The 57671-nt window shown below is 67.1% G+C and carries 55 protein-coding genes and 1 tRNA gene (1 of these 56 running past the window's edge); 22 read left to right on the forward strand and 34 right to left on the reverse strand.

What is annotated here, in order from left to right:
- Both cydB and M7H19_RS13690 read right to left on the reverse strand, forming a co-directional pair.
- The coding region (cydB, locus tag M7H19_RS13685) for a cytochrome d ubiquinol oxidase subunit II (RefSeq protein WP_298181278.1) at positions 1-372 on the reverse strand (372 nt) is incomplete at its 3' end.
- Between the two features lie 148 nt (positions 373-520).
- Positions 521-2059, reverse strand: coding sequence for a cytochrome ubiquinol oxidase subunit I (locus M7H19_RS13690; RefSeq protein ID WP_298181279.1), 1539 nt, complete (start codon positions 2057-2059; stop codon positions 521-523).
- A 247-nt stretch (positions 2060-2306) separates the two neighbouring features.
- Between M7H19_RS13690 and M7H19_RS13695 the strand changes: the two genes are divergently transcribed.
- Complete coding sequence (locus tag M7H19_RS13695) at positions 2307-2906, forward strand: TMEM165/GDT1 family protein (protein ID WP_298181375.1); 600 nt, start codon at positions 2307-2309, stop codon at positions 2904-2906.
- A gap of 61 nt (positions 2907-2967) precedes the next feature.
- On the opposite strand, the gene M7H19_RS13700 is transcribed toward M7H19_RS13695, so the two are convergent.
- A complete protein-coding gene (locus M7H19_RS13700; RefSeq protein ID WP_298181281.1) occupies positions 2968-3600 on the reverse strand; it encodes a helix-turn-helix domain-containing protein in 633 nt (210 codons plus the stop codon).
- On the reverse strand, positions 3597-4451 hold the full coding sequence (locus tag M7H19_RS13705) for a hypothetical protein (RefSeq protein ID WP_298181377.1): 855 nt from the start codon (positions 4449-4451) through the stop codon (positions 3597-3599). Before M7H19_RS13705 ends, M7H19_RS13700 begins: the two co-directional genes overlap by 4 nt.
- Positions 4452-4590: 139 nt before the next feature.
- Here M7H19_RS13705 and M7H19_RS13710 point away from each other — a divergent pair, with 139 nt between their 5' ends.
- Complete coding sequence (locus tag M7H19_RS13710) at positions 4591-5388, forward strand: DUF2470 domain-containing protein (protein WP_298181283.1); 798 nt, start codon at positions 4591-4593, stop codon at positions 5386-5388.
- A 64-nt stretch (positions 5389-5452) separates the two neighbouring features.
- Here the strand turns inward: M7H19_RS13710 and M7H19_RS13715 are convergent, their stop codons facing one another.
- Positions 5453-7180: a BCCT family transporter gene (locus M7H19_RS13715; RefSeq protein WP_298181285.1), complete on the reverse strand. Its 1728-nt coding sequence runs from the start codon at positions 7178-7180 to the stop codon at positions 5453-5455.
- Between the two features lie 150 nt (positions 7181-7330).
- Between M7H19_RS13715 and M7H19_RS13720 the strand changes: the two genes are divergently transcribed.
- Positions 7331-8143, forward strand: a complete 813-nt coding sequence (locus M7H19_RS13720) for a CPBP family intramembrane glutamic endopeptidase (protein WP_298181286.1) — start codon at positions 7331-7333, stop codon at positions 8141-8143.
- 187 nt (positions 8144-8330) lie between these two features.
- On the opposite strand, the gene M7H19_RS13725 is transcribed toward M7H19_RS13720, so the two are convergent.
- Positions 8331-8486, reverse strand: a complete 156-nt coding sequence (locus M7H19_RS13725; protein ID WP_298181380.1) for a hypothetical protein — start codon at positions 8484-8486, stop codon at positions 8331-8333.
- Between the two features lie 223 nt (positions 8487-8709).
- Here M7H19_RS13725 and M7H19_RS13730 point away from each other — a divergent pair, with 223 nt between their 5' ends.
- Complete coding sequence (locus M7H19_RS13730) at positions 8710-9966, forward strand: arginine deiminase (protein ID WP_298181287.1); 1257 nt, start codon at positions 8710-8712, stop codon at positions 9964-9966.
- A 131-nt stretch (positions 9967-10097) separates the two neighbouring features.
- Positions 10098-10646 (forward strand): ferritin, encoded by a 549-nt coding sequence (locus M7H19_RS13735; protein ID WP_298181289.1) that lies wholly within the window; start codon positions 10098-10100, stop codon positions 10644-10646.
- 100 nt (positions 10647-10746) lie between these two features.
- On the opposite strand, the gene M7H19_RS13740 is transcribed toward M7H19_RS13735, so the two are convergent.
- From M7H19_RS13740 to M7H19_RS13805, 14 genes are all read right to left on the reverse strand, one after another.
- A complete protein-coding gene (locus tag M7H19_RS13740) occupies positions 10747-11595 on the reverse strand; it encodes a hypothetical protein (RefSeq protein WP_298181290.1) in 849 nt (282 codons plus the stop codon).
- Positions 11592-12101, reverse strand: coding sequence for a SigE family RNA polymerase sigma factor (locus tag M7H19_RS13745; RefSeq protein ID WP_298181292.1), 510 nt, complete (start codon positions 12099-12101; stop codon positions 11592-11594). Before M7H19_RS13745 ends, M7H19_RS13740 begins: the two co-directional genes overlap by 4 nt.
- A 188-nt stretch (positions 12102-12289) precedes the next feature.
- Complete coding sequence (locus M7H19_RS13750) at positions 12290-12646, reverse strand: DUF952 domain-containing protein (protein ID WP_298181293.1); 357 nt, start codon at positions 12644-12646, stop codon at positions 12290-12292.
- 19 nt (positions 12647-12665) lie between these two features.
- Positions 12666-13544 carry a DUF5926 family protein gene (locus tag M7H19_RS13755; RefSeq protein ID WP_298181295.1) on the reverse strand — a complete coding sequence of 293 codons (879 nt, stop codon included), beginning with the start codon at positions 13542-13544 and terminating at the stop codon, positions 12666-12668.
- Positions 13545-13666: 122 nt separating this feature from the next.
- The gene (gene cutA, locus M7H19_RS13760) at positions 13667-13993 is read right to left on the reverse strand and encodes a divalent-cation tolerance protein CutA (RefSeq protein ID WP_298181298.1); all 327 of its coding nucleotides are present in this window, start codon (positions 13991-13993) and stop codon (positions 13667-13669) included.
- 75 nt (positions 13994-14068) lie between these two features.
- Positions 14069-14956 carry a DUF4328 domain-containing protein gene (locus M7H19_RS13765; RefSeq protein WP_298181301.1) on the reverse strand — a complete coding sequence of 296 codons (888 nt, stop codon included), beginning with the start codon at positions 14954-14956 and terminating at the stop codon, positions 14069-14071.
- 115 nt (positions 14957-15071) lie between these two features.
- Positions 15072-15428: a rhodanese-like domain-containing protein gene (locus M7H19_RS13770; protein WP_298181302.1), complete on the reverse strand. Its 357-nt coding sequence runs from the start codon at positions 15426-15428 to the stop codon at positions 15072-15074.
- Positions 15429-15471: 43 nt separating this feature from the next.
- Positions 15472-17241 carry a cation acetate symporter gene (locus M7H19_RS13775; RefSeq protein WP_298181304.1) on the reverse strand — a complete coding sequence of 590 codons (1770 nt, stop codon included), beginning with the start codon at positions 17239-17241 and terminating at the stop codon, positions 15472-15474.
- Between the two features lie 33 nt (positions 17242-17274).
- Positions 17275-17835, reverse strand: a complete 561-nt coding sequence (locus M7H19_RS13780) for a hypothetical protein (protein ID WP_298181306.1) — start codon at positions 17833-17835, stop codon at positions 17275-17277.
- Positions 17836-17841: 6 nt separating this feature from the next.
- A complete protein-coding gene (locus tag M7H19_RS13785) occupies positions 17842-18672 on the reverse strand; it encodes a LytTR family DNA-binding domain-containing protein (protein ID WP_298181307.1) in 831 nt (276 codons plus the stop codon).
- Between the two features lie 84 nt (positions 18673-18756).
- Positions 18757-19599 carry a S49 family peptidase gene (locus M7H19_RS13790; protein WP_298181309.1) on the reverse strand — a complete coding sequence of 281 codons (843 nt, stop codon included), beginning with the start codon at positions 19597-19599 and terminating at the stop codon, positions 18757-18759.
- Between the two features lie 91 nt (positions 19600-19690).
- Complete coding sequence (locus M7H19_RS13795) at positions 19691-20977, reverse strand: histidine kinase (protein ID WP_298181311.1); 1287 nt, start codon at positions 20975-20977, stop codon at positions 19691-19693.
- Positions 20978-21211: 234 nt separating this feature from the next.
- Entirely contained in the window at positions 21212-21652 is a 441-nt protein-coding gene (locus M7H19_RS13800) for a DUF983 domain-containing protein (RefSeq protein ID WP_298181312.1), read from the reverse strand.
- 141 nt (positions 21653-21793) lie between these two features.
- Entirely contained in the window at positions 21794-23275 is a 1482-nt protein-coding gene (locus tag M7H19_RS13805) for a sigma-70 family RNA polymerase sigma factor (RefSeq protein ID WP_298181313.1), read from the reverse strand.
- Positions 23276-23493: 218 nt separating this feature from the next.
- On the opposite strand from M7H19_RS13805, the gene M7H19_RS13810 reads away from it, so the two are divergent.
- A tRNA-Gly gene (locus tag M7H19_RS13810) sits at positions 23494-23566 on the forward strand.
- A gap of 123 nt (positions 23567-23689) precedes the next feature.
- Here M7H19_RS13810 and msrA read toward each other — a convergent pair.
- On the reverse strand, positions 23690-24352 hold the full coding sequence (gene msrA, locus M7H19_RS13815) for a peptide-methionine (S)-S-oxide reductase MsrA (RefSeq protein WP_298181314.1): 663 nt from the start codon (positions 24350-24352) through the stop codon (positions 23690-23692).
- Positions 24353-24437: 85 nt separating this feature from the next.
- Here msrA and M7H19_RS13820 point away from each other — a divergent pair, with 85 nt between their 5' ends.
- The 6 genes from M7H19_RS13820 (at position 24438) to M7H19_RS13845 (ending at position 34538) form a co-directional block, all read left to right on the forward strand.
- Entirely contained in the window at positions 24438-25709 is a 1272-nt protein-coding gene (locus M7H19_RS13820; protein WP_298181315.1) for a hypothetical protein, read from the forward strand.
- Positions 25710-25826: 117 nt separating this feature from the next.
- The gene (locus M7H19_RS13825) at positions 25827-27128 is read left to right on the forward strand and encodes a flagellar basal body protein FliL (protein ID WP_298181317.1); all 1302 of its coding nucleotides are present in this window, start codon (positions 25827-25829) and stop codon (positions 27126-27128) included.
- Complete coding sequence (locus tag M7H19_RS13830; RefSeq protein WP_298181318.1) at positions 27121-29757, forward strand: glycosyltransferase; 2637 nt, start codon at positions 27121-27123, stop codon at positions 29755-29757. Before M7H19_RS13825 ends, M7H19_RS13830 begins: the two co-directional genes overlap by 8 nt.
- Complete coding sequence (locus M7H19_RS13835) at positions 29757-31025, forward strand: hypothetical protein (protein WP_298181319.1); 1269 nt, start codon at positions 29757-29759, stop codon at positions 31023-31025. Before M7H19_RS13830 ends, M7H19_RS13835 begins: the two co-directional genes overlap by 1 nt.
- Before the next feature lie 43 nt (positions 31026-31068).
- Positions 31069-32184: a hypothetical protein gene (locus M7H19_RS13840; protein ID WP_298181321.1), complete on the forward strand. Its 1116-nt coding sequence runs from the start codon at positions 31069-31071 to the stop codon at positions 32182-32184.
- An 11-nt stretch (positions 32185-32195) separates the two neighbouring features.
- Entirely contained in the window at positions 32196-34538 is a 2343-nt protein-coding gene (locus M7H19_RS13845; RefSeq protein ID WP_298181323.1) for a glycosyltransferase family 4 protein, read from the forward strand.
- 71 nt (positions 34539-34609) lie between these two features.
- On the opposite strand, the gene M7H19_RS13850 is transcribed toward M7H19_RS13845, so the two are convergent.
- From M7H19_RS13850 to M7H19_RS13860, 3 genes are all read right to left on the reverse strand, one after another.
- Positions 34610-35554: an FkbM family methyltransferase gene (locus M7H19_RS13850; RefSeq protein WP_298181325.1), complete on the reverse strand. Its 945-nt coding sequence runs from the start codon at positions 35552-35554 to the stop codon at positions 34610-34612.
- Positions 35551-36546, reverse strand: a complete 996-nt coding sequence (gene gmd / locus M7H19_RS13855) for a GDP-mannose 4,6-dehydratase (RefSeq protein ID WP_298181327.1) — start codon at positions 36544-36546, stop codon at positions 35551-35553. Before gmd ends, M7H19_RS13850 begins: the two co-directional genes overlap by 4 nt.
- A gap of 164 nt (positions 36547-36710) precedes the next feature.
- The gene (locus M7H19_RS13860) at positions 36711-38483 is read right to left on the reverse strand and encodes a gamma-glutamyltransferase (protein ID WP_298181328.1); all 1773 of its coding nucleotides are present in this window, start codon (positions 38481-38483) and stop codon (positions 36711-36713) included.
- A gap of 151 nt (positions 38484-38634) precedes the next feature.
- On the opposite strand from M7H19_RS13860, the gene M7H19_RS13865 reads away from it, so the two are divergent.
- Positions 38635-39393 carry an SDR family NAD(P)-dependent oxidoreductase gene (locus M7H19_RS13865; protein WP_298181330.1) on the forward strand — a complete coding sequence of 253 codons (759 nt, stop codon included), beginning with the start codon at positions 38635-38637 and terminating at the stop codon, positions 39391-39393.
- Between the two features lie 17 nt (positions 39394-39410).
- Here the strand turns inward: M7H19_RS13865 and M7H19_RS13870 are convergent, their stop codons facing one another.
- On the reverse strand, positions 39411-41048 hold the full coding sequence (locus M7H19_RS13870) for a TM0106 family RecB-like putative nuclease (protein WP_298181333.1): 1638 nt from the start codon (positions 41046-41048) through the stop codon (positions 39411-39413).
- Positions 41049-41221: 173 nt separating this feature from the next.
- Between M7H19_RS13870 and M7H19_RS13875 the strand changes: the two genes are divergently transcribed.
- The gene (locus M7H19_RS13875; RefSeq protein WP_298181335.1) at positions 41222-41716 is read left to right on the forward strand and encodes a DUF6474 family protein; all 495 of its coding nucleotides are present in this window, start codon (positions 41222-41224) and stop codon (positions 41714-41716) included.
- 75 nt (positions 41717-41791) lie between these two features.
- Here the strand turns inward: M7H19_RS13875 and M7H19_RS13880 are convergent, their stop codons facing one another.
- The 4 genes from M7H19_RS13880 to M7H19_RS13895 are packed head-to-tail and all read right to left on the reverse strand — an operon-like array spanning position 41792 to position 45357.
- Positions 41792-42787, reverse strand: a complete 996-nt coding sequence (locus M7H19_RS13880) for a glycine betaine ABC transporter substrate-binding protein (RefSeq protein ID WP_298181336.1) — start codon at positions 42785-42787, stop codon at positions 41792-41794.
- Positions 42784-43560 (reverse strand): ABC transporter permease, encoded by a 777-nt coding sequence (locus M7H19_RS13885; RefSeq protein WP_298181338.1) that lies wholly within the window; start codon positions 43558-43560, stop codon positions 42784-42786. The genes M7H19_RS13880 and M7H19_RS13885 overlap by 4 nt, the downstream gene beginning before the upstream one ends.
- Positions 43557-44717, reverse strand: coding sequence for an ATP-binding cassette domain-containing protein (locus M7H19_RS13890; protein WP_298181339.1), 1161 nt, complete (start codon positions 44715-44717; stop codon positions 43557-43559). The genes M7H19_RS13885 and M7H19_RS13890 overlap by 4 nt, the downstream gene beginning before the upstream one ends.
- Positions 44710-45357 (reverse strand): ABC transporter permease, encoded by a 648-nt coding sequence (locus M7H19_RS13895; RefSeq protein WP_298181340.1) that lies wholly within the window; start codon positions 45355-45357, stop codon positions 44710-44712. The genes M7H19_RS13890 and M7H19_RS13895 overlap by 8 nt, the downstream gene beginning before the upstream one ends.
- A gap of 123 nt (positions 45358-45480) precedes the next feature.
- Here M7H19_RS13895 and M7H19_RS13900 point away from each other — a divergent pair, with 123 nt between their 5' ends.
- From M7H19_RS13900 to M7H19_RS13910, 3 genes are read left to right on the forward strand one after another with little or no spacing between them, the layout of a single operon-like run.
- The gene (locus tag M7H19_RS13900; protein WP_298181341.1) at positions 45481-46101 is read left to right on the forward strand and encodes a hypothetical protein; all 621 of its coding nucleotides are present in this window, start codon (positions 45481-45483) and stop codon (positions 46099-46101) included.
- Positions 46102-46124: 23 nt separating this feature from the next.
- The gene (locus M7H19_RS13905; RefSeq protein ID WP_298181379.1) at positions 46125-46763 is read left to right on the forward strand and encodes a YcnI family protein; all 639 of its coding nucleotides are present in this window, start codon (positions 46125-46127) and stop codon (positions 46761-46763) included.
- Positions 46760-47338, forward strand: coding sequence for a copper resistance CopC family protein (locus M7H19_RS13910; protein ID WP_298181342.1), 579 nt, complete (start codon positions 46760-46762; stop codon positions 47336-47338). The genes M7H19_RS13905 and M7H19_RS13910 overlap by 4 nt, the downstream gene beginning before the upstream one ends.
- Before the next feature lie 74 nt (positions 47339-47412).
- Here the strand turns inward: M7H19_RS13910 and M7H19_RS13915 are convergent, their stop codons facing one another.
- Positions 47413-49182 carry a BCCT family transporter gene (locus M7H19_RS13915; RefSeq protein ID WP_298181343.1) on the reverse strand — a complete coding sequence of 590 codons (1770 nt, stop codon included), beginning with the start codon at positions 49180-49182 and terminating at the stop codon, positions 47413-47415.
- 164 nt (positions 49183-49346) lie between these two features.
- On the opposite strand from M7H19_RS13915, the gene M7H19_RS13920 reads away from it, so the two are divergent.
- Positions 49347-50378: a CopD family protein gene (locus tag M7H19_RS13920; RefSeq protein WP_298181345.1), complete on the forward strand. Its 1032-nt coding sequence runs from the start codon at positions 49347-49349 to the stop codon at positions 50376-50378.
- Positions 50379-50509: 131 nt separating this feature from the next.
- On the opposite strand, the gene M7H19_RS13925 is transcribed toward M7H19_RS13920, so the two are convergent.
- Positions 50510-51397, reverse strand: coding sequence for an aminoglycoside phosphotransferase family protein (locus tag M7H19_RS13925; RefSeq protein ID WP_298181347.1), 888 nt, complete (start codon positions 51395-51397; stop codon positions 50510-50512).
- Positions 51398-51425: 28 nt separating this feature from the next.
- Positions 51426-52796, reverse strand: coding sequence for a helix-turn-helix transcriptional regulator (locus tag M7H19_RS13930; RefSeq protein ID WP_298181350.1), 1371 nt, complete (start codon positions 52794-52796; stop codon positions 51426-51428).
- Between the two features lie 382 nt (positions 52797-53178).
- Here M7H19_RS13930 and M7H19_RS13935 point away from each other — a divergent pair, with 382 nt between their 5' ends.
- From M7H19_RS13935 to M7H19_RS13945, 3 genes are all read left to right on the forward strand, one after another.
- Positions 53179-53415: a hypothetical protein gene (locus tag M7H19_RS13935; protein WP_298181352.1), complete on the forward strand. Its 237-nt coding sequence runs from the start codon at positions 53179-53181 to the stop codon at positions 53413-53415.
- Positions 53416-53428: 13 nt separating this feature from the next.
- Positions 53429-53839: a hypothetical protein gene (locus M7H19_RS13940; protein WP_298181353.1), complete on the forward strand. Its 411-nt coding sequence runs from the start codon at positions 53429-53431 to the stop codon at positions 53837-53839.
- Between the two features lie 407 nt (positions 53840-54246).
- Entirely contained in the window at positions 54247-54885 is a 639-nt protein-coding gene (locus M7H19_RS13945) for a TetR family transcriptional regulator (RefSeq protein WP_298181354.1), read from the forward strand.
- Positions 54886-54928: 43 nt separating this feature from the next.
- Here the strand turns inward: M7H19_RS13945 and M7H19_RS13950 are convergent, their stop codons facing one another.
- Positions 54929-56113 (reverse strand): amino acid deaminase/aldolase, encoded by a 1185-nt coding sequence (locus M7H19_RS13950; RefSeq protein ID WP_298181355.1) that lies wholly within the window; start codon positions 56111-56113, stop codon positions 54929-54931.
- Between the two features lie 80 nt (positions 56114-56193).
- Here M7H19_RS13950 and M7H19_RS13955 point away from each other — a divergent pair, with 80 nt between their 5' ends.
- Positions 56194-57507 carry a D-arabinono-1,4-lactone oxidase gene (locus M7H19_RS13955; protein ID WP_298181357.1) on the forward strand — a complete coding sequence of 438 codons (1314 nt, stop codon included), beginning with the start codon at positions 56194-56196 and terminating at the stop codon, positions 57505-57507.
- A 76-nt stretch (positions 57508-57583) separates the two neighbouring features.
- On the opposite strand, the gene M7H19_RS13960 is transcribed toward M7H19_RS13955, so the two are convergent.
- Positions 57584-57671, reverse strand: the 3' end of a protein-coding gene (locus M7H19_RS13960; protein ID WP_298181359.1) for an SDR family oxidoreductase. Its footprint extends 575 nt past the window's final position; 88 of the gene's 663 nt are visible here — the last part of the coding sequence; the start codon falls outside the window, past its right edge; it ends in the stop codon at positions 57584-57586.

Genomic DNA, 57671 nt, shown 5'->3' on the forward strand with positions numbered 1-57671 from the left:
CCACGAGCCGAGGATGATCACCCGGTCCCAGGTGGCGCGCCAGCGCGCGGAGTCGACCTTGCCCCGATACTCGAACGCCACACCTCGACCGATGAGGGCGAGCAGGAGTATCAGCAACGGCAGGTAGGCCGCCGAGAACAGCCCCGCGTACCACGCAGGGAACGCCGCGAACGTCGCTCCGGCGGCGACGATGAGCCACACCTCGTTGCCGTCCCAGACGGGCCCGATCGTGTTGATCATGACGCGGCGCTCGGTGTCGTCACGCCCGAGCACGGGCAGCAACATGCCGACGCCGAAGTCGAAGCCCTCCAGGAACAGGTAGCCCAGCCAGAACAGGGCGATGATGCAGAACCACAGGGTGGGCAGATCCATTAGTACAGCCCTCCCGCGAGAGTGTTCATTTCACGTGAAACAAGTTCTCCACAGGCTGTGGACAACTCCTGAAGTTGTCCACAAACCGCAGGTAGAGGCCCGTGGAAAACTTGATCTTGTGGGTGTGACATCCGTCGTTCCTCCCGCATCAGTAGGCGAACGCCAGGGCGTCGGAATCGGAGTCGGAGTCTCCGTCGTCGGAGCCGCCGGAGCCGCCGCGACCACCGGAGCCGCCACTGCCGTCGGAGTCCGTACCGCCCGACAGCGCTCCCTCGACACCGGCACGCACGTAGCGCGTGATCAGGAAGACCTCCACCGCGGCGAGCACCGCGTACACCAGGGTCAACGCGATCAGCGACGTCCACACCTCGCCGGTCGTCAGGTCCGACACGGCCGTGGCGGTGAACATCCACACCCCGTCCACTCCCGAGGAGTTGGGCACCACCACGAACGGCTGCCTGCCCATCTCGGTGAAGATCCAACCCGCGCTGTTGGCGATGAACGGCAACGCGATACCGGCCAACGCCATCCGGGGGAACCACTTGGACTCCGGAATCCGGCCCCGCCGGGTCAGCCACAGCGTCGCCACACCGATCGCGGCGCCCAGCGCACCGAAACCGATCATGATGCGGAAGCCCCAGTACGTCACCGGCAGGCTCGGCACGTAGTCGATCGGCTTCCCGGCGAGCTCGCCGAGCGCGGGATCGTCCGGGTAGTGCGTGCCGTAGCGCTCCTGGTACTCGACGACGAGGTCGTCGACGCCTTTGACCTCGGTCTCGAAGTCGCCGTGCGCCAGGAACGACAGCAGTGCCGGGACGTTGAACGTCTTCACGCTCTCGCAGTCGGCGTCGGCCACGTCACCGACGGCGATGATCGAGAAGCTCCCGGGCTGTTCGGTGTGGCACAGCGCTTCGGCGGCGGCCATCTTCATGGGCTGCTGTTCGAACATGAGCTTGCCCTGGATGTCGCCGGTGACCAGGAGGACGGCGAACGAGACGGCACCGACCCACGCGCCGAGCTTCACCGACGAACGCCAGACCTGCCGGTGCTCGTCCTCGGTGTGCCGCTTGCGCCACAGGTGCCAGGCGGCGATCCCCACGAGGAAGGCCGCGGCGACGGCGAACGAGCCGGCGACGGTGTGGGGCACGGCCGCCAGCGTCGTCGAGTTCGTCAGCACCGCCCAGATGGAGGTCATCGTGGGCCTGCCGTCCACGAACTCCGCCCCCACGGGGTGCTGCATCCAGGAGTTGGCGGCGAGGATGAAGTAGGCCGAGGCGACCGTGGCCAACGAGAACGCCCACGCACAGGCCAGGTGGACGCGCTTGGGCAGACGACCCCAGCCGAAGATCCACAATCCGAGGAAGGTCGACTCGACGAAGAACGCGACGAGTCCCTCCATCGCCAGTGGCGCGCCGAACACGTCACCGACGAACCGGGAGTACTCGCTCCAGTTCATGCCGAACTGGAATTCCTGGACTATGCCCGTGACCACACCCATGGCGAAGTTGATGAGGAGCAACTTCCCCCAGAACTTCGTCATGCGGTAGTAGCGCACGTTACCTGTTCGCACCCACGCCGTCTGCATGCCGGCGACAAGGACCGAGAGTCCGATTGTGAGCGGCACCATCAGGAAGTGATAGACGGTGGTGATGCCGAACTGCCAGCGTGCGAGCTCCAGGACTTCCATAAGATCAAGATGCCTTCTGACTGGGGGTTTTCGTCAGGTCCCGTGGTCCTGAGACGACCGGGACCAAGGTCCCGTCACATATGTGGCAGCGATCACAGAATCGTGATTTCGGTGCGCCGAAAAAATTCCTTAGGCATTCCGGTAACACATTCTCAACCCGCCTGAAAAAGCAATTCGTCGAAGGCATCCACTAGGAATTCCCACTCATCCCCTTTATCGTTGCAGAGGAAAGGGGTGAGTGCTTTCCGTGTCAGCCGCTCTCCTGGCTTTCGTGACGACCTTCGCCTTGGTGACGGCCGTCGAACTACCCGATAAGACTTTCGTGGCGACGCTTGTTCTCACCACGCGTTTCCGCAATGACGCCGTCATCACCGGAGTGGTCGGCGCGTTCGTTCTGCAGGCACTCATCGCCGTCGGATTCGGTAGCGCACTCACCTTTCTGCCCGATCAACTGGTGTCCGCGATCGTCGGAGTGCTGTTCGGCGTCGGTGCCGCCATGTTGCTGCGCGAGGGGTTCCGGACCGGCGAGGACGCCGCGCACGACGCGGCACGGGCAGGCGCACCGGTCACGTTCCCCCGTGCGGCCCTGACGTCGTTCGGGGTGCTGTTCGCGGCGGAGTGGGGCGACGCCTCACAACTGGCCACGGCCGGTCTGGTGGCACGCTCAGCACAGCCTTTCGCCGTGGGCATCGGCGCTTTCGCCGCGCTCGTCACCGTCGCGGGAGTGGCGGTACTGCTCGGCCGCAAGATCCGTTCGAGGCTGCGGCCCCGGTTGTTGCAGCGCGTGGCCGGGTTCGTCTTCGCCGGACTGTCCGCCGTGGCCTTCGGCAGCGTGTTCCTCGGCTGATAAGGCTGAGGAAGCCGAAGAGACGCTGCGAGGACACCGCGGGTACACCACAGGCGCGTAATCAGGTACGCAGCGCCTCCGCGAGCGTGTTCGCCGCCTCCACGAGCTGTGGACCGACGACCGCGTTGTCCAGGGCCGTCAACGACACCACACCCAGCGCCGCCCTGATCCCGACCACGCCCCGCACGGGCGCCGCGACCCCGTAGGTACCGGGTTGTGGGTCACCCGAGACCGCGGCCCACCCCCGGCCCCTCGGACGCAGGCCCAGGGCCTTGCCCACGGCGCCCCGCGACACGGGGTGCCTGCTGCCCAGCCGATACGCCACGTGGAAGGTCGTCCGTAGCGGCTCGGCCGCCGCGACGACGTGTACCTGGTCGCCTTCGACCACCGACAGGTGCGCCGTGGCCCCCACGGTGTCGGCCAGTCCCCGCAACACCGGCCGCGCCGCCGCACGCAACTGCGGCAACATCTGTTCGGCCAGCCGAAGCACACCCGAACCGAGCCGGACGCGGCTGCCGTCCCGCCACACCAGGCCACGTTCGGCCAGCGGGACCAGCAGGCGGTACACCGCGGCACGACTGGTGCCGATCGCCTCCGCCAGGTCCGTCACCGTGGCCGACGCCTCCCCCGCGTCGGCCACGGCCTGCAACAGTGCGAGCCCGCGATCCAGCGTCAGCGAGCTCTCCCTGGTCATAGCAGGCCCAGTTCCCGCAGTTCGGAGATCGTTTCGTCGAAGGTCGCCGAGGCATAGCAGGCGAACAGCGACCGCACCACCTTGGCGGCCTTGTCGCCGAGTCCCCCGACCTCCGCGGCGAGCTGTTCGCCGTCGGTGCTGGCCAGCGCCTCGCGCACATCCCCACCCGACAGACTCCGAGCGGCGGCGACCAGTATGTTCAAAAAGCCGTGGTGGGCGAACCCGGTTTCGGGATCGGTGTGCCGCACGGCCCGGTGGAGACTGTTGGTGGCCTTGAACGACGCGCCGGGGACGCTGCTGACCACGGCGAAGAAGTCGGCCACCTCGTCCACGCTCGGGAAGTTCTCGCTGGACACACCGCCGCAGCGGATCTTGGGCCAGCTGCCGTGTTCGAGGACCTTGCGTACTCCGTCCAGCCAGCCGACCCCCCTGCGGGGCTCCACGACACGGATGACGTCTTCGGGGACGAACTCCGACACTCGTTCCAGCCAGACTTCGTCGACGTCGGACGGCGCGGGCATCTCCACCATCCGCAGGGACAGCAGTTCCTCACGCGATTCGACGATGGAGATGGCCTTCGGTACGCCACCGAGCCCGGTGTCGATGATCAACGACAGCGGCAGCGGTTCCTTCGGCCGGATCTTGATGAGCTCAGTGATCATCTCCGCTAACCGGGACGCCGGGCACAGGAAAAAACCCTGCATTCCGGCGTACTCACCCGACCTGTGTTCCAGGTAACCGGCCAGCGCATCGGGCATTGCCGCTTCGCCCGGTGGGAACAGGGCCGAGTCGTCGACAAGCCTGGCGAGCAGGGTTGGGATTCCACGAGGGCCGGGGGGCGGGAGTTCCACAGCGCTTGTCACATCCCCCACGCTAGTAGCGAACGTATTTCGGACAAAACTGTTCGACCACCGAACGCTTATCACGTGCTACACGCCACACCCCACCCCGGGGCTTCCAAGGTTAGGCTTACCTAATAGGAGGTGTGTTGTGAGCGACCCTGTCCCCCGCCGTCCCCCGACTCCGCGCCCCGCGGAACGAGCCAAGACCATCGCCGTCCGCGGCGGTCCGGCGAGCCTACTGCCGGCTCTCGGCGACCACACCCGGTCGGAACGGACCACGCCCGCCCTGTGGCACCTGCACGCGGGCGACGACCTCAGCATCGCCCTCCCCACCGACGACCCCCTCGCCGTCGGCGTGCGAGGCAACGCCATAGCCGAACTGGCCGTCACGCTCGAGATCATCGACGAGGCGCCCGTGCCCCTGCGGCAGCCCGTGCGCGGCCTGCTGTGGCTGACCGGCTGGCTCCGGGGACTCGACGACCGAACCGCTCGCGCCCGGGCGTTGACCATCGCCGATGCGTCCACCGAACCGGACCCGCGACTGCTCGATCTCGGACACGGCCTGTCCATGCTCCGCTTCACACCCGCCTCGGTCGTCCTCGCCGACAGCGAAGGCACCCACCCGCTCAGCCCCGTCACCTTCGACGCGGCCGTGCCCGACCCGCTGTGCGGCTACGAGAGTCGCTGGCTGCAGCACCTGGAACACGAACACGCGGATGTCATCGGCCACCTGTCCCGGCACCTGCCGCCCGAACTGGTGGGTGGCCGAATCCGCCCGCTGGGTATCGACCGCTGCGGCATCCGACTCCGAGTCGAGACGGCCGACGACGACCACGACGTGCGCCTGGCCTTCTCCCGTCCCGTGGAGAACCCGCCACAACTCGGTGTGGAGCTACGCAAGCTCGTCGGCTGCCCGTTTTTGAACCGCGTCGACGAACGCGCCTGAAAAAACGTGTGCGGCGCCCCCACGATCGAGGGACGCCGCACACATGCGTACGAAAGAAGGTCGATCAGGACTTCACAGGGACCTTCTCCTTCTTGCCCTTGCCGTCCCCCTCGGACCCGTTCGCGTCACTCGGGTCCACCAGCCCCTCGTCGATCAGGCTGTTGGTGACGTGCTCCGTGAGCTGTTCGCGTTGCAGCCTGCGCTGCACCCGCAGCATCGCCGTGCGTTCCGCTCTGAAGTCCCTGATGATCGACACGCACATGCCGAGCATCACGACACTGAACGGCAGCGCGATGAGGATGGCCACCGTCTGCAACGCGCTCAACCCGCCCGCGAGCAGCAGCGCGACGGCGACGGCACCCGCCAACACGCCCCAGAACACACGGTGCCACTTCGGCGGTTCCGGATCGCCACCGGACGCCAGCATGGTCACCACGAGGGAACCGGAGTCGGACGAGGTCACGAAGAACAGCACGATCAGGATGACCGCGCCCACACACAGCACCGTCCCACCGGGCAGGGCTTCGAGAACCCCGAACAGCGACGCCTCGGTGTCCACTGTGGCGTTGCCCTCCGTGTCCGTGCCCACCAGGCCACCCTGGCCGAACAGCTCGCGGTAGAGCGCGGTACCGCCGAACACGGTGAACCACAGCATGGTCACGGCCGTGGGCACCAACAACACGCCCGCGACGAACTCCCGCACCGTACGGCCGCGCGAGATCCGGGCGATGAACACACCGACGAAGGGCGCCCACGAGATCCACCAGCCCCAGTAGAAGGTGGTCCAAAAGCCCTGCCAGGAGTTGCCGTCCTCACCCTCGTACGCCGTGGTGTTGAAGCTCATCTGCACGACGTTCTGCAGATAGGCGCCGATCGACTGCACCAGGTCCTTGAAGATGAACAGCGTCGGGCCGAAGACCAGCACGATCAACATCAGCAGGCCGGCAAGGCCCATGTTGAAGTTGGACAGCCACTTGATGCCCTTCTTCACCCCGGTGACCACCGAGAAGATGGCGAGCATCGAGATCGCGCCGATCAGGATGACGTAAGTCATGTTGCCTGGGTCGGACACGATGTCGAGGAAGTCGAGCCCCGCACCGATCTGCAGGACCCCCAGGCCGAGCGAAGTGGCCACACCGAACAACGTGCCGACGACCGCGGCGATGTCAATGATGTCTCCGAGCCAGCCGTGTACGCGCTTGCCGATCAGCGACTCCAGTGCGTAACGGATGGACACCGGCCGCTTCTTGCGATGGATGGCGTACGCGACGGCCACACCGACGACCACGTAGATGGCCCACGGATGCAGTCCCCAGTGCAGGAAGGTCTGCACCAGCGCGTCCTGCGCACCGCTTTCGTCCTGGGTGATGCCGGTGGCCCGGTTGGGGATGCCGGCGAAGTGGTTCAGCGGCTCGGCCACCCCGTAGAACACCAGGCCGATACCCATGCCTGCCGCGAACAGCATCGCGAACCACGTCTTGAGGCCGAACTCGGGGTCTTCCTCATCGGGTCCCAGCTTGATGTCGCCGTAGTGGCTCAGGCCGATCCACAACGAGAACAGCACGAAGCCCGACACGATCAGCATGTAATACCAGCTGAACGAGCTGACGACCTGTTCCTGGATCGCGCCGATCGCCTCGCTCATGGCGTCAGGAGCTACAACGGTGGCCACCACGAAGACCAAAATGATCACCGCGGCGGGCCAGAAGACCCGCTGCGAGACCGTGGCATGCCACGGCCGACGCGAAACGGGCGGTGACTCCACGGCCTCAGCATCGGACGTTGCCGTCACGAGGCTTGCCTCCTTCTTCGGATTCTTTGGACCGTAAGACCCTAGTACCCAAACCCTTTGTTGAAGAGGGGAAGTCGTGAATTCGGTTCCTCATGGGACTGGCGTAAAGCTCACTACCAGCGAAAACTTCTTTTCATGTAACGTGCCACAGTGTCCCTACGAGCCCGAGACTGGTTCGCTCCACAGCGACCGAGCTATCCGGAACCCGTGACCGACCCCGGCAAGCGACGACTGCTCGTCGCGGAAGTCGTACTCGTTTTCTCAATTACTTTGGGTTTATCCGGTGTTCGCAGTGCGTTGTCCTTACTGGACGCTTTTCTGCGGCCGGAACCATTGGCACAACAGCGGGTCTCCATCAACACGTCGCAAGCGGCACTCGACGTCATCGATCTGCTCAAGCAACTACTCGGAGTGGTGCAACTCGTCGGCTGGGGCGCACTGGGCCTGTACCTGTTATGGCGCGCGGGTATTCGTCTGTCTCGAATCGGACTGGACGCACGACGCCCCGGCAAGGACACCGTGTGGGCGATCGCACTCGCGGCGAGCATCGGCATTCCCGGGCTCGTGCTCTACTTCTCGGCCTGGCAGCTCGGGTTCAACCTCGCCGTACAACCATCCACATTGGATGTCTCGTGGTGGCGACCGTTCGCGCTCACTCTGTCGGCGTTCGGTAACTCCTTCGCGGAAGAAGTGCTGGTGGTCGGGTATCTGCTCACTCGGCTGCGCCAGCTCGGACTCTCCGAGAACGCCTCACTGCTCGTCTCGTCGCTGATTCGCGGTTCGTACCACCTGTACCAGGGGCTGGGCGCGTTCGTCGGCAACATCGTGATGGGCTTGGTCTACGGCCGGTTCTGGCAACGCACCGACCGATTGTGGCCACTGATCGTGGCCCACATGCTGCTCGACGTCGTCGCGTTCGTCGGCTACGCCGCGCTGCGCGACCACGTCACGTGGTTGCCATGACTTGACCCACCGTTCGAACACCTGTTCTAATAGTTAGGCCGGGTCGAGTCGGACAGAACGGCTGACCAGCGATTTCTCAGGAGGGGACCATGGCTTGCACGATCATCAATCGTGTGGACGACCAGCGAATCCGATTCACCAGCCGCGATGCCGCCGAACGCTATGCCGAGATCATGGGAGGCGGCGTTCACAACTGGGTGTTCACCACGGAACCGAACACGCCGAACGGGGTGAACGGGGCGAACGGGGCGAACGGGGCGAACACTGTGCCGAATACGGCGCCGAACGTGGCGGCGAACACGGAGCCGCCGGACTCAAACCCTCCGCGAACGAAGATACTCATCCACCCCGAAGACTCTCCCCGCAAACCACGAATGATCCCGCTCCACCGCTGACCGTTTCCCCCACCGGCGTGAAGTCGATTGCGACGACTTCACGCAACGAACCACGTATGAGGCGCACTCTTCGTTGCGGCACAAGTGCACCCGGGAGCGAAGCCAATACGTCGCCGCGCCGCGTCATTTCGTTTCCAGCGCAGGGCCGGTTCTGTCATTACTCTCACTTCTGTGACCGAATCGACTTCCACCAGTTCCAGCCGTTTTTCCGAGCGACTCGTCCCGCGCGTGGACAACGAGGTCGGGCCTCTGCGGACCGTGCTCCTACACCGTCCCGGCAACGAACTCCGGCGACTCACGCCGCGCAACAACGACCAGTTGCTGTTCGATTCCATTCCGTGGCTCGACCGGGCTCAGGAGGAGCACGACGCCTTCGCCGAGGTACTGCGGCTACGGGGAGTGGAGGTGCTGCTGCTCGCCGACATGCTGCGGGCGACGCTTGAGGACCCGCGCGCGCACGCGGCGGGCGTGCACGCGGCGGTCGACGGCAGGCATCTAGGGGACGAACTGGCCGACGCGCTGCGGTCACACCTGTCGAGCGCGGATCCCGCCACTTTGACCGACGTGTTGATGTCCGGCATGACGTTCGAGGAGCTGCCCGCCTCGGAAGGCGGCTCGCTGGTGCGTCGCATGCACCGCCCGCACGACTTCGCCGTCGACCCGCTGCCGAACCTGCTTTTCACCCGCGATTCCTCGGTGTGGATCAGGGACAGGGTGGCCATCTCGTCGCTGGCGATGCCCGCCCGTCGCCGGGAGACCGCGCTCGTCGACCTGGTGTACGCCTATCACCCGCGGTTCCAAGGGGCCATTCGCGCGTACGGCGCACACTCCGCCCCGGTGGAGGGCGGCGATGTACTGCTGCTCGCCCCCGGTGTGCTGGCGGTGGGGGTCGGTGAGCGCACCACGCCCGCTGGAGCCGAGTCGCTGGCGCGCTCGGTATTCGCCGACGACCTCGTCCACACCGTGCTCGCGGTACCGATCGCCCAGGATCGCGCGACCATGCACCTGGACACGGTGTGCACGATGGTGGGCCCCGACGCCGTGGTGATGTATCCCCTGGCGCAGGACTCCCTCATCGCCTACACACTCACCCCGGACGACGAGAAGGGCGTGCGAGTGAGCGGTCCCACGCCGTTTCTGGAAGCGGCGGCCGCGGCCATGGGCATCGACAGGCTGCAAGTCATCGACACGGGCCTCGACCCTGTGACGGCCGAACGGGAGCAGTGGGACGACGGGAACAACACGTTGGCGCTCGCGCCCGGTGTCGTCATCGCATACGAACGCAACCTCGAAACCAACGCTCGTCTGGAGGAAGCGGGCATCGAGGTGGTGCGCATCGCGGGCTCGGAGGTCGGTTCGGGCCGGGGCGGGCCGAGGTGCATGTCGTGCCCGATCACGAGGGAAAGCGTGGCCGCGACCGATGCTTAGGTAAGCCTTTTCTCAATTAACCAAGGCTTAATTAAATTAGCGAAACCTTAGCTAATAAATTGCAGAAAAATGGGGCCAAAATCACCGAACAAAGGTGGATCAATACACGATTCCACACGTATGGTGAAGACATGGCCAGCCTCAAGAAGAAACCAGTGTCGAAGTTCTACGAATTACTTCAGTCGCAGATCCGGAACGAGTTCCACGCCTCCCAGCAGTACGTCGCGCTGGCGGTGTGGCTCGACGGCAAGGACCTGCCCCAGCTGGCCGGGTACTTCTACCGGCAGTCGCTGGAGGAACGCAATCACGCTATGGCACTGGTCCAATACATGCTGGACACCGACCAGCATGTCGAGATCCCCGAGGTACCACCGGTGCGCAACGACTTCACCGACGTGCGCGAACCGGTCGCCTTGGCACTCGAACAGGAAAAGGAGGTCGAAGCCGACTTCAGGCAGCTCGCGAAGGCGGCCCGCGAAGAGGACGACTACACGAGCGAGCAGTTCGTCCAGTGGTTCCTCGCCGAACAGGTGGAGGAGATCTCTTCGATGAAACGGTTGCTCAACGTGGTGGACATGGCCCAGGGCAACGTGTTCGACATCGAACAGTTCCTCTACCGCGAATCGGTGGGCGAGGAGGACGACCCGACGATGCCGCCGGTGGCGGGCGGCAAACTGTGAGACCGGCCCGCGCCGTCGGCGCAGAAAACCCTCACGTCTTTCTCGCTGTTTCCGGGTGCCGCACGGGAAAGGAGAATTTCTCGCGCGGCACCCGGTCGATTCAGCAGTCGTACGTGTGCGCCACCAGCCGAAGGCCGCTGACGGTGCCGTCGGAAATCGTGAACTCGTACTTGCCCGCCCCCACATCGACGTTGAAGGCCGTCTCGTCACCGCTTCCCGCCGGATAGCGGTCCTCGACGTCGTCGGCCGGACTTCCGACACCGACCCCGTCGGGGGTCATGGCGCCCTCGGCCGTGATCGCCACCAACCCGTGTTCGGCGGAGATGGTCACGTTCTTCACCGCGGCGTCGCCCTCCACGAGCGGGTAGTCGGCGCACCTCTTTGGTGGTGGGGATTCCCCCTCGACCATGAGTAGGTCCGTCTCCACGGCCTCTCGGAACGGCATGCCCAGCTCCAACCTTCCGTAGCCGGTGGAGTCGAGCACGGCCGAAGCCATCGTCACGGAGTCCGACTGTGGAGGTGTCGAGGTCTGCGGAACCGGCTGGTCCGGCGGCACCGCCGAGTCCGAGTCGACGGATTCGGCTCCGGGGTCCTGCGGCATCTCGTCCGAGCCCGTGTCGTCGTCCCTCGACGGCGCGGTGAGCATGGGCGCCGAGTACGTCTCCCGCGGATCCGGCGAAACGGCGACGGCCGTACCGTCGCCCTCGCCGGGGGTACGGGAACCCAGCACGGCGAAACCCGCCACGGCGACCGCGACGACGGCGAGCGCGCCGCCACTGCCGGTGAGCGTGGCTCGGCGTCGGCGACGCCGCCGAGCCCCCGCGACGATCTCCTCCTCCACCCGGGGGAGAGGGACCACGTCGAGCCGGGTGTCGGCGAACAGCTCTCGCAGCCGGGTGTCGAGTTCGTCGTCGTCCACGTCGTCCACATCGTGGCCGGAGGCGTTCATACCGCTTCCCTCCCTTCGCTGCCCTCGTCGCGGCGTAACTTGCCTCGCAGTGAGATGAGCGCTTTGCTGGCCTGGCTTTTGACAGTGCCCTGGCTGATGCCCAACGAGGCAGCGATCTCCGCCTCGCTCAGACCCTCGTAATACCGCAGCACGATGACGGCCCGCTGCTTCGGAGGCAACTCGCGTAGCGCCTGCCACAGGGGTTCGTGCTCGAACGGGTCGGCAGGTTCCACGGAGGCGGGCTCGGGAATGTCGGCGACCAGGTTCTCCCGTCGGAGCCGGCGCCACCGGCTGATGTGCGCGTTGGCCATCGACCGGCGGACGTAGGGGAGCGGATCGGTCGTCTTACGCAGGATCGCGTTCCACCGGGACCCGATCTTCTCCAGCACCGACTGCACGAGGTCGGCGGCATCGTGTGGGTTGCCCGTCAGGGCATGCCCGTACCGCAACAATCCGGGCAGGCTGGTCTGCACGAACTCGGCGAAGTCCGTGAGGTCGCCAGACACGACCGTTTCCTTCCTATAGCCGGTGGCACCCGCCCAGACGCTATCGTGGGGGGCTGTGCATACGGTGGGTACGAACGCGGTCACCGTAGTCCCTCCCTCACGCTGCCGTGTGCCCGGCCGACGAACTTCACCGGTTGAGAAGGTCACGCGTGAGGAAGCCGGAAGGTTGCCCGGCTGTCGAGAATCGGTCACCGAGTGTGGGGTGGTCCCGGAACCGGCCGGAAGCGTCCGTCGAGATCAGGTGGGAACGAGTGCACCGCCACCACGGCCGATGTCGGAACAGGGCCGTAGACGTGTGGGAACCACGGTCCGTCGGGTGCGGACGCGTCTGCGGGCTCCCATCGCACCGGCACGTCCAACCGCCCCGGGTCGATCCACAACAGGACGAGGTCGGTGCGGCCCGCGCACAACGCGTTGGCGGGCAGATGCACCGTTTCAGGGTCGGAACAGTGGATGAACCCGACGTCGTCCAAAGACGCCGCCCGGTAGGTCCCGCTGTCGGCCGCCGCCTCCCAGTCGGCGGCCGGACAGAAATGCAGAATCACGCGTCGGTGTGCGGCCGGGTCACCGCAGGGTCAGTTGCCGGCCGATCAAGCCGTCCCGTGCTCGTCGTTCCTCGGCGTTGAGCGGCTCGTCATCCAGCGATTCCAGCGCCTTGTCCAGCCGCGCGGCGAACTGCTCGGCGGGTTCGTCCCATTCCCTGGCGTGTGCCTCGGGGTCGAGGTCCCACACGGGCACGAGCAGTCCGTGAGCCCGGAACGAGCCCGCGTAGCGGGACCCTTCACCGAGGGACAGCTCACCGGCCGCCGACAACCGAGCGAGCCCTTTGAGCAGCTTGTTCTCCTCGGTGGGCCAGACCCAACGCAGGTGCGCCCTCTCGCCCGCCAGCGTCCAGTACGCGCCGGGGCGGACCCTCTCGGTGGGCATGATGGCGGCGTTGGCGCGTTCCAGCGACATCGCCACCTCGCCGGTGGGTTCGGTGTCCTCGCCGAGCCACCAACCGAAATCGGAGTGCAGTTCGACGTCCAGTTCGGCGTCCGGCTCCAGCAGGTCCTGCAACCGCTCGCCCGGCTGAGGTTCGCTGGTGGTGTCGGGCACGGACAGCACCTGGCCGGGTTCGGCATTCAGCGCCCACCGCAGTGCGCGGCCGAGGTCTCGGCTGACATCCGACGACCTCGTCTGCACCTGCATGCCGATGAGGACCTCACCATTGTCGGCCCGAACCATCGCCGCAGCGGCCACGGGCAGCACCGAGGCGAGGGTGACCGTGCGGTCGCCCGCGTCCTTAACCGGCAACGGCGCGGTGGCCGACGGCACGAACTCGCGCAGTGCGATGAGCTCCGGTTCCGCCGCCAGTCCCTCGAAGGGACGTGCTACGAAGACGTCACGGACCTTCCGCTTACCGCCTTTACCGGGACCCTTCTTGCGTGCGCCCTTGCCCACGATCGCCCTCCTGCATGTTCGGTTGGTTCGACGCTACTCGACCCACGTCCAGACTAAGCGTGACGGGGGTTTGTCGCCTGTGTGACACAGCGTCAGGAAACGTCGAGAAACGTCGGGAAGCCTCAGGCGGGCCGGGTCTCCTCCACGACCCACGACAGGTAGTCGGCACTCCCACCGACGATCGGTGTGGTGATGATCTCGGGCACGTCGTAGGTGTGGTGCCGCTTGATGTGCTCCACGAGCTCCTCGGCCTTGTCGTCGGCCGTTTTGATCTCCACCCGCCACTCGGGGTCGGTGTGCACGCTGCCCTCCCATCGGTACACGCTGGTGATCGGGCCCACCACCTGGGCACACGCGCCGAGCCGAGCCTCGACGGCCTTGGCGGCGAGCTCCCGTGCCGCGGCTTCCGAATCCGTCGTCGTGGACACAAGAAGATGCTTCGAGACCATGTTCGCCAGGCTAGCCGCGGAAAGCCGCCCCGTGGAGAACGTGCGACAAAGACCTGGCCACGTTCTCAGCGGTTCTCAGCGCGCCGCCGTTTTCGGCCGTGCCCGGCGCGGCACCTCCGGGGCTCCCTTGACCTCCAACACCTGCAGCGGGCGGACCAGCCGTTCCTCCATCGGCGCCAGCAACCGCGTGAACCTGCGGATCACCTCCGCCGTCAGCAACGCGAGCGCCACCGCCGACAGATCGGTCAACGCGGAGAGGAACACGGCGTCCACCTGGGCCTGCACCCCGTCGCGCGAACGCCACATCACCGTGAGCGTGAGCAGTACCGCGTTGACGATCCACGCCGCCCACCAGCCCAGCACCAGCCGGGAGGGCTTGGGCCGCCGGTTCGCGGGCTGACGGGTCGCGGCGTGTTCCAGCTCGGCCAGGATCGACCCCGCCATCGCCAGGTTCAGCCCCGGCACCAGGATCCCCACGAGCACCTGCCAGCTCTGCCGAGGCGGTTGCTGCCCGGCCTCGTCCGCCGCCGCTGTCCGGGCCACGAACAACCACCACAGCGTCACGGCGAACGCGAACACCGACATCACGAAGGTCAACAGCGAGAACGACAGCACCAGCGCATCGGAGGCCCCTACCACGGCGGGGCTCAGTGCGGTGTCGCGGCTCAACACCAGCAGCACGTAGCGCCACAGCTCCGCGCCTCCGGCGACAGCGACCAAACCGGCCAGCGCCCACAACAACGTCACGACGTTGCGCGCGATGAGCAGCAACCGCTGCGACGCGACCGGCACGGCCGTCCTGGTGCCGGGCACAGCCGTCGGCCAACGCCACGCCACCTGAGGGAAACCCCAGCGCGGTGGAACGTCGTACGCCGGAGGACCCGGATAGGGGACGCGCGAACGTGCCTCTTCGGACGATCGTCGAGGCCGCGCGCTCTCGGGCACCGTGGCGACCCACCGCACGGTGGGACGGGAAGGGGGACGGAAATACCCAGCCCGCTGTCCCGGTCCGGGACTCCACCCGGGTGCCATCGGATTCACCCGTCCTTCCCCGATCTCCCCGAGGCCCTCGAAAAGGTCACAGCACCTCGGGAGGCACGTCGTCGTAGTCGCCGACGAGTGGGTATCCCGAAGTCGCCCACGACTTCATCCCGCCCGCGATATTGACGGCGTCGACGACACCGGCCGCGTTCAACCAGGCGGTCGCCCGCTCCGACCGGCCACCGGTACGGCAGACGACATACACGGGACGGTCGTCGGCCAGCTCGGTGAGCTCGGCGGCTCGCGCCGGCAGATCGCCCAACGGGATATGGACAGCGGAGGGCGCGTGACCCGCCGCCCACTCGTCCTGCTCCCTCACATCGAGCAGCACATATCCTTCCCCGGAAGGGAGATCGTCAACCGAAACCGTGGGTACATCGGCGGAGTGGTTCACGCTTCCATCGTCGCATGCCCCTCTGTGCGACGCCCATGAGCCTTCAGCTCCTGTGACGTCGATCGGTGTCGTCCCACCGTCGCACCGTGGGCCCACCACCACGTCGATCACACATGAACCCGAGCCGGTCGGGAGCGTGTAACTGAAGCATCACGACACCCGCGTCGTCCGGCACACGCCGAGCGGTGGCGAGACTCACGATCACCGTGGTGAACAGTGCCGCGGGCACCGTCAACAGGGCGGGCTGCGCCACGAACCACGGCACCGATTCCCCGTTCACCCGGGACACCACATAGAACACGACGGCCGTGAGCACCCCGGTGCCGCCCACCAGCATCCCCAGCAGCGCGCCGACCCACGTCAACTTCCGCCACCAGATGCCGAGCAACAGCACCGGACAGAACGTCGACGCCGCCAACGCGAACGCCAGGCCCACGGTGTGCGCGAGGTCGTCGTGAGGCAGCACCACGGCACCGGCCGCGGCCAGTCCCGACACGACGAACACCACGATGCGGAAGTCCCTCGTCTTGTTCCACAACAGATCCGTGGCGACCATGCCGGCCACACTGACCAACAGTCCCGACGACGCCGACACGAACGCCGCGAACGCGCCCGCGGCCAGCACCGCGACCACCACCTGACCGGCCACGCCCGGCAGCATGGCGGTCGGGAGCTCCAGCACAGCCGCGTCGGTCTCGCCCGTCACCAACAACTGCGGCACGTACAGGCGGGACAGTGCCCCCAACAGGATCGGGAAGAGGTAGAACACGCCCAACAGCAACAACACCTGCACGGTGGTGCGGCGGGCGGCTCTGCCGTCGGGGTTGGTGTAGAAGCGGGCCAGCACGTGCGGCAGCCCCATCGTGCCGAGGAACATCGCCGTGATCACCGAATACGTCCACCACAGGTCGTCCGCGTCCTTGGCGGGGCGCAGCCAACTCGCGTTGTCCAATTCGGCGTCGCTCACCACGGGCACGAAAGACCCGGCCGGGAACAGCAACCGCTGCCCCTCGCTCACCGGGTAGTCGATGCTGGGCATCCACACCGTCGGCTCCGGCGAGTCCTTGTCGAGCTCGTGCACCGCCGTCGGCTCACCCACCCGCAGTGTCACGTCGGTGCCCACGGTCACCGTGGTCTCCTCGGTGAACTCCGGAGGTGCTTCCGCGCCGAGACCGCCGGAGGCACCCTCGCCCCCGCTACCCAAAAACACCGCGCACAACAGAAAGGTCGGAATGGCCAGCGCGAAGAGTTTGATCCAGTGCTGGAATGCCTGCACCAGGGTGACGGAACGCATGCCACGCCGCATGACGTTGGCCACGATGAACGCCACCACGACCGTCGAACCCCACCAGCCCTCCACGCCGGGGACGACCGACTCCAATGCCAGACCGACGCCCTGCAACTGCGGCACCAGGTAGATCAGCCCCAACGCCGCGACGAAGCACGTGGACGTGCTCCGCAACACCGTGGCCCCCAGTCGCGCCTCCAGGAAGTCGGGGATCGCGTACGCACCCGACCGGCGCAACGGCGCTGCCACGAAGATCACCAAAGCGAGGAAGCCCGCCGTGAAACCGACCGGGAACCACAACGCGTCGGCGCCGTCCTTCAGGACGAGCCCCGACACCCCCAGAAACGACGCGGCACAGATGTACTCACCGGAAATGGCCGAGGCGTTGCGTCTGGAGCGCACCATTCGCCTGGCGATCAGGAAGTCGTCGGTACTTCTGGCCGACTGCGAGGTGCGGTAGCCGAGATACAGAGTCGCGGCCGCGACCAGTGCGACACCGGCGAGGGCCCACGGGTTCAGTTGCACGGACTGTTCCCTCGCTGCATCTTGCTGCCGACGTCAATTCTCGATCATCGCGACGAAGTCCCGTTCGTGTCGCTCCGCCAGCCGGTTGTACCACAGTCCGACACCGAAAAGGAGCGGAAACGGCACGATTCCGAGCAAAATCCACGGCAACGGAAGCCCGACCACACGCCACGTCGTCACCTCGGGCACGTGGTGGAACAACAGCGGCAACGCCCCCAACACCACCACTACCAGCCCGAACAGCAACGAACCCGCCCGCAACTGCACTTTGACGAGGTCTTTGACCAGCAGTTTGCCCCAACTCGTCTGCTCGGCCAGTTCCACCCTGGCTCGCATCGACGAACTGGATCTCCGCCGCGGTTCGGCAAGCACGACGCGCTGCCGCTGAGCTCTGGCGTGCCCCTCACCAGGGGAGGCGACCTCCGGTGACAGTGCCGACGACGCCGACGACGCCGACGACGCCGACGACGACAAGGCCACGGTCGGCCGCTGCGGCTCGACCGAGCGTGCCCGCTTGCCGAGTGTCGGGTCCGGCCGCCGGATACCGCGAACGCTGTCGTAGTTGTCGTCGTTGTCGTTGTCGTCGTCTGTCATGGCCCGCTATCCCATGCGGGACGATCCGACCAACTTGTCCTTCAACTCCCGCGTGTGCCGGCGGCTCACGGGCAGCACCTTCTCCTCGTTACCGATGACGACCTGGTAACCACCCTGCCCCATGCGCAGCTCCGTGACGAGGGGCAACGACACGAGGAACGAACGATGGATACGCACGAACCCGGCCTTGGCCCAGCGTTCCTCCAGCTGGGCGAGGGGGATGCGCACCAGGTGACTGCCCTCGGTGGTGAACAACCTGGCGTAGTCGCCCTGAGCCTCCACCCAGCGCACCGACGAGCGTGGGATGAGTTTGGTGGTGCCCGCCAACTCGACGGGGATCACCTCGTCGTCGTCACGGCCCCGAGCGGGCTCGGCCGACCTGCGGTAACCCGAGGCCGCCTCGATCTTCTCCAGCACCCGCGACACGGCCTTGTCGATGCGTTCCTGGCGCGCGGGCTTGAGTACGTAGTCCACGGCGCCGAGATCGAACGCCTCGACGGCCTCCGTCGCGTGACCGGTGACGAACACCAGCACGGGCGCCGGGTTGAACGAGGCGATCACACGCGACATCTCCATTCCCGACAGGCCGGGCATGTTGATGTCGGCGAACACGGCGTCCACAGGAGGTAGCCCACGCTGCTTGCGCACTCGGATCCGCTCGTCGTCGGAGCCGAGGAGACGTAGCGCCTCCGAGGCGTCGACGGCGGGGAGTACCTCGCCGATGTGTGGATTCGCCTCCAGGCAGTGCCTCAATTGAGCAAGACCGGGCGGCTCGTCGTCGACGGCGAGGACGAGCAGCCTCGGTGTGTCATGGGGAGCACTCACAGTGAAACGCATCCTGCCGCTTGCAAGGGTCGATGTCCACTACGCTGTCGGGCGAATCGAACCCCGCCCGCCGTCCCCAAGAATAGTGGGTGTCGATCACAGTCCGAAACGGGACCACAGCGAACGGTGTTGAACCGCCTCCAGCACAGCAGCGGCAGGAGCCCCGACACCCAGCTTCGCCAGCAACGGCTTCCTCGGCTCGGCCACCACGATCTCCGCGTCGGGATACCGCTTCCCCACGATCTCCCGGAGATTGCCGACCCCGTCGACGAGCCCCAGCTCAACGGCTTTCTGCCCGAGCCACACGTCACCCGTGAACAGCTCGTCCGACTCGACGAGCCGGTCCCCACGCCGCTGCTTGACCCACTCCACGAACAGGTCCTGCAACTGGGCATGCAGCTTGTTCAGCCACTCCACGTCCTCGGGCCTCTCCGGGCTGAACGGGTCGAGCCGGGACTTGCCCTCCCCCGTCGCGTAGAGCCTGCGCTCGATACCGAAGCGTTCGAGCAGACGGGCGAAACCGAACGAGTTCGAGATGACCCCGATGGACCCCACCAGGGACGTGCGGTGTGCGTAGATCTCGTCGGCCGCACACGCCAACCAGTAACCGCCGGAAGCCGCCACGTCCTCGGTGAACGCGAGTACCGGCACCCCCTTCTCGTCGGCCAGCTGGCGGATGCGTTCAGCGACGAGGCTCGACTGCGTCGGCGCACCGCCGGGCGAGTTGATCTGCAACGCGACGGCCTTCAGCCGCTCGTGACCGAAGGCGCGCTTCAGCGCCGACTCCGTCGACGCCAGGTTGATGACACCGCGAGCCGCCAGCGGTGATGCCTGCGACGTGATCACACCGTGCAACTTGACGACGGAGACGACATCTTTGCGCTCAACTCGTTCACCGAGCTTGGGAAGCCGGGAAATCAGCATGTCCTTGCGACTCATGCAGCCAGCGTACTTCCGCGGGCTTCCCTCGAACTCGAGCGTGATGTTCGCCTCGCAGAATCGACGAACCGGACTTTCTCGCCCCGACCGTCTACGACCCGAGCGCGACGCCCGACCTCGCCTGCGCGGGCCCCCGACGCGGCGCCGCCGACTCGTCGACGGAGTACCCGGGCATGTCGGGCCGCACGGCTCGCACGAACTTCGGCACCCGCATCGTGACCTTCATGCCCGCCCCCGGAGCGGTCTCCACCATGAGCGAGTACTGATCGCGATACACCTGGTGCATGCGGCGGTTGATACCGGTCAGGCCGATGTGCGCGCTGCTGCGCGAGTCACGCATCCCCTCCAACAGCGCGGGATCCATGCCCACACCGTCGTCCTCGACACTGATCTCGGCCTCGGAACCGAGGTCTTGGGCCACCACGGTCACCGTGCCACCACCGGGCTTCTTCGAGATCCCGTGCTTGACGGCATTCTCCACCAGCGGCTGGATCAACAAAAACGGCACCACCACCGACTGCACCTCCGGCGCGATCTTGAGGCGGACGTTGAGCCTGTTGCCGTAGCGTGCGCCCTCGATGGTCAGGTACCTGTCGATGTTGCGCAGTTCGTCGGACAACGTGGTGTAGGTGCCTTCGGCGCGGAAACAGTAGCGCGTGAAGTCGGCGAAGTCCTGCAACAACTCCCGCGCCTCCTCCGGGTCGGTCCGGATCAGCGACGAGACGGTGTTGAGCGCGTTGTAGACGAAGTGTGGGGAGATCTGCGCCCGCAACGCCTTGATCTCGGCCTGCTGGAGCTCGTGCCTGGCCTCCTCCAGCCGCGCGGCCACCAATTGTGTTCGCACGAACTTCGACACGGCTTCGGCCATCGTCACGATGCGCCTGCCACGTGTGCGATCCACGACGATGAGCACCGCCTCGGTCGCGTCCTCGATGATGAGCGGCACGATGACGGCCGTTCGCATCCGGCAGGTACCTCGGTGATTGCACGGCACCTTGTTGTGCGAGACGACCTCGTGCCGCTTCTTGCGGATGGCCGTGCCGATGGGATCGACGAGATCGACGTAGTGGTCGTTTGCCTCACCGTCCCACGACAGCAACGTTCCCTCGCGATCGGTCACTCCGATCGCGACGCACCGCAACAGTTTGAGCAGACGCGATGTGATCTTGTCCGCCGCATCCTGGTTCAGACCTCGCCGAAGTTCCAACGGCGAGTCCGCCATGAGCCGGACGGCGTCGAGTACCGCGTCGTCGACGGCGCCACCCGAATTCCGACGTCGGATGAGGACGACGAAGACGGTGACCAGGCCGACGAGACAAGCCCCCACACCAAAGGCCACGACGGTCTGCGTGGTCAACACACTTGACACAGCGTCCATGCTCTGCGTTCATCCGGTGACGTGCAAGATCTGAGCACACACGTTACGTACAGGACTGATCACTCTATGTTCTCACATGGACACTGAGAGTTATTGCGGTGCGACGCGACCGTCTCACCGATGATCTGAGAATCGCTTGCCGACCAGCGTCTCGCCGACCCACGAGGACACCGCCGTCGGCGTGCCGCCGAAGGAGAACGTAAGGCGAGCCGGCCTGAACCAACTCGGCCCGACTCATTCGACCGGACGCAACGGGCCGTCGAAATCGGGCAGGTCTTCCTTCTGGATCGACTTGGCGATGCGCTGCACTTCACCGTGTACGTTGAACATGCCGATGACCGTGCCAACCCACCGCTCCGAAGGACGTTCGCCCGTTTCGTCCCCCTCGGTCTCGGCCACCACAGTCCACGGCCTCCGTAAAACCCAACGCAGAGGGAAGAACAACGCCACGAGCAACAGTGCCAACGGAACCCAGGTCGGTATCACGACGCCCTCGGGCATCCACACGAGAAGCACGAGGCCCAGCACTATGGCCACGCACATCATCGCGATACCGGGCGCACGGTTGGCCGCCACGTCGTGCTCGAAGTCCTCGGCCGTGGCGGGTCGACGCCATTCCATATGGGCACGGATAATCCAGGCCCGACCGTCGGAGCCCTGGGCGAACCGGTTCATCCGCTTCCTCCGCTAGCCCGTCCTGAACAGATCGTCACCGCAACGTTACCGTGATCGTCCCGTCGGCGGGAAGTCCGCGCCACTTCGACGTTTCCCGTCAGGCGCCACGCGACCGGGCCCCGAGGAAAGACCGGAAAAAGGCTACGAGAAGACATCGCCCGCATCCGTCGGCTTTCCGGTCCCGGCACCGGCACTATCACCGGCACTGTCACCGCCGTCGCCGCCCAATACGGCGCACTGCGCATCACATCGATCGTCGCGCGCCTCACCGCCCGGCTCGGAAGGCTGTGTCGCCTCCAGCGGGACGGAACCCGATGGCTCACTCCGACCCGGGGTCTTGGACGGGTCGGACGGGAAGAAATAGGAGGAAGGAACACCGGTACCCACGGCGACGCTCTCGGCGGGCAGTGTGTACTCCGTGGCCTGCAGCGAACCGCTCGACGAATCAGCGGGCGGCCCGGGCAATGACGCCGACGGCTCGTCCACGGCCGCGCTCGCTCGGTGTCCCCTGCCCTGAAGCGTCTTTGCGGCAGCCCCGGGCAAGGCCCCGTCCTCACCGTCATCGCCGTTCGAAGCGCTCGACAGCTCGATGAACGTACCCACTTCGGTCGGGACCTCCGCCCGTCCGGACTCGATGACGTCGAGCACCGGCGTACCCACCATGCCCGCGACCGCCGCCGCGGACACGAAGGACAAGCCGACCTTGCCGCTACCTGCGGCCATGGCGGTCACCGCACTCGCGCCCACACTCCCACCGGCCGCGACACCGCCGGTGGTGGCCGAACCGCCCGCACCCGCCGCCACGGCGGCACCCACTCCCAAACCGGCCCCGGACGTGCCCAACGCCAGACCCGACAACGGGACGAGGACCACGACGACGCCCGCGTGCGTCCGCAGGATCGAACAGACCCGCCGCAGCTCGTCATAAGTCGATCGGCAGGACGAACAACCACTCAGATGACCGGCGATCTTGCGGGCCTCGGTACCCGTGACGCCGCCCGCGGCGTAGCCGCCGAGCTTGCGCACCACGCCCCGGCAACTACCCCGGCTGCGGTCCGCGGCCAGATGTGCCTGCAGATACGCGGCGCGCAGACCGATCCGGGCACGCCGTGCGAGCGCTGCCGTGGCGTTGGCGCTCAGCCCGAAATGAGACGCCGCCACGGCAGGCTGCTCGCCTTCGACCTCGGTACGCCACAGAACCGTCCGCCAACGTTCGGGGAGACTGGTGAACGCACGGGTGATGAGCGCGACTTCCGCGGTCCGGTTCTGCCAGTCGAGCCAGTCGGTGCTCGCACCGAGCCTGGCGGTGAGTTCGTCATCGGTGACGGGCACGTCCCGCCGGGCGGCCTGCCACTCCCACGTGACCCGTCTCGCCACGGTCAACAGGTAGGCACGCACGTTCTCACTGGGGCCGTTGCCCCGGCGGATGGCCTGGAACACGCGGAAGAACGTCTCGGCCGTGACGTCCTCGGCCTCAGACGCATCTGACACGAGCCCACGGGCCAGCCTGCGCACGGCCGTCTCGTGCTCCCGGAAAAGCTCACCGAACGCGGCGTCGTCCCCGAGACGGATACGCTCGATCAGACCTGGCTGATCGGCTGTGGAGCCTGAATCGGTCCGCATTCAGCCAGGCACCCCCTTCGGGCTGTCGCCCTTTCGGTTGAACTTTGAACACCATACGGAGTCACTCGCGTACCTGCATCTCTTCGCGAGAAGAGATCCGAAGCGGTGCACAGGGAGGGGCTGGACAGAGACCGGGAAGGGGCCAGGGAGGGGCCACCGTGAAGCGGTGGAACGGAAAGGTGTAAAGTGTTCTGCGCACCGGCCGAGAAGCCGGGCACGCGGACGTAGCGCAGCTGGTAGCGCATCACCTTGCCAAGGTGAGGGTCGCGGGTTCGAATCCCGTCGTCCGCTCTCATACGACGACGAGGGCGGTGGCCGAAAAGCCACCGCCCTCGTGTTTTGTCGCTGTTTATCGCTATTCGTCGCCTCAGCGCCTTTCGGCGCGGTTTCGGGAGGAACCCGGCGTGGCGGCGCTCAGGCGCCGCCAACCCCCGTACCCACGGGACAGGAAACGCCCGTGCCACCGATGCCGCAGTAACCGTTCGGCACCTTGTACAGGTACTGCTGGTGGTAATCCTCGGCGTAGTAGAACTCCCGCAGCGGAGCGATCTCCGTGGTGATCTCGCCGTAGCCCGCGGTACGCAACGCCTTCTGGAACGACTCGCGCGACGCCTCGGCCGCTTCCCGCTGCTCGTCGTTGGTGTAGTAGATCGCCGACCGGTACTGGGTGCCGATGTCGTTGCCCTGACGCATGCCCTGCGTCGGGTCGTGGCCCTCCCAGAACACCTTCAGCAGCGACTCGTACGAGACCTGGTTCGGGTCGAACACGACGAGCACCACCTCGGAGTGGCCGGTGAGGCTCGTGCAGACTTCCTCGTACGTCGGGTTGGGGGTGTGCCCACCCGCGTAACCGACGGCCGTGGAATACACACCCTGCGTCTGCCAGAACAGCCGCTCCGCTCCCCAGAAACAACCGAGGCCGAACACCGCCGTGCGCAGGCCCTCCGGGAACGGCGGTTTGATCCGCCGCTCGGGGAACACGGCATGCAGGTCGGGTGTCACAAGAGCTTCGGCCCGCCCGGGCAGAGCCTCGTCGGCGGATACCAGCTGCGTCTTGTTTCGGCCGAACAACATCATGTACTCGATTCTACCGCCAAAATGTCACGCGAACGCGTGGCGAACTAGGGTGTACGCGCTACACACCGCTCAGGGGGAGTTGGCGATGTCCTGGCAAGAAGAACTGCGTCGTCTGGACGCCGAGCTCGCCGCGGGTGCCATCAGCAGCAACGAGCACCGACGGCGACGCGAGGACATCCTCGCCGAAGTGTCGGGGGCCCCACTTCTACCGCAGGCTCCCGCGACGACCTCGACCGGCTCGTCGGGTTCCGCGACCACGGACGGGGCGAAGACCTCGGAAGCCCCGACGAGTTCGGACGCCTCCACGGCCTCCACAGCAGAGCCCTCTACGCCGACGGCAGAGCCTTCTACACCGCCCTCTACGGCACCGGCCGAGCCCGCGCCCACCGCCTCGGAGGACTCGCAAGAGACCTCGGCCGAGACGGCCGTCCCACAGAGCAGTGCCCCCGATTGGCGAGCCACCAATCCCGCACGAGCGGCCGGCGACTCCACCGGGAGCACCTCGACCGGGACCGCCTCCGAGGAGCCCTACCAGTCGCCCGAGCCACCCAAGTCGCCCGCTCTCAACGCGGCGGCGCTGCTGTCCGGTGACACGCCCACCACCGCACCCAGCCCCGCCGACGAACGGCCCACGGAACTGATCCGCTATCCCGACTTCTCACACCTCCCGCCGCCCGAGGGCGATCGACCGCCGGTCACGGGGAACGACAGCCCGCGTCGACCGGGGCTGACCTGGGTGGCGGTCTCGGGCGCGGTGCTCCTGGCACTGGGCGCCGTGATCGGTGGCGCGTGGTGGTTGGGTCAGGACTCCTCGACTCCGGCGCCCAGCGCCGTGGCGTCGCCGGACGACGGTATGCCCGGAAAGACCGGGGCGGACGAGAGGACCGAGGAGGCCGCGCTGGCGGACCGGCTGCCGTCCCTGCCCGGCGAGCAGAGCCCGAACAACTCCACGATGTCGGTGGAGCGCGGCATGGAAATCGGGCTCTACCCCGCGAAGACCGCCGAGTTCTTCACCGAGCACGGCGTCACGGAGGTGATCGTCCGCGGTTCGCTGGACGGCTCGACCGGCTACCAGCTCCTGGTGCTGCGGACCGAGGAACCGGCACAGGCGCAGGCCGTGGCCGAGTACCTGTATCAAGTCACCCTGTCCGAGAAGCAAAGCCAGAGCGAAGGTCCGCTCTACATGGCGAGCGGTCCCTTCGGGGAAAAGCAGGTGAGCGGAGCCTGGTACGCCTCCGGTGAGTACACGGTGGCCATGGTGATCACCGAGCCCGCCGACGGCGACAACGCCGAGCTCACGGACCGGCTGCAACACATGGTGGACTCACTGCAGGAGGTCCTGCCCGTGGGTCGATAACCACATTTCCCGAAAAGATCGCGGTCAGATCACGATTCCACCCTCACCGACATGCCCGCTTTGGGACGTGCAGAATAGTCCCGGGTTCGAGAGTCATCAGTGGTACTGACCGGTCACGTGTCGCTGTCCGGGTTCGAGATAGGGGGCCTCACGGTGTCCTGGCAGGAAGAGTTGCGCAAGCTGGACGAGGAGCTTGCGTCCGGTCGCCTCTCCGCAGGCGACTACCGGGTTCGCCGCGACCAGGTGCTGTCATCCGCGGTGACCAGTGGTGAGAATCCCGCCGAAGGACAGCAGGCGCAACCGCAGCAGGTCCAGCCCCAGCAGGCACAACCACAGCAAGCGCAACCGCAGCAGCCACAGCAACCCCAGCCGGACCAGTCCGCGGACAGCAGCGCCAATTCGACCCAGATCATCTCCCCGGCCAGCCTCCCGCAGGGGACCCCGCAGCCGAACCAACAGGACCCCAACTTCGGGGGTGCCGAGCGCACCCAGGTGGTATCGGCCTGGCAGGCCCAGCAGGCACCCCAGCAGCCGCAACAGCCGCAGCAGCCTCAGGCCGGGTACCCGCAACAGTCCGGTCTCGCGTCGCCGGCTGGGGGTTTCCAGCAGCCGGCCCCCATGTCACCGGCCGGTGGTTTCCAGCAGCCGGGGCAGCCCTGGAACGCCGCCGAAGCGGACCAGAGCCCGCCGTGGGGCGGTTCCGAGTTCCCGCCGCTGACTCCTCCCACTCAGCAGGAAGAGAGCGGCCAGGGGCCGGAGACGTTCGAGACGTCGTCGGGCAGCCGTAAGAAGGTAATCGGCATCGTCGCCGCCGTCGTCCTGGTCGCCGCGCTCGGTGTCGGTGCGTGGCTGCTCTTCTTCAACGGCTCGGACGACGACGCGGTCGCGGACCCGACGACGCAGCAGCCGACTCCCTCCGCTCCCCCCTCGACTCCCCAGCCGCCGGACGACCTGGCCATCGCCTCGCTGCCCGGCACGGTGGACGAGCGGCCGGACGTCACCACGTTCGAAGCGGTGGTGGCCGGCAAGGTGCTGACCGACGAGGAGAACGAGGTCCTCGAAGAGGCGGGGGCCGGCGATGCCAGGATGGCCGTCGCCGAACTGCCTTCCGGTGACCGGGCCGTCGTGCTGACGGTCGAGGTCAGTTCCGAGTCCGATGCCGCCGACGCCGTCGACGGTCTCGTGGAGCTTCAGGACAAGTACGGCCTGGAGGACTACAACGGTGACATCGCCGCCGAGGGTGTGCAGGCCAACGAGCTCGACAAGAAGGAAGAGGCCCCGGCGCTCACGCGGGCTCACTACGCACACGGCACGACGGTCGTGCGGATCCAGGTGACCGCTCCGGAGCTGTCCGAGCTTCGCAAGGTGTTCGAAGAGATCGTCGCGTTGCAGCTCCAGGCGTTGCCGGCCGATGGCTGACGTCCGTACCCGGTTGCCACAGGCAGCCGCGTGCACGGTCATCAGCGAACGGCGACTGCCGGTGGCGCGCGCGCTGGCCCGGTCGTATCTGGACCACCATCCCGGCGGGGACTTCGTCGTCCTCGTCGTGGACCGGCCGGAGTACGCCGGCGAAGCGGCCGACCACCGGGTCATCGGGTACCGCGGACTCGACATCGACCAGGACGAGTTCCTTCGGCTCGCCACGTGCCTGTCGGAATCCGAACTGGTCCGCGCGGCGATTCCGGTACTGCTCAAGACTCTGTTGGCCGACGTCGACGTCGCGATGTACCTGGCCCCGGAGACCGAGGTGCTGGCACCGTTGACCGATGTCGCGCGGCTCGGTGTCGAACACGGCATCACGCTCGTTCCCCAGATGCTCGCGCCTCTGCCCCAGGACGGCAAGGAGCCCGGTGAGCAGTCACATGCCTTCGACGACGGTTTCCTCGCCGTCGGATCGACGGCACGGCCGTTCCTCGACTTCTGGCGCAAACGGTCCGTCCGCGCCGACCCGGACGAGCGGGGGCGGATACTGGAGCTGGTGCCCGGCCTGTTCCCGCACACGGTGGTCCGTGACCCCGGGTTCGGCGCGGCGTATTGGAATCTGCACGAACGGCCACTGAGCCGCCGCTCCGACGGAACGGTCGAGGCCGCCGGATCCCCGCTGCGTTTCCTCCACCTGCCGGGATACCGTCCCGAAAAACCGTGGCAACTCACCGATCATTGCCGGACTCCACGGTTCCGGCTCTCGCACAACCGCACCCTGCGCGAGTTGTGCGCGGGCTACGCGGACAGACTGCGCGCCGCGGGCTACCGGGAGACGGCCGAGTCACCCGCCGCAGACACAACGCCTGATCAGTCCACTGAGGACTATGAGTATGGGTTCGCCCGACTGTCCGACGGAACACCGCTGACCGACCAGATGCGCCGGTTGTTCCGCAACGAATGGCTCGACGCCATCGACGCGCGAGCCGACGACCCGCTCGAACGCGGCGCCGCGGAACTTCCACCACACCCGTTCGGCGACGACGGCGCTGCGGCGTTCCGGCGTTGGCTCGCCGCGCCGACGTCTCCCACGGAGAGAAGCGCCGGGCTCAACCGGCTGACGATGTGGGTCTGGGCGCATCGACCCGACCTCCAGACCGCCTTTCCCAAGCCGCTGCACGGAAGTAGCGAGGGTTTTCGGCAGTGGTGTCGCACCCACGGGTTCGCCGAGGGCCTGTTGCCGGAATGGGCGCTGCCGCGCGAACCGGCCACGCCGTCCGGGCCGGTCGACGAGTTCGGTGTCAACATCGCCGGCTACCACACGGCCGAACTGGGGATCGGCGAGATGGGCCGGGTGATCATCCGCGCCGTCCAGGAGTCGGGCGTACCGATCGTCTCGGTCGTGGAGGAACATTCGCTGTCGCGCACGGTCCGGACCAAGCTGGACGCGCCGGACACCGTGGGCAGGCCGAAGTTCCCGGTCAGCATCATCACCGTCAACGCCGACTACACCGAACTCCTGCTGGACAGCCACCCCGAGGTGGGGCACGAACGCTACCGGATCGGCCTGTGGGCGTGGGAGTTGGAGGACTTCCCCGAACACCTGCACGCCGGTTTCGACCTGGTCGACGAGGTGTGGACGGTCAGCGAGTTCTGCGCGCGGGCGATCGCGCCGCACTCGCCGGTGCCGGTGAAGGTGGTCCCCGTCCCGGTACTCGACCCCGGCGAGAAACCGCGGCCCGTGCGTGCCGAGGACGAGCCCGTCCGGTTCCTGTTCGCCTTCGACTTCAACAGCACCGGTCAGCGGAAGAACCCGTGGGGCGTCGTCGAGGCGTTCCGCCGGGCGTTCGGCGATCGCGACGACGTGCGGCTGACGATCAAGGCCACCAACGGGCACCTGCACGCCGAGGCCGAGGAGCGACTGCGGTACGTCATCGGCGACGACGACCGGATCGAACTGCTCGACCGCTACCTCAGCGTCGCCGAACTCGACGCTCTCTACGCCGATAACGACGCCTATGTCTCGTTGCACCGCAGCGAGGGGTTCGGGCTAACCGTCGCGGAAGCGATGGTGCGGGGTATGCCGGTCATCGCCACCGCCTACGGCGGCACCACCGAGTTCTTCGACACAGCCGTCGGCTGGCGGATTCCGTACGAACGGGCCGAGGTCGGGCCGGGTTGGAAGCCTTACCAAGCGGACGGCGTTTGGGCGGACCCGGATCTCGACGCCGCCGCCGAGGCCATGCGACAGGTCGCGGACGACCCGGCCGAGGCTCGCCGGAGAGGCAAGGCCGCCCGGGAACACATCCTGCGCACCCGGTCGATGGACGCGGCAACGGAGTGGATCCGCACCGAGCTGCGCGCCGCGTACGAGACGTGGCGTGCCCGCCAGGAACCGCCGCCGGACCCGTTCGCGCCGACGCTGCGCAAACTCGTCGGACGCGTACTTCCTCAGCGGGACGAGCGCACGCTGTCGGGCAGACTCACCAACCGGGCTCGTGGCACGTTGTCGGCGCTGGGTCGACGGGCCGAGACTGTGACTCGCCTGACTCGCCAGTCTCGGTTGACTCGGCAGGATCACCGAGCTCGGGCGCACCGTACCGACCGAGACGAACAGGGCCACTGATGAGAGCGCACAACGAGCAGCCCGCAGCGTTCCCGGCCGTGCACGAATCCTGGTTGCCACGCGAGCACGCGTTGTACCGACCCCGACACTCCGGCCGCCAGACACTCGCGCTCGTGTGCGCCATCGTGTTCTTCGCGACACCGCTGTTCGCGTTCGCCCTCGGCGCGCGGCCCACCGAGTTCGAAAACCGTGCGCTGGCCCCGTTTCCCAGCCCCGGGGACGGCTGGTCGTTCTTCACCGACCTGGGCCCGTGGGCGACCGACCACCTCGTCTTCCGCGAGGACGCCGTGCACGCGGCGGACGCGATAAGCCGGGGCCTGTTCGGTGAACCCGCCCCGTTCGGCAACAAGAGCAACGACGCCGGGCCGATCCAAGCACCCCCGCCTCCACCCGACCACGTCGAATACCCGGCGGTGGTCGAGGGCAAGGACGAGTGGCTCTACCTCGGGGACGAGATCTCCAGCCACTGTCAGCTCGAACAGCCCCTCGAGGAGACCGTGGCCCGGCTACGCAAACTCCGCAACGGCATCGAAGCGACCGGGCGCACATTCATCACGGTCATCGCCCCCGACAAGGCCTCGCTCATACCCGAGCACCTCCCGGACACCTACCTCGGCAAGGACTGCCACCAGCGGATGGTGGACGAGTTCTGGCAGCGGATGAGCGCCGAGGACTACGTGCTCGACCTTCGGGACGACTTGCTCGACTGGGGTGAGCAGCTGGGTGAACCCGTCTACGGCCCGCAGGACGCGCACTGGTCCGACGAGGGCGGCGTTCTCATGGCTCGCGCGGTGGCCGAACGGCTGCGGCCGGGCATCTCGGACACTTGGAAGGTGACCCCCACCGAGGAATGGCGTGTTCCCGCCGACATCCCGCCGCTGATCGGCCGGGACGGTGAGACCGTCGGTCGGGACTACGCCGTCGCGCCGGACGGCGTGGAGGACCAGACGCAGGAGACTCGCACGGAGTACCAAACACCGCTGGTCCTGAACACCGCCTCGGGTGCCGGCACCTACGGGCTCGGTGTCGGCCTGCTCGGCGACTCCTTCACCATCCGGGCCCTGCCGTACCTGGCGGCGGCGTTCGGGAACATGACGGTGCTGCACCACGGCACCACAGCCGACGACGACGGCGCTGCCGTGGCCGACATGCTCGCCGACAAGGATGTCGTCGTGCTGGAGATCGCCGAACGCTCGCTGGTGCGGGGCGCGGCCACCATCCTCAGCGACCCGGTCATGTCCACTATCTTCGCCGGGCTGACCGAATGAGGAGACCGGATCCACCTCCTGCCACTGAACCGATGGAAGAATGATGTCTGAAACACGAATAGCGCAAGCGCTGGCCAGGCTTGCCGAACATCAGGAGCTGCACCTACCGCTGCGGCGCACCGACCTGTTGGGCAGGTTGGTTCTGCGTTTCCTGTGGCGGCGCCAGATCAAGTGGCAGATCGAGACCAACCTCGCCGTGCGGGACGCGCTCGAAGGCCTGGCCGAATCCGGGCGTGCCACCACCGACCGGTTGCGGCACGAGGTGGCGGCACTCCAGCAGCACGACCAGAACCTGATGGCCGGGCTGAACCAGCGGCTGTACTCCTCGGTGGGAAGGCTCCAGTCCCAGATCAGTGAGCTGAGATTGCAGATCGCCGAGTCGGACGAGCGGAACGACGACGTCGAGCAGCGCCTGCAGAAACTGGAACAGCAGGTCGAGGCCCACAACGCCACCACACGGTACGACCGACTGCGGCACGCACGGCTTGAGAAGTTCCTCGACGAACTCCGCGCGACACGGCCCGAGCCCTCGGCTTCCGAGGTCGCGGACCGAGTCCCCGAGCGGGAGTCGTTCCTCGAACTCGCCGTGTCCGAACTGCTCGACGGCCATGTCGAGGGTGTCCGGGCGGCCAGGAAGCCGTATCTGGATGTGGTTTCGTCGGCCCGGGACAGCGGTGCGACCGGACCGGTGTTCGACATGGCGCCAGCGCGGGGTGAATGGCTGGAACTCGTCCGCGACGCGGGCCTGCCCTACCGGGCGGCCTCGGACAACCGTGCGATCCGCCGACACTGTGAGGAGCTCGGCCTGACGATCGAGTCCGGCGACGCTTCAGAGCAGCTCGCGGCCACAGCCCAGCGCTCGCTCGGTGCGGTCACGGCGTTCCGGTACGCCGAGAGGCAGCAGCCGACGGAACTGGCCCGGTTCGTGGAACTGGCCGCGACGGCTCTGCAACCGGGTGGGGTGCTGATCGTCGAAACCGCCTCCGGTGCCGCCGAACACGCTCACGACTTCCATCTCGACCCGTTCGCCGTCCGCCCGGTGCACGCCGACTTCCTGCGGTTCCTCATGGAATCGAATGGCTTCTCCCGCGTGGAGTCCCGACCGGTCGACCCGGCGGTGGTGCAGCGCGGTCGCTACTCGTTGATCGCGTGGCGGTGATCGGTCGAGCCATGGAACACCGCATGTGGACGCCGCTGCCGCCGGAGCGCAGCGGTATCGCCGACTACAGCTACGAGCTGCTCGAAGCGCTGTCGGACATCATCGACGTGACCGCGGTCGGCCGGGACCCGAAACGAGCCGTGGTCCCGCCCGGTGTCCCCGTGGCCGGACCGGACGACGAGACTCCACGCGACGCCCTGAACATCTACCAGATGGGCAACCACGCCGGGGTCCACTCGTGGATCTACCGTCGGGCTCTCGACGTACCCGGCGTGGTGGTGCTGCACGACACCGCGTTGTTGGACTTCAACCTCGGCTACTTCGGCGGCCTCGACTCACCGGCGTTCCGCGAGGAAGTCCGGTACGCACACGGCCCTATCTGGGGCGATCCGCACGACCCCGCGCTGCTGCAGGGCTGGCCCGCCGTCGAGGTCGACGGTGTGAAACACCTCGACCACCAGACGCTCACCATGGAGCGACGACTGGTGTCGGCCGGCAAGGGCGTGATCGTGCACGACCCGTTCTCCGCCGAGTTGTTGCGCAAGCGGTACCCCGGCCTACCGGTCCACACAGTGCCGTCCGGCGCGCCGATCCGGGACAACACGAGCCGAGCCGAGGTCCGGGCCCGGCTCGGCTGGCAGGACGACGACGTCGTGTTCGGCGTGTTCGGCGGGTTCAACCGCATCAAGCGGACGACCGTGGCGGTGCTGGCCTTCGCCGACGTCCGCCGCCGGTGGCCACGGGCCCGACTGTTGCTCGCGGGCCACGCGGACTTCCCGAACGTCGTCGACGAGGTCCGGCAACTGGTCGCAGAACTCGGCGTCTCCGACTCGGTGCATCTCGCTCTGTCCCCGGACAAGGACGAGTTCGAGGAGCTGATCACCGCCACCGACGCCGTTCTCAATCTGCGCTGGCCGACCGCCGGGGAGACCAGCGCCGTGATGATGCGCGCGTTCGGCGCGGGCAGGATCGTCATCACCAGCGACCTCCCACAGCATCGACACTTCGACCCGACGTTCTGTTGGCTGGTCCCAACCGAACCCGCGCACGAGGCCGAAGCGCTGTCCGAATTGCTGGAGCGGGTGGTGTGCTGGCCCGACGAGGCTCGACAGGCCGGTCGGCGGGCCCGGGAATACGTCCGCGAGCACGCGTCGTGGCCAGTGGTCGCCCAGGGGTACCGGAAGGCCTTGGAATCCATCGGCGCCGAGCAACGGGCCACCCCTGTTGTCCCACCGACTCGGCCGGGCGTCAACGTGTTCGCCGACGCGCGAGCCACCACCGGATTGGCGGAGTCGGCGCGGCGACACGCACTCGCGCTCGTCGACACCGGTGTCGACATGACGTTCACCGAGTTCAACACCAGGGCACCCAACCGATCGTTGGCCGTACCGCGCAAACTCGCCGATCTGCGGCGCGGCAAGGACCATCCGATCGACCTGTGGTTCATCAACGTCAACGAGTTCCAGCTGATCCCGGAACACGCTCTGGACCGGTACACGATCGCGATGTGGGCATGGGAGCTGCCCGAAGCCCCGGACTACGCGCTGAAACAGTTACCGCGAATGGACGAGCTCTGGGTGCTGTCGTCGTTCGTCGCAGACGCCTTCCGTACCGCCACCGACATGCCCATCACCGTGATTCCGAGCGTCGTGCCGCAGCGGCCGGACATCCAAGGCGATCGCGCGAAGTTCGGTCTTCCCGACGACGGGCTCGTCGTGCTGTTCAACTTCAGCGCCTCGTCCAGTGACGCCAGGAAGAACCCGTGGGCGGTGATCGAGGCTTTCCAGCAGGCGTTCCGGCCGAGCGAACGGGGCACCGACGCACACCTGGTGATCAAGGCGGTCGACCTGCACCGTTTCCCCGAACTGTCCGCGCAATTGGCGCAATCGGTGGCGAGCGTGAACGGCACGCTGATCGGACGGGACCTCACCAGGGCGGACATGGACTGTCTGCTGGCCACCTGCGACGTCTACGTCTCGTTGCACCGGTCGGAGGGGTTCGGACTCGGCATGGCCGAGGCGATGGCGATGGGCAAACCGGTGATCGCCACGGGCTACGGCGGCAACATCGACTTCATGCCGCCGGGTTCGGCGGCCGTCGTGGGTTATGACATCCGACCCATCAACGACCGCGACCACCGCTTCGGCGCGGAGTTCGGTGACTGGTACCGCCCCGGCCAGCTCTGGGCGGAACCGGACGTCGAGCAGGCCGCGCGCTGGCTGCGTCGGTTCGCCGAGAGCGAGACACTGCGGCGCACGATGGGTGCGCGCGGGGCCGAGGCCGTCAAAGAGGTCTGCAGCCCGAAGGCCGTCGGCGCCGCGATGGTGAAACGGCTGAACGAGATCGGGCTCTGAAGTCCGGCCGAATTTCCGGCCCTGTAAGGCGGGTACGGTCCCACGAACCGCGCCGTGCCCGCCTTACGGGTTCACGTCCGTTTCGACGTCGACGCGGCGTGCTTCCTTGCCGCCTCCAGTTCGGAGATCCGCGCCTCCAACGCGGAGGCGTACCGGGTGGCTTTTTCCGCACGCCGCCGTTCCACCGCGACGGCCTGTTCCAACGTCGCGATGTAGGCGGCGTTCTGTTCGCGGGCCTGCTGTTCCTCACGAAGCCGTCGCTCTAGGCGCCTGATGTACCCGGTCTCACTAGCCCGGGTCGCGGGCAGATCCTTGATCTCGGCCTGCATACGTGCCACGTCGTGGCGTTCGAACTCGTCGAAGACATTCGCCGGCACGGCCAGGCAGGTCAGTGCTTCGTCATCATCGGCCTGGGCGTAGAAACGGTTGAGCCCGTCGAAAAGCGCGCAACGATACCCGGCTTCGAACAGGATGGGTTCCCATTGCTCGTACGCAGGGTCCGGGGAGCCGGGTGTGGTGGCCTCGACCACCACCACGCGCGGCCGATGGCGGACCCAGTCCGCGCCCGCGAGGACGTCCCGCTCGGCGCCCTCAACATCGATCTTGAGGAAGTCGACGTCGCCGGGATATTCGTCGAGCATGGAGGCCAACGTGGCGACCTCGACCTCGACTTCATCCACCTGCCACCGTTGGTCGTCCCGGTACCGCCGGGCCAACTGATCGTCGATCGTGGTCCGTCCCCAGGCCTCGGGAACCACGTGCAGGGTGGCCTTCCCCTCCGTGGCTCCCAGCGCGATCGGCAGGGTCACGTCCCGCGGCCGCTTCTTCCGCAGCCGTTCGGCGAACTGCGGGACGGGCTCGACGTTGATCCCGGACCAACCCCGGTCGTAGAAATGTTTGGTGACCGAATCCTCGACCGGGTCCCCGGCACCGACATCGACGTAGCGGCCTGTGGCCTGCTGCCGAAACAAGCGGGCCAGTACGACGTCCTCCGCGTTCTGCGCGTAGGAGATCACGGTTGTTGGATTCCGGCCTTACGCGCTTCGAACTTCAGGTCGTGGTCGACCATCATCGCCACCAGCGACTCGAAGTCGACCTCCGGTTTCCAGCCCAACTCGGTACGGGCCTTGGTGGCGTCACCGACCAACAGGTCGACCTCTGCCGGGCGGAAGAACCGCTCGTCCTGGGTGACATAGCGTTCCCAGTCGTCGAGGCCGACGTGCCGGAACGCGGCGTCCACGAACTCCCGCACACTGTGCGTCCGACCAGTCGCCACCACGTAGTCGCTGGGCTCGTCCTGCTGAAGCATCAACCACATGGCCTGCACGTAGTCACCGGCGAAACCCCAGTCCCGCCTCGGTTCGAGATCCCCGAGCACCAACGTGTCCTGCAGGCCGAGTTTGATGCGAGCCACCGCGTTGGTCACCTTCCTGGTGACGAACTCGATACCGCGACGCGGGCTCTCGTGGTTGAAGAGGATGCCGGAGCAGGCGAACAGGCCGTAGCTGTCCCGGTAGTTCACCGTGATGTCGTGGCCGAAGACCTTGGCGCAGCCGTACGGCGATCGAGGGTAGAACGGGGTCGTCTCGACCTGCGGCGACTCGCGGACCTTGCCGAACATCTCCGAAGAGGAGGCCTGGTAGAAGCGGATCGGGTTGTTCTGGCTGCCACCCACCATGCGGATGGCCTCCAACAGTCGCAGCACACCGAGCCCCGTGACGTTCGCGGTCAACTCGGCCTGCTTGAAGCTGAGCCCCACGAACGAGATGGCGCCGAGGTTGTAGACCTCGTCGGGCTGGACCTGTTCGAGCGCGGCGACCAGGCTGGACAGGTCCTGCAGATCACCGGAGACCAATTCCACGAACGGCAACTCCGTCTGCAGGGCCTCGAGTTTCGGGTTGTTCTGCCCCTTGATCAGGCCGAAAACCTTGTAGTTCTTGCTGTGCAGCAGTTCCGCGAGGTACTGGCCGTCCTGACCGGTGATTCCGGTGATCAATGCTCGTCGCACACGGGTGAGAATAGCCAAAGACCGGCCAGCGGTGGGCGACCGTGCCCAACTCGAAGCCGACCCGAGTCCTGCCCGACCACCACGGTTTCCCGGCGAGACGCTGTGGCGACCGCTTCGTCGAGTACTGGGTCATCGCCGAAGACCCCACCGGCTGAGCGGACCCGTCAGCGACCGACCGCGTAACCCTGCATCCCCCGCGGGTTCGCCGCCGCCCGCAGCACTCCCGTTGCGGGATCACACGAGACCGCCGACAACCTGCCCAACGCCCACGGCCCGGCGTCCACGACGTCGTGACCGCGTTCGGTGAGCTCGGCTATCACCTCGGAACCCATCCGCGACTCCACCACGAGCTCCTTCGGCTGCCACGCGCGCGGGTAGAACGAACTCGGAAACGCCGTCGTGTGCCACGCGGGCGCGTCGATCGCCTCCTGCAGGTTCAGGCCACCCACTGTGTGGGCGAGCCAGAAACACAGCTGCCACTGGTCCTGCTGGTCCCCGCCCGGCGTGCCGAACGCGAGGGTCGGCTCGCCGTCGCGCAGGGCCATCGACGGCGACAGCGTGATGCGAGGCCGTTTGCGGGGCGCCAGCGAGTTGGGCAGGCCCTCCCCCAGCCAGAACGTCTGCGCGCGCGAGTCGAGGCAGAAACCCAGCTCGGGAATCGTCGGCGACGACTGGAGCCACCCGCCGGAAGGCGTCGCCGAGATCATGTTGCCCTCGGCGTCGACCACGTCGATGTGCACGGTGTCGCCACGGGTCCGTCCCAGGGTGTCCACGGTGGGTTCGCCGATGGCCCCCGTCCCGCCCTGACCGCCGAGCGTGCGTTCGAGCACGGCGGGCAGTCTCGGATTCGGTCCGCCAGGGCGCAGCTCCGCGCTGGCCTCATCACCCACGAGCGCGCGCCGCTGCTCGGCGTACTCCCACGACAGCAACATGCCGAGGTCCACATCGGTGTCGCCGTACCACGCCTCCCGGTCGGCGAACGCCAGCTTCGCGCACTCGGTGGCCAGGTGCACGGTGCGCGCGTCGGGGCGGCCGTCGACGTAGCGCAGCCGATCCCGGAACCCCTCCAGCAGGCGCAGTTGCTGGGCCAGGACCGGCCCCTGCGTCCACGCGCCGCACTTGACGAGGCTCCACTCGCCGAAGTCGGTGATCACCGCGTCCTCGTACGTCGCCTCCCAGGACGCCAGGTCGTCGCCGGTGAGCAGCCCCGCGTGCTCGCGACCGGAGTCGTCCCGAAACGCCTTCCGGCTGAACTCGTCGATGGCCTCAGCCACGAATCCGTGGGACCAGGCGCGTCGGGCCTCGTCGATCTGCGCTTCCCGACTCGCGTGCACCTCGGCCTGCCCGAGCAGGCGTTGCCATGTGCGGGCGAGCTTGCGGTTGCGGTGCAACGATCCGGGTGTGGGGGCCTCGCCTCCGGGCAGCCACAGTTGGGCCGAGCTGGGCCAGTGGTGGATGAACAGTTCGGCGACCGAGTCGATGGTCTCGGTGATGCGCCGGACCACCGGGACGCCCTGCCACGCGTACGAGATGGCGTATTTCAGCACGTCACGCAGGCTTTTGGTGCCGTGGTCACGCAACAGCAGCAACCACGCGTCCCAGGCGCCGGGCACCGTGGCGGCGAGCAGGCCGCTGCCGGGGATGAGGTCCAGACCGAGATCGCGGAAGTGCGCGGGCGTGGCCGCTGCGGGCGATACACCCTGTCCACACAACACGCGGGGCTTGCGCTCCTGAGCGGTCGCGAAGATCGCGGGCACCTGACCGGCCGGGCCGTTGAGGTGCGGTTCCGCCACTTGCAGCACGAACCCGGCGGCCACAGCGGCGTCGAAGGCGTTCCCGCCGTCCTCCAGCACCGCCATACCAGTCGCCGAGGCGAGCCAGTGGGTCGTGGCGATCATGCCGTGGGTACCGGCGAGTTCTGGTCTGGACGTGAACACGTTTCGACCATAAGGGTGATCGCTTCGTTCGCACAACTAACAGAAAGTCGCGATGCGCACATCACCCCTCCGACGCGAACGGCCGTTAACCTAAGGCGGGCGATCGCCGACTACAGAGAAGAACCACGAACGACACGGAAAGGACCCGAACATGCAGATCCAAGACACCGCAGCCATCGTCACCGGTGGCGCGTCCGGGCTCGGCGCCGCGACCGCGAAAACACTCGCCGCCAAAGGAGCCCGGGTGTTCGCCGTCGACCTCGAAGCCTCCATTGCCAAAGCCGAACCGAGCGACGGCGTCACCTTCGTAGAGGCCGACGTCACCGACGCCGAGCAGGTACAGCGAGCCGTCGGCACCGTCACCGACTCCGACGCGCCCCTGCGCATCGTCGTCAACTGCGCGGGAATCGCCCCGCCTTCCCGCATCCTGTCCAAGAAGGGCCCGCACGACCTCGACCTCTTCCGCAAAGTCGTCGAAGTCAACCTGGTCGGCACCTTCAACGTCATGACCCTGGCCGCACAGGCCATCGCCGCCACCGAACCACTCGACGACGACCAGCGCGGCGTCATCATCAACACCGCGTCCGTCGCCGCGTTCGAAGGCCAGATCGGCCAGATCGCCTACTCGGCCTCCAAGGGCGGAGTCGCGGGCATGACCGTCCCCGCCGCACGCGACCTCGCCTCACACGGAATCCGAGTCATGACCATCGCGCCCGGCATCGTCGAAACCCCCATGATGGCCGGCATCACCGAGGAATTCCGCCAGGGACTCGCCGCGTCCGTCCCCTTCCCCAAGCGTCTCGCCCGCCCGGACGAATACGCACAACTGGCCGTGAACATCGTCGAACACGACTACCTCAACGGCGAAGTCATCCGCCTCGACGGCTCCCTGCGCATGGCGCCACGCTGAAACACCGGCCGGTTCGGCTACAACTCACCCATGAACGGGACGGCGTGCATGGCCTCGTTGCTCATCCACACCCGCAGCGCATACGTGGCCCGCACGTCGTCCTCGTTGTAACGCAACAACCTTTCACGCTGGGCCGGGTCGGGCGCACCGCCGTCCATGCCCACCGCATCGCGATACCAGCGCATCGACGCCTCACCGCTGGCCTCCGGGTCACGCCAGGAGAACCCTGCGACAGGCGCCACCACCTTCAAGCCCTTACCGCGCGAACACAGGAACTGATCGGACACACTGCGGAAGAGGTCCACCCACTCGTCCGACTCCACGAAACGCCGCACCTGTTGCCGCGTGGGAATACCGTCCATACCGGCGAACCGATCCGCCGACGCGTACAACCAGCGGTTCTCGGCGAGCGCGTTGTAACAGTAGGCCCGAAACGTCAACCCCGCGGCCTCCGTCCTGGCCCGCACCTCCGACAGCCACGCCCAGAACCGCGCGAACGAACGCGCCTCGTCGTCGGTGGGCAACGGATCCCACGTCACGAACGCCCGGTAGCCGGGCTCGATACCGATGTCCGCACCACTGAGCAGACAACCCCACAGGTAGGCGCCCGAATCGCCGAAGCTTTCCATGTCGATGTCCACTTCGACATCGGCGCGTGGCACGCATACGGTCTCGACCCTGCGCACCACGGTGAGATCGGCCAACCACGCCCGTGCGAGAGCGACGGCGTCGACGAACGTGGTGCCGGTCCACTGGATCGGAGACTCGGCACCGGGGTCCAGCGCGGCCAGCTTGTCTACAGTAGACACTCCCGCGTTGCGGAGTTCGACGGCGTCCTCGCCCCGCACGACCAGACTGACATCGCGCTCCCGGACCAACTCCGCCTCACACACCGGCCACCACGGACAGCGCTTGCACTCCAGGATGCGCGACGGCTTCGCCAAGGCCTCCGCCCGCGTCGCCGCCGCCCGCGCCACGGCGAGACGATCGGCGAACCTGTCGTCGTACTCCTGCAAAGCGCTTCGCCCACCCGGCCACGTCGGCGCACTGAGGTCGTGCCAGACGACGACATCGGCGTCCAAACCGACGACACCACCCAGGGACCGGCCGGGCTCGGCGTAGCCGGCCGCCTCCAACAGCCGCCGCGCATGCGCCAACCGCAGCTGGTCACGTGGATGAGAACGCACCTTGCGCTTCTCATCCACGCCCGCGCGATCGGGATCGACATCGGGCAACACCGTCGTCCGCGCGCCCTCACCGGGGTCGGTGATGCGGTGACGCACCACCAGAACCGGAACGTAACCGCCGGAAGCACGTACCAGCAGTTGCACACCGCCGCGCCTGCCCCCGGCGACATCGACCGGCAACAGGCCGTTCCAGATATAGGCGACCTCCTCCTTCAGGGCCGCCCGCGTCAACCGCTCACGTTCCGCTGCGGGCAGCCCAGCCGGAATGACCGCCCAACTACCGTGCGTCTCAGCCTGCAACCATTCCGCTACACGAGCCCTGTGCTCTCTGGCATCGGCGATGCGCTGCTCAGCGGCCGGATCGGGAGGCGCCAAAGGGGCGTCGCGCATGGTGGGATCGTGGTCGAGGTGTACGCGGCGGCGACACCGCGTGACGACCCCCGCGTCCAGCAACACCTCGGCAGCCATGTCACTCACTGTATGAGAGGCCACCGATGCGGAGCCGACGTGCCCGGGCAGGAGGCGAACAGTAAGTTCACGGGTGAGCCGACAGACAACTCCGACAGACACTCCGATAGACACAGTGAGCGCGCGGTTGCAGCGCCATTGCGAGAACAGGCACGACGAAGGGAACCGGTGCGATGGGCCGCAAGGCGGAGCGAACGCACAGTGAAGCCGACGACACAGGGTGGACGCCGAAACGCGCGAAGAACGCCGTGCGGATGGCGAAGGTGATCGTGCCCGCCGCCGCCGGCGTGCTCGCACCCCTGGTGGTCCGCGCGGCAGGCGCGATCAGGGAGGCATACGACCACCAGCAGGCCCGACGGATGGGCATCGACATCGCACAGCTGCCCGAGTACCAAGGCCGGGGCGGTGCGCTGCTCGCCCGTATCGCGGGTGCGGCCGAAGGTCTGTCCCAACTGGCGGGCTCGGACCGGGCCACGGAGGACGATCACGGCTTCGTCACGCGCAGCCGCTCGACGCTGGAGCAGCTCAGCGCGTCGGTACGAGCGTCCGAACGCATGCCCGCACCTCGGCGGAAGGCCGCGCACCGGGCTGTCAGCGCGGAGCTGGACATCATCGAGGCCGAGTTGCTTCGCCGTCTGGGGGTTCAGCCACCCGGCGCGCCGACGTGAGCTGCGGACACATCTACGCAGACTGCGGACACGACGACGCAACCTGCGGACACGGTGATATGTGGTGGCGCGGGATCAGTCGACCTCGATGAAGCCTTGCTCGGCCATCCAGTCGCGCGCGACCTTGGCCGCGTCCCTGCCGTCGACGTCCACCTGCTTGTTCAACTCGATCATCGCGTCGATGGTCAGTGCCTCCGAGATCGGCGCCAGCACCTCGGCGATCTGCGGATACCGCTCGTAGAAGTCCTCGCGCATGGTGATGGCGGCGTTGTACTGGGGGAAGAACTGCTTGTCGTCCTCCAACACGCGAAGGTCCAGCCCGGCGATCCGACCGTCGGTGATGAACACCTCACCGATGTTGCATGTGTTGTTCGCCACAGCGGCGTAGATCGCCCCCGCGCCGAACGTCTTCGTCGTGGTGGTCGGGAAGCCGTACGCCGCCTGCACCCCGGGCATGCCGTCGGGCCGGTTGGCGAACTCCGTGTCGACGCAGAACACCGCCTCCTGCGGATTCTCCTTGAGGAAGTTCGTCACGTCGGTCAGCGTGCGTAGACCGTGTTTCTCGGCGTAGGCCTCGGTGGTGGCGAACCCGTAGGTGTTGTTGACCTCCGAGTACGGCAACCACACGATCCCGTTTTCCTCCAGATCGGCCTCCCGTACCGCCTCGTACTGCTCCTGTTCGGACGGTATGGGTCGGTCGTGGCCGAGATAGGACAGCCATCCCGTGCCCGTGTACTCCCACACCAGATCGATCTGGCCGTTCTCCAACGCGTACCGGGCACTGTTCGAACCGGCGATGTTGGTGAAGTCGATCGGGTCGGCACCGGCGGCCTTCAAGGCGATCTGCGCGATGTAGGCGAGCAGGATGTTCTCGGTGAAGTCCTTGGAGCCCACCGTAATCTCCACGCCCTGGAGTTCCGGCACCTCACGGATCGACCCCGCCTGCACGTCGAACGGCAACGCGGCGTTGACGTTCAACCCGCATGCGCTCACCAGCAGCGGCAGGACAGCCAGCAAGGCGCAGATACCGCGCCGTTCGACCCGCCTTCCACGCCTCGCGCCGCGCCTCATGACAGTCCCTTCGGTCCGAAGTACTTCTCCAGCACCGCGCCGAACCAGTCCACCAGCAGCGCCACCCCCACGGCCAGCACCGCGCCGACCACCAGAACCGTCGTGCGGTTCAGCTTGTACCCGGCGTCGATCAACTCACCGAGTCCACCGCCGTTGACGAAGAACGCCAGCGTCGCGGTGCCCACCGCGAGTACCAGCGACGTACGCAGGCCGGCGAGGATCATGGGCACGGCCAGCGGCAACTCGATGCGCAGCAGCACGCCCAGCGACGACATCCCGATGCCTCGCCCGGCGTCCACCAAGGTGGGGTCCACGGAATAGATGCCGACGATGGTGTTCCGCAGCACCGGCAGTAGTGAGTAGAAGGCGATCGGCAGGGCGGCCGCCCACAGTCCTTCCTGTTCCGTCCACAGGAAGAACAGCACCAGCACGCCCAGCGCGGGCGCGGCCTGGCCAATGTTGGCGATGCCGAGGAACAACGGTGCCGCCGGCCGTGCCCACGACCGCGTGAGGAGCACGCCCAGCGGTACCGCCACCCCGATGACGAGCGCCGTGACCACCGCCGTGATCAGTAGGTGTTCCCAGGTCTTCGTCAGCAGGGTGTTCGCGTTCAGCGATTCGGCCTCGATGACGTCGTTTTCCCTGGTCAACGCCCACGTGACCACGGCGGCGACGAGCACGAGCACCACCGCGGGCTGTACCAGCAGGCGGATCCGGTCGGCGCGCTTCGACCCCGACTTGGTGGAGATTCCCGACAGTTCCGTGGACGTCATGACCGCCCACTCTCCGAATCGACGTGTTCGGTACGCAATTGCTGGATGGTGTCGGTGACCGTGGTGATGTCGATGGTGCCGACGTACTCGCCGCGCGAGCCGGTGACCACGGCGTTTCCGCCCTCAGCGAGGATGGCTTCCAACGCGTCCTGCAGCGTGGACTGCGGGCTCACCAAATCGCCGATAGGCCTGCCCACCGAGGTGAGCGAGGACGCCGCGGACAGGTCACGGACGTGCACCCAGCGCTTCGGCCTGCGGCGGTTGTCGAGGACGAGTGCGTATGTCCGGCCCAGCGCGGTCAAGCGCTCGTGCAACTCGGCGGGCGAGGAGTCGATCATCGCGGTGAGCGTGGTGTCGCTGTAGTCCACGTCGCGGACCCGCAACAGCGTCAGCTGTTTCAGCGAGGCTCCCGCACCGACGAATCCCGCCACCATGTCGTTGGCGGGGTTGGCCAGGATCGCCTCGGGCGTGTCGTACTGCTGGATCGACGACTTCTCACCGAGCACGGCGATCTTGTCGCCGAGCTTCACGGCCTCGTCGAAGTCGTGGGTGACGAACACGATCGTCTTGCGCATGTCCTCCTGGAGCCGGAGCAGTTCGTCCTGCAGGTGGCCGCGGGTGATGGGGTCGACGGCTCCGAACGGCTCGTCCATGAGCAGCACCGGCGGGTCGGCGGCGAGCGCCCTCGCCACCCCGACGCGCTGCTGCTGCCCACCGGAGAGTTGCCGCGGATAGCGGTCCCGGAATTCGGCCGGGTCGAGTCCCACAAGGTCCATCAGCTCGTCGACGCGGTCCCGGATGCGCTTGCGGTCCCACTTCAGCAGCCCCGGCACCACACCGATGTTCTGCGCGACCGTGAAGTGCGGGAACAGCCCGGCCTGCTGGATGGCGTAGCCGATCTTGCGGCGCAGCTTGTCGGCGTCGAACGACTGGACGTCCTCTCCGTCGATCGTGATGCGTCCCGACGACGGCTCGATCAGCCGGTTGATCATGCGCATGGTGGTGGTCTTGCCGCACCCGGAAGGACCGACCAGGATCACGATCTTGCCGGCCGGGATCGTCATGCTGACGTCGGCGACAGCGGGTTCGGAGCTTGCCGGATAGCGTTTGGTGACGTTGTCCAACCGGATCTCGACACCACTGGGTTTGTCAGCCACGAATCCCCCTCGAAACGGTGAGGCGAGCGATCAGGAAGTACACGCCCTCCAGCAACAGGGCGAGGATGACGACGCCAAGCGTTCCAGCCAGCGCCTGGTTGGTCGCGTTGGCGCTGCCCGCCCTGGTCAACCCCGAGAACACCTCGCTGCCGAGCCCGGGCCCCTTGGCGTAGGCGGCGATCACCGCGATGCCCATCAGCATCTGCGTGGCCACGCGCATCCCCGCGAGGATGGCGGGCCAGGCCAGCCGCAACTCCACCCTGGTGAGCACGCCGAGGCGGCTCATACCGATGCCTTTGGCCGCATCCGTCACCGCCGGGTCCACACTCGCCAGCCCCACGATGGTGTTCCGCGTGATCGGCAACAGCGCGTACAGAACCAGCGCTATCACCGTCGGTGTCGCCCCCAGGCCCACGACCGGGATCAACAGCCCGAGCAGCGCGAACGACGGAATGGTCAGGATGGTGCTGGCCAGCGCGGTCGCCACCGCCGAACCGACCGGGCTGCGGTAGACCGCGATGCCGATTCCGATGCCGAGCAACGCCGCGATGATCGCGGACTGTACGACCTCACTGACGTGGAGGAACGCCTGAAGTGACAGTCGCTCCCACCTGTCGGCCACATACTCGAACAAGCTCATGGACCACCTATTCGCTTCCTGGGCAGCGAGTCAATGACGCGAATACGTTTCACGACTCTCGTGGGAACGGCAACCGGCTCAGGAGATTCGTCTCAATCGGTCCACCCCAATAGGCTGGGTGGTATGAGCAGCCGTTCCGCCCCTGAGCGCGCTATGAGCAGCGTACGCGGAATTCTGCTCGCGGGCTGCTCGGCCACACTCAGTGTGGCCGCTCACGCATTCGGTGGAGGGACCCTTCCCCACCTGTTGCCCACGGTCGCGTTGACCGTGTTGATCGGGTGGATCGCGACCGCGTTGGCGGAACAGACCCGCGGCGCAGCGGGCGTTCTGCTCGTCCTCGGCGGGGCACAGCTGGTGTCCCATCTGGTGTTGGGCGAGCTGTCGGGGCACGTGGTCAACGGCACCGCCATGCTGGTCTGCCACGGCGTCGCCACCGTGATCACCGCGTTCGTGCTGGCCCGGGCGGAGACGATGCTCGCCGTGGCGGCCGACGTGCTGTCGGTGCTGCGTGGCCTGCTCGTCGTGTGCGTTGCCTCACCGGCGCACATCGACGCACCGGGCGGATACCTCGTCCGCGCCGCGGAAGGCCTGCCCATCGTGACCGTTCTGCTCCGCCGCGCGCATCCGAGACGTGGCCCACCGACGAACCTCCTGAACAGCGCCGATGTTTCACACTTTCCCGACGCACAGTCCAGGAGGACCCTCTTTTGTCAACAAATCGACATTTCGTGCACATCGCGGTGACCGCCGCGGCCGCCGGAACGACCATGCTGCTCGCGGGCGGCATCGCATCCGCCCACGTCACCGCCAACGTCTACGGCGACGACCCCGAACAGGGCGGCTACGGTGCCATCGTGCTGCGGGTGCCCAACGAAGAAGCACAGGTGGGCACCACCAAACTGGAGATGACCCTCGACCCCGAGTACGGCATCACGTCGGCCCGCACCAAGCCCGTCCCCGGTTGGACGGCCGAGGTCACCGAGACCGACGATGTCGTAACCAAGATCACGTGGACGGCCGAGGAAGGCCACGAGATCGCGGCCGGCAGTCACTCCTACGAGGAGTTCGAGTTCCTCATCGGAGCGTTGCCCGACGACGTCGACACGCTCGTACTCCCCACCGCACAGACATACTCCGACGGCAAGACCGTGAACTGGGAACAACCCCCGACGGAGAGCGCCCCGGAACGTCCCGCGCCGGTCGTGGAACTCGCCGAGTCGTCCGGATCGGGACACGGACACGGCGGCACCGACGAGGCCGAGGACGCCCAGGGAAGCGAGGAGAGCACCGACGCGTCCGACGGCACAGCACGCCTGCTCGGCGGTGCGGGTCTGGTTCTCGGAGCTCTCGGATTCGGCCTCGGAGTGGGTGCCACCCTGCGGGCCAGGAAGGCAGGTAAGTCATGAAGCGACTCATCGCGTTCGTCACCACCCTCGCCGTCGCGTTGTTGACGATGGTCACGGCGGCTCTTCCCGCGTCGGCGCACAACGTGCTGATCTCGTCGAGCCCCGCCGAAGGCGAGGAGCTCGACACCGCGCCCACCGAAGTGGTGCTCACCTTCGACCAGCCGGTTCAGGACGCCGACGTCAACGAGATCGCGGTCACCGGCCCCAACGGTGACCAGTGGGCCGAGGGAACCGTCGAGGTGGACGGCCCCACGGTGTCCGCACCGCTCCGGCCGCTCGGACCGGCGGGTGAGTACGTCATCGGTTACCGCGTGCTGTCGGCCGACGGTCACCCGGTTTCCGCGGAGATCCGGTTCACCCTCACCTCGCCCGGGCCGGGGCAGGCCAGCGGCACCGCCGACGGTGACCAGAGCGGGGCGGAACAGGGCGAGGCCGGTGACACCGCCGACGCCGAAGCGACCGCGGACCAGGACGACTCCGAGGGAGTGCCCGTGTGGGTGTGGATCGTGGGCGCCGCGGTGTTGCTGATCGCCGGGCTCGTGGTCGCGCTGCGCATGGGCAAGTCCCAGGAGTAGCGCTTTTCGGTTCAGCGCTGGTTCAGTGGTAGCACTCCACGGATGGGGCCGGGTTCGCGAGGGCGGGCCCGGCCCTACCGTTTGCGCAGGTGTCTGCGCACTCTGGCCCGTTCCGCTTTGCGTTCGGCCTTGCGTTCGGCGTGGAGTTTCCTCAGCGACTGCATGACCTCGTCCTCGCTGACCACCAGCGGATCATGACGCAGGTCCCGGTACAGCGAGACACACAGCGCGATCATGACGAGCACGAACGGCACCGATACGAGAATGGTGAGGTTCTGCAGCCCGTTGAGGGCGTCGTCGCCGCCGACCAGGAGCATCACGGCCGCGACCGCACCCATCACCGCGCCCCAGAAGATGACGATCTTGCGACGTGGGCCCGCTGAACCCCGCTGCGAGAGCGTGCCCATCACCACGGAGGCCGCGTCGGCACCGGACACGAAGAAGATCGACACCAGGATCATCACGATGATGGCGATCGGCAGGAACAGCGGCAGGTTCTCCAACAGCGTGAACGTGGCCGCCTCCTCACCACCGGCACCTGCGATGTCCACACCGGAACGCTGGTACTGGATGGCGGCACCACCGAAGATCGAGAACCAGACCAGGCCGACGACGCTGGGCACGGCGATCACGCCGATGACGAACTCCCGGATCGTGCGTCCCCGCGAGATACGCGCGATGAACATGCCGACGAACGGTGCCCACGAGATCCACCACGCCCAGTAGAAGACGGTCCAGTCGGCCAACCACTGCCGCATCTCGTCGCCGCCGGTCACGCCGGTCCGTCCGGCCATGGCGGACAGGTCGTGCAGGTAGTCGCCGAGGGCGCCCGGCACCATGTTGAGGATCAATACCGTCGGCCCCACCACCAGGACGAACACCGCCAGCAGGGCGGCGAGCACCATGTTGATGTTCGACAGCCACTGAATACCTCTCGCGATGCCGGACACGGCCGAGGCCACGAAGGCGACCGTGAGCACCGCGATGATCGCCACCAACACCCCGGTACCGGGTCTGTCGGCCCAACCCACGGCCGACAGACCCCCACCGACCTGCAAAGCACCGAGGCCGAGCGAGGCGGCCGAGCCGAACAGCGTCGCGAAGATCGCCATGATGTCGATGGCCTTGCCCAGCGACCCCTCACTGCGTCGCTTGCCGATCAGGGGTTCGAACACGGCCGAGATGAGCTGACTGCGCCCCTTGCGGAACGCGCTGTAGGCGATGGCCAGGCCGACGACGGAGTAGATCGCCCACGGATGCAAGGTCCAGTGGAACAACGTGGTCGCCATCGCCGTGTGAACGGCCTCGTCGGAATTGGGCGGCGCCGTTCCGGGAGGAGGCTCGACGAAGTGTGCGACAGGCTCGTAGACGCCAAAGAACATCAGCCCGATGCCCATACCGGCGCTGAACATCATCGCGATCCACGAGACCGTCCGGAATTCCGGCCGCTCGTCGTCCCTGCCCAGGGGGATACGGCCGTACCTGCTGACCGCCACCGCGATGGCGAAGAGCACGAAACCGCTCGCGGTGAGGACGAACGCCCAGCCGCCGTACGGGATCACGGCATCGTTCAGGAGCGTGTCGGCGACGGTGGCGAGACTGCCGGGTGACACGATCCCCCACGCCACGATGGCCAGCGCGATGATCGCCGCCACCCCGAACACGACGTGATCGGTCTGGGCGGGACGGTGCCCACCGCGCTCCGCGACCGACTCAGGAGCCCGTTCCGGCTCCCCTGCGGTCCGAGCACCGGTGTCCTCCGGCAGATTGGCAGTCTCCTCCAAGTCTGGACTTTCCGAGGCACTCCTCGAACGTTCGCCCTCTTCATCCGAATGACCAGCCATGTACAGCTGCCTCCCAGGCGAGACTTTTCCGCCCGAGGTTGCCCTGCCGGAGCTGTACTAAATCCCGTGGCCGGTTCCATGCCCCGTTGGGCGATCTCGTTCGGTCTCGGCAGAGCCCCTTCTAGCCGAAGCCCGCGGCGTCGTCGGTGCGTACGCTCAGCAGAGTGAGCAAACCCGCCACCGCGTCGACATCGTGGTTACCGCGCTTCGGGCCACTGGTCGCGGTCGTCACGGCCGCGCTGTCGGGTGTCCTCGTCGCCCTGGCCCTCACCGTTTCGACTTCCGTCAGCGGCATCACCCAAGTGGGTACGGCTGTCCGGGTCGGACTGCCCATCGCCCGCGCGTCACTCGACCTCGCGGCCGTCGTCGCCGTGGGGTTCGCTCTGCTTCCACTGCTGGCCGGCGAACGTACTCCCGCGGCGGCCCGTCCCGCGTTCGCCAAAGCCAGGACCGTCGTCGTCGCGGCGGCGCTGGTGTGGGCGGTGGCCGCGCTGGTCTGCCTCGTGCTGCAGACGGCGGAGTATCGCCCCGGTGCCCCGGCGATCTCGTTCGGCGACATCCGCTCCTATGTCGACACCGTGGCCGCGGGTAAGGCGTTGCTCGTCGTGGCGGGCTTCGCACTCGTCCAAGCCCTGCTCGCCACGGCCTCGGCACGGCTCGGCCGCAAGATGCCGCCCGAACTGATCGTGGGCTGCGGCCTGTTCGCGCTGTTGCCACTGCCGGTCACCGGGCACGCCACCATGTCCCACTTCGCCGAACACGCGATGGTGCTGCTCGAACTGCACATCATCAGCGTCGTCGCCTGGACCGGCGGACTCCTCGCCATCGTCGTGCTGGCCGCACGTCACCGTGCTCTGCTGGCCACCGTCCTCCCACAGTTCTCCAAATTGGCCACCGTGTGTCTGGCCGTGGCGGTGGCCACCGGTGTGCTGAACGCGCTCGCCGAGTTCGTCGAGCACCCCACGGTGCAGCTGTGGCCGGGCCTGTTCACCACCTCTTACGGCCAGCTCCTGGTGGCCAAGTCGGTAGCGCTCGCGGTAACCGCAGGGCTCGGTGGTTACACCCGGTGGAAACTGATTCCGAAGGTGATCCGGCACCGCCACACCGCCCTCGCGTCGTTCGCCGTCATCGAGCTCACCATGATGGGGCTCGCGTTCGGCTTCGCGGCCGTGCTCTCCCGAACACCACTCATATGACGTGTGCCACAGATAACTCTTCGGTCGGGCCGAACTTCGCCGGTTTTCGCCTGCGCCGGTCCCTTTCCGGCCAAAGCGACGAACGGCGGTTGGTCGTCGACGAATGCGAAATGCGACTGAAATACCGACATTCAGCGGTACCGGAACCACCGGCCGGCCGTCCGCCCCTCCCTCAGATCGCCCAACCGGCGCGCCAACTCCCGGCGTACCACCGGCTGGCTACGCGCGATCGGTAACACACTCGTCGTCAGCTTCAGCTCCCGCGCCGCCCGCAACACGGCGAACCCATCCCACTCCGTGACGTCGAAGCCGTAGTGCCGCGCCAACTCGCCGTACAGCCCGGGCGGGTCACGAAACCGTGTCCTCCCCACCGCCAACGGAATCAGGTCCCACTCCGGTGGCCCTACGCACGAGGAATCGAAGTCGCAAAGCACCGGCCCGTCCTCCCCGACGATGACGTTGCCGGGGTGCGCGTCCCCGTGCACCAACGACGGCGGCAGCACGAACTCCAGCTCCCGTAGCCTCTCCTCCACCTCCGCGCACCGTTGCAGCAGGAATCGCCGGTCGTCGGCGGCCAGCTCCTCGGCGTCGGCCACCCTTGCACGGACATCGCTCAAAGGCGCCCAGGCAGGCACATCACCCGGAGGTGGCAACGAGTGCACCAGCCTCAACAAGCGCGCCAGCTCCGCCGACGTGGCGGTTCGCCGCACCACGTGGACGCGGTGCCACACCGTCACCACGTACTCGTCGACCACCAGAGGCTGGGGCACGCCGTCGAACAGCCGGACGGCGGGAACGCCGTGTTCGGCCAGGTACCGGGCCACCTGTACGACCTTGCCGGCCCTGTGCCCCAGAGCCCGCGAACCCACGATGCGCACGACCACGGGCTCCCGGGCCAGCGAGTACACGGCGTTGTTGGTGAACCGCAGCAGTGTGGCGTCGCGGTGGTCCATTCCGAGACGGACACACGTCCGGCGCAGCACTTCGTCCAGTCTCTGCCTGGTGTAGCGCCTGTCCAAATGCGTGTCCCGGCCGTCGACCGACGTGTCAGGAGAAGAACTCGGTCATCCGCTCGGCGAGTTCCCGCGCGTCGCTGTTGTTACTGCGCCGCAGTGCCTCCTGCCGTAGCGGCTCCATGCGTTTCTTCACCCGCGCCGACTTCAGTCCCTCCGCGCAGTCCAGCGCCTTGCCGCCGATCTTCGCCCCGTAGTCGATGTCGCCTTCCAACATGTGGTTGGTGGCCAACATGCCGAGGCTGAACGTCTTGCTGCGGGCCATGTCCTCGCCGTAGGCCTCCGTGGCCCTACGCAGCGCCGGGATGGCGTAGCGGGTGTGCGAGGTGTCGGCGTGCTGGGCCAGGGCCGTGTGCACGGTGCCAATCATCGCGTACACGTCGGTCTCGTCGAAGAACTTCACCCACGACTCGGCGCTGGCGACATCGGCGCGGTCGAACTCGTCCTTGGTCCTGCCGAGCAGTTTCATGGCCTGCTCCGCGTTGCCCATCATCGCGTACGCCCACGCCTCGTTGGCACACAGCACGGCGACCGCCAGCTCCGAACCGGAATCCTGCGCCGCCAGCTGTCCCAACTGGAACAACTTCAACGCATCGTTGGGCGCGTCCTGATGCAGATAGACCCGCCCCATGCGGTACAGGATGTTGGCGACGAGCGGGTGATTCTCGCCCTGTTTCGCCAGTTCGAGGGCCTGTGCGAAGTGATTCCGCGCGGAGTCGACCAGATCGATGTCGAAAGACGTCCAACCCGCGAGACTGTGGAGGTCGGCCAATGCCACGTACAACCGGGACTTGACCTGCTCAGAGCCACTGGCCTGGAGCATCTGCTGCCCCCACGACAGCTGAGCGACCACCGCATCGCGGCAGAAACCGCCCCCGTACTGGTAATCCAGTGCTCTCAGTGCTCGGGTGGCCGCCTCCACCTGGCGAACATCGGTCATCCCGATACGCCCCGGAGCGGGTGTCTGGGCGGGGCTCGACGCCCATGCCGTCGAGGCGGGGCCGAAGACTGCGGCTCCCATCGTGACCTGGGCGGCGTGCGCGAGGAACTTCCGTCGTTTCACGGACTCGTCCTCCTCAGCTTGCTGCTCGTCGGCGGCGCCGACAACCTGGTTTCTCGTGGTCTCGTCGTAGGCGAGACCCATGTAGCCCCTCGGGATGCGCAGGCCCTTGGCGATGCGGGACAGGACGTCGTAAGCCATCACCTGGCGGCCCTTGAGGATCTCCGACACCTCGGACTGTGACTGGCCGGTCATCGCGGCGATCTGGCGTTGCGAGATGCCGTGCATCCGAAGTTGCCGGTAGACGTCGCTGATGTTTCGGTTCGCCAGCGCGTCCCGCATTTCGCGGGCTTCCCAGATCGCGGGGTTGATGCGGCTTTGTGCCGTGTCCTCGTTGGCGTCCATGTCCGCCCCTCCACAGTCCCATCGGGCGTCGGTGTGCAGCGTAAGCAAACCCAGTAAACCGCGCGAAGACCCGCCGTGGGGCATCTGATCGGTAGGGCCGAATTTCCGTGACCGCTCGGCGTGCGGGTAGAGCCGGTCGCCGCTACAAGCTCCGAGGAGGCTTCTCACACCGGCTTTTTGACCGCAATGTAGGGATGAGAGGGGCGTGGCCGTCCGAACACGGTCCGCAACCAGGCCCCTCACACCGGACGAACGACAGCGACGGAAACCGACGAGGGACGTGATGGACGTGCATTCGATCACAGCAGACACTGCTGGGACCGACATGGTGTCCGATCGCCTCCGGGACTCCGACGCACCCACACGCCGATCCGTGGCCCACATGACCAGGCCCTCCCAGCCCCATCCCGACTCGGGACGGCGGCACGAAGGCGGTCAGGTGGTCTGGCGTGTGCAGTGCGGCGATCTGATCAGCCGCGAGCGGTCCGTGACTGTGTTCGTGGAGAACGGTGAAGTGGTCCTCGTCGGACCGCCCGGAGAGACGGCCCGGCTGTCGGCCGGCCAGCTCGGACAACTTCGGGCCGCACTGAACGAAGCCGCCGAACTGGCGAGAAGGTGACGGTGAGGGCCAGGTGGATCAGATTCTCGGGCAGGTTCTCCGCAACGCCGTGTGGGAACGTCTCGACATGCTCGCCGACGTCGCCAACGACGCGGACGCACCGGCGCTGATCTCCGTGGCCCGCTCCGAGCTGCCCCGGCTGGCCGAGGGTTGGCGCGCCATTCTGCGAGTGCACGAGCCCGACGAACGTGGTGACTGCCCGACGTGCTCGACACGGTGGCACAAGTGCAAGGCGCCGTGTTCGGTGTGGCAGGTCGCCCATGACCACCTCGTAGCGGGCGGTTTGGCCCACTTCCAGGATTCGCGGCGCATCCGGCGTCGCCGGGCGGAGTCCGCTTCCACCGCCGACGGCACGAACACGTCGACGACACTTCCCGAGCGCCCCACAGGACGACACGCCCTCATCGGAAGGTCGGGCCGATGACGCGGGCGTTCCGAATGCGTTCTTTCTTCCAGACTTCCGCCGCAGGGCGGACCCAGTCGCCGGCGGCCGGACCGTGCGTACCCCCGAGCGTAACGAGTCCGGTCGCCGGCTCTTCGGCGATTAATCGTAGAAGTTTGCCTCCGCTAATGGCCCTGATCGTGTTGCGCCGCTAGGTTGACCGTCGAGGTCGCCTCACAACTCCACAAACACCGCGAGTTCCCCGCCCGTGGTGCGCCCCCCGAAGACCCCGCGGGTCGGTGCCGCTGCACTCCCCCTCCCCCCGACCGGCACCGGCCCGCGGCCCCATATCCACTCCTCGACGGCCCGCCTTCGCAAAGCATTCACTCGACCGTGAAGGCGACTCCGGACACGATAAAGTCGCTGACCTGCACAGCAAGGAGCACGACGTGTCCGACAACCACACCGTGACGCAGGCCGAATCAACCCCACTCCGTCGACAACCGGTCCAGCAGCGCAGCGCCAAACGAGTCGAACGCATGCTGGACGCGAGTGCCGAACTGCTCGACGAAGTGGGCTACGAAGGACTCACGACCACGCTCATCGCCAAGCGGGCGGGTGTGGCGGTGGGTTCGCTGTACCAGTTCTTCCCCGACAAGCGAGCCGTCGTGCAGGCACTGGCCCAGCGCAACCTGGAACGCTTCATCACCGCGGTCAACGAACGCTTCGGCACAGTGGACACACGCCACTGGTGGGACGTCGTCGACTCCCTTCTGGACATCTACCTGGCGATGCACCGCGAGGTGCCGGGGTTCTCCACAGTGCACTTCGGTGATCCCGTCGAGCCGCGGCTGCTCGACGACCTGCGTACCAACAACCGAGTCATCGTCGACGCCCTCACCAGGCTGCTCACCAGCCACGTCAGACTTCCGGCGGAACAGGTCACGCTCCCGATCTCGATCGCCGTGGAAGCCGCGGACGGTCTCCTCAGATACGCCTTCCAGCTCGATCCGCACGGTGATCCGGACGTCATCGCCGAGACCAAAACCCTGATCAAGGACTACCTGGCGAGCAAGTTAGGCGAGTAACGAAGGCGGTCCCACCCGTCCCGTGAGCCGTCCCGTGAGGTGCTCAGCCGAAGAAACGGCCCTCACCACGGTAGGTGGGAACGGTGCGCACAAGTCGACCACCCGATACGAGGTGGTAGTGAGGAAAGTGTTCGGCGAGCTCACCGGCCTTGGCGTGCCGGAACCACACGCGGTCGCCCACTCTCAGGTGCCGTGCCGCGCGCCCGGTGACCGGCGTCTGGACCTCACCGGCGCCCTCGACGGCGAGCAGCCGCAGTCCACGCGGCAGATACGGCGTGGGCAGTCGTGACGCCCCTGCCTGGCCCGAGGCCACGTAACCGCCGGCCGAGAGCGTGACCGTCCGGCGGGCGGGCCTGCGCACCACGGGAAGCGCGAACAACGCGGCGGGCCGTGGCGAGAAGCGACGGTACCGGGAGAACAAGGCCGGGCCGAGCAAACCCGAGCCCGCCGCGATCTCGGTGACAGAGGAATCGGCGCGCGTGGACTCCAGGCTTCCCGTGCCCCCTCCGTTGACGAACTCCAGCTCGGTCACCGTGCGCACGGCGGCCACGACGGCGGCCCGGCGGCTGGCGAGTTCGGCGGCCGACCGCCGCTGCATCCAACGCACCACGGCACCGGGGACACCCGGGTCGCCGTCGGGCAGCCCGGCGATCTGTCCCTCGTAGCCCATCACGCCCACGAGCCGGAACCCTCGGCGTCGCTCGATCTCCGCGGCCAGCTTCGCCGCTTGTCGCGGGGTGAACACCGGAGAACGACGGGTACCGACGTGAACACCGGGAACCGGCCGCCACGAGGCGTCGAACTCCAGGCAGACTCGGAGCTTCGAGTGGCCGGCACCGAGCACCGCGTCGACGAAGTCGAGCTGCTCGGTGGAGTCGATCATGAGTGTGATGGCCTGTCGGGCCGTGTCGTCGGTGGCGAGCGCTCGCAGCGCCGCCCTGTCCGCCGTCGGGTACGCCACGACGAGATCGTCACTGGTGCCCTGTTCGAACAACCACAGCGCCTCGGCGAGCGTGTAACACAGCAGCCCGGCGAAACCCGGCTTCGCCAGCGCCCGTTCCAGCAACGCCCGGCATCGCACCGACTTGCTTGCGATCCGAATGGGTGTCCCCGCCGCCCGCCGCACGAGGTCGTCGGCGTTGGCGTCGAAGGCGTCGAGGTCGACGATCGCCAGCGGCGGATCGAGGTCGCGTGTCGCCAGGTCGTACAGAGCCGCTTCGGAGTTCACACCGGAACGGTACGACACTAAACTCGAATTCTATTCATCTCTTTCGCCGTCGACGACGAAAACCCTCAAGGGAGGCCCGGGTGGAACCGTGGACGAACTGGGCAGGCACCGCTTCGGCACGGCCCCGCCGAGTCCACCGCCCGGCGAGCACAGCCGACCTGTGCGAGATCGTCACCGAGGTGGCCGAACACGGCGGGCGGATACGCCCGTTGGGAAGCGGCCACTCGTTCAGTCCCGTCGCCGCCACCGACAACGGCACCGATGCCATCGACCTCGGTGCGTTCTCCGGCATCGTCTCGGCCGACGTCGAAAGCGGACTGGTCACCGTGCGCGCGGGCACCACTCTGCGTGACCTCAACACGCTTCTGGCCTCCCTCGGCCTCGCGCTGACCAATCTCGGTGACATCGACGCGCAGACCATCGCGGGCGCGATCTCCACGGGCACGCACGGCACCGGCGCTCGGTTCGGCGGCCTCGCCACCCAGGTAGAAGCACTGGAGCTGGTCACAGCCGACGGGTCCGTCGTCACCTGCTCGTCCACCGAGAACTCGAAACTGTTCGACGCCGCTCGAATCGGCCTCGGTGCTCTGGGAGTCATCAGCACCGTCACCCTGCGCTGCGAACCCGCGTTCGTTCTGGAGGCACACGAGAGCCCGCAACCGCTCGACTGCGTACTCGCCGAATTCCACGATCTCGCCGACGGAACCGACCATTTCGAGTTCTACTGGTTTCCCTACGGTCGCAACGCACTAGTCAAACGCAACACCCGCCACCCTGCGGGCACTCCGGCGCGTCCGCTCTCCCCCGTGCGGCGATTCCTCGACTACACCCTGATGGAGAACGGGGCTTTCGGCGGCCTGTGTCGACTGAGCAGGGCCGTTCCCCGGCTCACGCCGACTCTCGGAGCTTTCGCCTCGTCAGCGCTGTCGAGCCGCCACTACAGCGACGCCTCCCACCGGGTGTTCACCACTTTGCGCATGGTCAGGTTCGTGGAGACGGAGTATGCGGTGCCGCGCGAATCGATACTCGACGTCCTCGCGGAGCTCCGAGCGCTTGTGCCCCGGCTGCACCACCCGGTGGCGTTCCCCGTCGAGGTGCGGGTGGCCGCCGCGGACGACATCTGGTTGTCCACGGCATACGGCCGGGACACCGCCTACGTGGCCGTGCACCAGTACGTCGGCATGCCGTACGAGGAGTACTTCGCCGAATTCGCCCGCATCGCCGCGTCGGTGGGAGGACGACCGCACTGGGGCAAGATGCACCCGCTCGGCGCGGACAAACTCCGCCGCCTGTATCCCCGCTTCGACGACTTCCGACGCCTGCGGGCCGAACTGGACCCGCACGGCGTGTTCGGCAACGCCTACCTCGATCGCGTCCTCGGCCCGCGGTCCTGACGTGCTGACGCCGGAACACGCCTTCCACCGGGTCGTCTCCGACCGAGCGGAAGCAGAACGAACGAGCAGAACGAACTCAGAGACGCTCGATGGCCTCGGCCACCGGCGTGTCGCCGGAGACCAACTCCAGGGTCCGCCCGTACGTGGTGGTGTCGGCCACCAGC

This window comes from Saccharomonospora sp. (assembly GCF_027317685.1).
In the GTDB taxonomy this organism is placed as follows: domain Bacteria; phylum Actinomycetota; class Actinomycetes; order Mycobacteriales; family Pseudonocardiaceae; genus Saccharomonospora.

Coding starts and splice junctions, on each gene's coding strand:
- M7H19_RS13845 (WP_298181323.1), top strand. CDS start 32,196: ATGGAACACCGCATGTGGACGCCGCTGCCGCCGGAGCGCAGCGGTATC.
- M7H19_RS13795 (WP_298181311.1), bottom strand. CDS start 20,977: ATGGACGCTGTGTCAAGTGTGTTGACCACGCAGACCGTCGTGGCCTTT.
- M7H19_RS13830 (WP_298181318.1), top strand. CDS start 27,121: ATGGCTGACGTCCGTACCCGGTTGCCACAGGCAGCCGCGTGCACGGTC.
- M7H19_RS13740 (WP_298181290.1), bottom strand. CDS start 11,595: ATGAACGCCTCCGGCCACGATGTGGACGACGTGGACGACGACGAACTC.
- M7H19_RS13900 (WP_298181341.1), top strand. CDS start 45,481: ATGAGCAGCCGTTCCGCCCCTGAGCGCGCTATGAGCAGCGTACGCGGA.
- M7H19_RS13725 (WP_298181380.1), bottom strand. CDS start 8,486: ATGAGTATCTTCGTTCGCGGAGGGTTTGAGTCCGGCGGCTCCGTGTTC.
- M7H19_RS13895 (WP_298181340.1), bottom strand. CDS start 45,357: ATGAGCTTGTTCGAGTATGTGGCCGACAGGTGGGAGCGACTGTCACTT.
- M7H19_RS13785 (WP_298181307.1), bottom strand. CDS start 18,672: ATGCGTTTCACTGTGAGTGCTCCCCATGACACACCGAGGCTGCTCGTC.
- M7H19_RS13780 (WP_298181306.1), bottom strand. CDS start 17,835: ATGACAGACGACGACAACGACAACGACGACAACTACGACAGCGTTCGC.
- M7H19_RS13880 (WP_298181336.1), bottom strand. CDS start 42,787: ATGAGGCGCGGCGCGAGGCGTGGAAGGCGGGTCGAACGGCGCGGTATC.
- M7H19_RS13865 (WP_298181330.1), top strand. CDS start 38,635: ATGCAGATCCAAGACACCGCAGCCATCGTCACCGGTGGCGCGTCCGGG.
- M7H19_RS13735 (WP_298181289.1), top strand. CDS start 10,098: ATGGCCAGCCTCAAGAAGAAACCAGTGTCGAAGTTCTACGAATTACTT.
- M7H19_RS13690 (WP_298181279.1), bottom strand. CDS start 2,059: ATGGAAGTCCTGGAGCTCGCACGCTGGCAGTTCGGCATCACCACCGTC.
- M7H19_RS13905 (WP_298181379.1), top strand. CDS start 46,125: ATGCTGCTCGCGGGCGGCATCGCATCCGCCCACGTCACCGCCAACGTC.
- M7H19_RS13840 (WP_298181321.1), top strand. CDS start 31,069: ATGTCTGAAACACGAATAGCGCAAGCGCTGGCCAGGCTTGCCGAACAT.
- M7H19_RS13885 (WP_298181338.1), bottom strand. CDS start 43,560: ATGACGTCCACGGAACTGTCGGGAATCTCCACCAAGTCGGGGTCGAAG.
- M7H19_RS13700 (WP_298181281.1), bottom strand. CDS start 3,600: ATGACCAGGGAGAGCTCGCTGACGCTGGATCGCGGGCTCGCACTGTTG.
- M7H19_RS13930 (WP_298181350.1), bottom strand. CDS start 52,796: ATGGACGCCAACGAGGACACGGCACAAAGCCGCATCAACCCCGCGATC.
- M7H19_RS13805 (WP_298181313.1), bottom strand. CDS start 23,275: ATGCGGACCGATTCAGGCTCCACAGCCGATCAGCCAGGTCTGATCGAG.
- M7H19_RS13790 (WP_298181309.1), bottom strand. CDS start 19,599: ATGAGTCGCAAGGACATGCTGATTTCCCGGCTTCCCAAGCTCGGTGAA.
- msrA (WP_298181314.1), bottom strand. CDS start 24,352: ATGATGTTGTTCGGCCGAAACAAGACGCAGCTGGTATCCGCCGACGAG.
- M7H19_RS13820 (WP_298181315.1), top strand. CDS start 24,438: ATGTCCTGGCAAGAAGAACTGCGTCGTCTGGACGCCGAGCTCGCCGCG.
- M7H19_RS13935 (WP_298181352.1), top strand. CDS start 53,179: ATGACCAGGCCCTCCCAGCCCCATCCCGACTCGGGACGGCGGCACGAA.
- cutA (WP_298181298.1), bottom strand. CDS start 13,993: ATGGTCTCGAAGCATCTTCTTGTGTCCACGACGACGGATTCGGAAGCC.
- M7H19_RS13875 (WP_298181335.1), top strand. CDS start 41,222: ATGGGCCGCAAGGCGGAGCGAACGCACAGTGAAGCCGACGACACAGGG.
- M7H19_RS13915 (WP_298181343.1), bottom strand. CDS start 49,182: ATGGCTGGTCATTCGGATGAAGAGGGCGAACGTTCGAGGAGTGCCTCG.
- M7H19_RS13800 (WP_298181312.1), bottom strand. CDS start 21,652: ATGAACCGGTTCGCCCAGGGCTCCGACGGTCGGGCCTGGATTATCCGT.
- M7H19_RS13835 (WP_298181319.1), top strand. CDS start 29,757: ATGAGAGCGCACAACGAGCAGCCCGCAGCGTTCCCGGCCGTGCACGAA.
- M7H19_RS13870 (WP_298181333.1), bottom strand. CDS start 41,048: ATGGCTGCCGAGGTGTTGCTGGACGCGGGGGTCGTCACGCGGTGTCGC.
- M7H19_RS13910 (WP_298181342.1), top strand. CDS start 46,760: ATGAAGCGACTCATCGCGTTCGTCACCACCCTCGCCGTCGCGTTGTTG.